Source organism: Pseudoduganella albidiflava, from assembly GCF_004322755.1.
GTDB classification, from domain to species: Bacteria; Pseudomonadota; Gammaproteobacteria; order Burkholderiales; family Burkholderiaceae_D; genus Rugamonas; species Rugamonas albidiflava.
This window is the reverse complement of record NZ_CP036401.1, coordinates 4246007-4302673: the sequence shown is the minus strand read 5'-3', so window position 1 is coordinate 4302673 and position 56667 is coordinate 4246007. Positions and strand designations below refer to the sequence as shown.

The window sequence follows — 56667 nt, the reverse complement described above, 5'->3', positions numbered from 1 at the left end:
TCGCGCAGAAAAAGCCGAAAGCCAGCCGCGATAAATCTTCGGAAATCTTTCTGCTCGGGCGCGGCCTGAAGCACCCGGCGCAAAACTGACCGGCGGCGATTTCGCCATGTCCGGCGCGCTGCATGCCCAAAACACGCGAAATATTGCGCGGTGGGCTTGTAATTCACGCCGAAAGCCGCACATCGAGCGCGGGCGGCATGATTTGTGCGCCGTCCGGGCCGCGCCCTCGCTGATTCCGGGCCGGCCTCGATGTTTTGATACGTGCGCGGCTGGATTCGCGCACCTTTAGGCCGCCTTGTAGCACGCTTTGGCCTAATGCGGGTAAAATCGAATTTCTGCTACAGGTAACAGGTGCGCGAGCATCCAAGGAGTTTTCGTGAATAACATGTTTTCCAAATCCGCCATCTGGGTTGTCGTAGCCCTGTTGTTGTTCATGCTGTTCAAGCAATTCGACAACCACAGCATCTCCGGCGGCAGCAAGACCATCGCGTATTCCGACCTGCTGGATGAGATCAAGGCGAAGCGCATCAAGGACCTCGTCATCGAGGGCAGCACCATCACCGCGACGAAAACGGACGATACGCGCGTGCGCACCACGTCCACCTACCTCGATCGCGGCCTGATCGGCGACCTGCGCGACAACGGCGTGCGTTTCGACGTTCGTCCGCCGGAAGAACCTTCGTTCCTGCAGCAAGTGTTCGTATCGTGGTTCCCGATGCTGCTGCTGATCGGTGTGTGGATCTTCTTCATGCGACAGATGCAGGGCGGCGGCAAGGGCGGGGCATTCTCGTTCGGCAAGTCGAAGGCACGCATGCTCGATGAAACCAACAACACCGTCACGTTCTCCGACGTGGCCGGCTGCGACGAAGCCAAGGAAGAAGTGACGGAGATCGTCGACTTCCTGCGCGATCCGACCAAGTTCCAGAAACTGGGCGGCCGTATACCCCGCGGCGTGCTGATGGTGGGCCCTCCGGGTACCGGTAAAACGCTGCTGGCCCGTGCGATCGCCGGCGAAGCGAAAGTGCCGTTCTTCTCGATCTCCGGTTCCGACTTCGTTGAAATGTTCGTCGGCGTGGGCGCGTCCCGCGTGCGCGACATGTTCGAGAATGCCAAGAAACACTCGCCGTGCATCATCTTCATCGACGAGATCGATGCGGTCGGCCGTCACCGCGGCGCCGGCATGGGCGGCGGCAACGACGAGCGCGAACAGACGCTGAACCAGCTGCTGGTCGAGATGGATGGCTTCGAGGCATCGTCCGGTGTCATCGTGATCGCCGCCACCAACCGTGCCGACGTGCTCGACAAGGCGCTGCTGCGTCCGGGCCGTTTCGACCGCCAGGTATCGGTGGGCTTGCCGGACATCCGCGGCCGCGAGCAGATCTTGAACGTGCACATGCGCAAGGTGCCGATCAGCACCGACGTGAAGGCCGACATCCTGGCCCGCGGCACCCCGGGCTTCTCCGGCGCCGACCTGGCCAACCTGGTCAACGAAGCAGCGTTGTTCGCCGCACGCCGCAGCAAGCGCCTGGTGGACATGGCCGATTTCGAGGACGCCAAGGACAAGATCTTCATGGGTCCGGAACGCAAGTCGATGGTGATCCGCGAAGAGGAACGCCGCAATACGGCCTACCACGAGTCCGGCCACGCCGTCGTCGCGAAGCTGCTGCCGAAGGCCGATCCGGTGCACAAGGTCACCATCATGCCGCGCGGCTGGGCCCTGGGCCTGACCTGGCAGCTGCCTGAACATGACCGGATTTCGGGCTACAAGGACAAGATGCTGGAAGAAATCTCGATCCTGTTCGGCGGCCGTATCGCCGAGGAACTGTTCGTTGGCCAGATGTCCACCGGCGCGTCGAACGACTTCCAGCGCGCCACCAAGCTGGCCCGCTCGATGGTCACGAAGTTCGGCATGTCCGACTCGCTGGGCGTGATGGTCTACGAGGACGAGGCGAACGAAGGCTTCCTGGGCGGCAGCAACAAGACGATTTCGGAAGCCACGCAGCAGAAGGTCGATGCCGAGATCCGCGCGATCCTCGACACGCAGTACGCGCTGGCGCGCAAGTTGCTGGATGAGAACCGCGACAAGGTCGAGGCGATGACGAAGGCACTGCTCGACTGGGAAACCATCGACGCGGACCAGATCAACGACATCATGGCCGGCAACGAGCCGCGCCCGCCGAAGGCCGGCGTCACGATCCGCAAGCAGCCGAACGGCGACGGTCCGTCGTCGCCTTCGCCGAACGCCACCGCGCCGGCATAATACCGCCGCCGATGCCGTGACCAAAGGGTGAGGAGCGATCCTCGCCCTTTGTTTTTCCGCCGTATTTTCCATCCATGCTTTTTCACCCGTACTTTCCACCAGTACTTTTTCAGCGGTCGCTTCCCGCCCGTCGCTACCCAGCCTTCTCTTCCAGCAGCGTATGACTCACATCCCCTTTGGCCATCATCGCCTGCCTGCCGGCAGGGCCCTCGTGATGGGCATCCTGAACGTCACCCCCGATTCGTTTTCCGATGGCGGCAAGTTTGCCGCGCTTGACTATGCCCTGTCGCATGCCGAGCAGATGGTCCGTGATGGCGTCGACATCATCGATGTCGGCGGCGAATCGACGCGCCCCGGTGCGCCCGTGGTGCCGGCGGAAGAAGAGATGCGCCGCGTGCTGCCCGTGCTGTATGCGCTGCGCGACTGCGGAACCCCGATCTCGCTCGATACCTACAAACCGGCGCTGATGAAGGAAGCCGTGCTGGCCGGCGTGGACATGATCAACGACATCAATGCCTTCCGCGCGCCGGGCGCGATCGAGGCCGTGCGCGACAGCGACTGCGCGCTCTGTATCATGCACATGCTTGACAAACCTGCAACAATGCAGGATAAACCTGCCTATGAGGATGTCGTCCTGGAAGTGACCGCATTCCTGCGTGAACGGATCGGCGCGCTGACGGCCGCCGGTATTGACCGGCGTCGACTCTGGATCGATCCAGGGTTTGGTTTCGGCAAGACCGTCGAGCATAATTATGCCTTGCTCAAGGCTGGCAGGCGCCTCATCGGCGAACTCGGCGTCCCGCTGCTGGCGGGTCTGTCCCGCAAATCGATGATCGGTGCCGTGACCGGCAAGCCCGTCGAAGGGCGTCTGGCCGGCAGCATCGGCGGCGCGCTGGCTGCCGTGGCCCACGGTGCCGGCATCGTCCGCGTGCACGACGTCGCCGAGACGGTCGACGCATTGAAGGTATGGTACGCAGCGCATGGCAACTGAACGCCAGCTAAATGAACACTAACTGAAGAGAACAACATGGCACGTAAATATTTCGGGACCGATGGTGTCCGTGGCCTGGTCGGCGAAGCGCCGATCACGCCGGATTTCGTGATGCGCCTGGGCTATGCCGCAGGCAAGGTGCTGGCGCGCACGGTGATCGGCGGCGCCGCCCGCCCCACCGTCCTGATCGGCAAGGACACGCGCATTTCCGGCTATATGCTGGAAGCGGCGCTGGAAGCAGGCTTCGCGGCCGCAGGCGTGGACGTGATGCTGGCCGGTCCGATGCCTACCCCCGCCATCGCCTACCTGACGCGCGCGCTGCGGCTGTCGGCCGGTGTCGTGATTTCGGCGTCGCACAATCCGTTCCAGGACAACGGCATCAAGTTCTTTTCCGAGCAGGGCACCAAGCTGCCCGATTCCGTCGAACTGGCCATCGAGGCGCAGCTCGACCAGCCGATGGCTTGCGTCCCGTCCGAAAAACTGGGCCGCGCCAAGCGCCTGGAAGATGCCCAGGGCCGCTATATCGAATTCTGCAAGAGCACCTTCCCGAACGAGCTGGACCTGCGCGGCTTGAAGATCGTCGTCGACAGCGCCCACGGCGCCGCCTACAACATCGCGCCGCACGTGTTCCATGAACTGGGCGCCGAGGTGATCTCGATCGGTAACAAGCCGGACGGCTTCAACATCAACGAAGGCCATGGCGCCACGGCGCCGAAGGCGATGGCCGCCGCCGTGCTGGCGCACGATGCCGACCTGGGCATCGCCCTGGACGGCGATGCGGACCGCCTGATCATGTGCGACGCCAACGGCCGCCTGTACAACGGCGACGAGCTGCTGTACGTGATGGTGATGGACCGCCTGGCAACCGGCGAAGTGAAAGGCGCGGTCGGCACGCTGATGACCAACATGGCCCTCGAAGTGACGTTCAAGGAAAAGGGCATCGGTTTTGCGCGCGCCAAGGTGGGCGACCGCTACGTGCTCGAAGTGATGCAGGAAAAAGGCTGGATCCTGGGCGGCGAGGGCAGTGGCCACCTGCTGGCGCTGGACAAGCACACCACGGGCGACGGCATCATCTCGGCGCTGCAGGTGCTGTCCGCGCTGAAGCGCAGCGGCCAGACGCTGGCGCAGATCGCCGGCCAGATCGAACTGTTCCCGCAAACGCTGATCAACGTGCGCGTGCCGGCCGGCTTCGACTGGCAAAAGAATTCCGCGATGGTGGCCGAGAAAGAGCTCGTGGAGCGTGAACTGGGCGACAGCGGCCGCGTGCTGATCCGCGCATCCGGTACCGAACCCCTGATCCGCGTGATGGTCGAAGCGCGCGATGCGACCCAGGCGCAGAATTTCGCCCGCCGTATCGCCGACAAGGTCGAAGTGCCGCAGGCCAACGCCGCCTGATTTCCGCCTGATTCGCCGCCGGCACCGCGGCCGTCGATTGACGCTCGCGGTGCCGAGCGGTTATCATTTTGCTCCGACAGCGGGCGGCAGCCCGCTTTTCCTTGCCGGTGGCCGGTTCCGATAATGCGGCCGGCGGTCATCCGCCAGTCAGTAACAATCCCGTACCGGCAACCCTTCCGGAATTCCCCGCGGAATCCCTTTCTGCCCATAGCTCAGCTGGATAGAGCAACGGCCTTCTAAGCCGTAGGTCGCTGGTTCGAACCCAGCTGGGCAGGCCAGTCACCCCATCCCCGCCAGTGTCCGCCTTGTTTTCCGGCCGGCCGTTCACATTTGCTTACCATCGAAACACCGCCGTTGCGCGTGCCGGATCGACCCGGCGCTATGCTGGATTTGCCGGTGCGCGCCGGCCATCAACGAGGTCATTCAATGCACGACGAACACGCAGCACGCGAACAGGTTTCGCGCAGCGACGCGGCCACCGCCGCCATCATCGAGGAAGCGCTGCGCCTGTGCGACAGCGAAGGCATCGATGGCGCCATCCGGTACATGGAACAGCGCAAGCTCGACCGCACGACCATCCTTCGGGTGCTGTGCTCGCCAAAATTCCATCGATGATGGGGTATCACTGCTACAACAATACTTACCCATAAATAGTTGTCGTCGTTATAATGGCACGCTTCTGTATCGGAGGTGTCATGTCGGAGATCCGGTTTTCCAGCAATTACCAGGACCTGAGCCAGTCGTCCGGCGTCGATGCCGGTTTCCAGTTCGAGTTTTATTGCGAACGCTGCAGCGATCGCTGGCGTACCCATTACAAGCCCTATCGCAGCGGCCAGGCGTCCGGCTGGATCCAGAAGGGCGCCAGCATCTTCGGCGGCCTGCTGGGCAATGCCAGCACGGTCGTCAGTGGCATGGCGCAGGCCGGCTGGCACAGCGCCCGCGACGATGCTTTCAAGGAAGCGATCGCCGACGCCAAGGCGCACTTCAACCGCTGCGGCAATTGCCATGATTATGTGTGCGCACCATGCTTCGACGGCGCCGCCGGCCTGTGCTTCAATTGCGCGCCGAACGTGCAGGTGGCGATCACCAGGGCCCGTGCCCAAGGGGAAGTGCGCAGCGCGGCCGAGCGTGCGGATACGGAAGGCGAAAGCCGCGGCACGCGCCACGACGTCCGGCAGGACATGCAGCTGGTCTGCCCCCAGTGCCGGGCCGAAACGCACGGCGCCAAGTTTTGCCCGGAATGCGGCTACAAGATGGCGCAGCAGGTGGCGTGTACCGCCTGCTCGACCCTGCTGCAACCGGGTACCAAGTTCTGCACGGAGTGCGGCCACCGGCAAAGCTAGCCGATTCGCGGCTGGTGGCGCGCTCCGGATGCCTGGCGCCCGCGTTGGCACCTGGCGAGCAAGCCACCTTACAGCGCCGCCAGGCCATCCGCGACGAGACTGCCGGCCAGCAGCAGCATCACCGCACCCGTCAGCGCTTCGATACACTTCCATGCCGCCGGACGCGCCAGCACGCCGGCGAAGCGGGCGGCGCCAAACCCCAGCATGCTGAACCAGAGCAGCGACGCCGTCATCGCACCGGCGGAGAACGCGGTGCGTTCCAGCGCCGGATAGCGCCCGCCGATCGAGCCCAGCAGCACAACGGTATCCAGGTACACATGCGGATTGAGCAGCGACATCGCCAGCACGCTGGCCAGCGCGGCGGTGGCGGTGCGCGGCGTGGCGGCAGCACCGATGTCCAGCCGGTTTGCCGACAGCATCTGCCGCCAGCTGCGCAAGCCGTACCAGGCCAGGAACGCCGCGCCGCCCCAGCGCGCCAGCGCCATCAGCCATGGTGAGCCCTCGATCAATGCTCCCGCGCCGGCCACGCCCGCGCCGATCAGCGCCACGTCGATCACGATGCAGGCGGCCACCGTCAATGCCACATGGCTGCGCTGCACGCCCATGCGCAGCACGTGCGCATTCTGCGCGCCGATTGCCATGATCAGGCTGGCGCCCAGGCCCAAGCCACTCAAGAATACCTGTGTCGTCATCTCGTCCTCCGTGAAGGTGGCCATTGTCACGAAAGCGCGGGCAAAACTGAAGCTCAGTTAATATAATTCAGGTTTCATTAATAAATCTAAGGAAACGATGGATACGCGGCATTGCGAAGCCTTCCTGGCTGCCGCCGAGACCGGCAGTTTCGATGCGGCGGCGGCCCAGCTGAACGTCACGCCATCGGCGGTGTCGCAGCGCATCGCGGCGCTGGAATCAGCGCTCGGCTCGCCGCTGCTGATCCGCAGCCGGCCCTGCCGTACCACCGCCGCCGGCCAGCGCCTGCTGGTGCACCTGCGCCGCAGCAGGCTGCTGGAAGAAGAGTTCCTTGCCGGGCTGCGCGACGAGTCGGCGGGCTCGCTGCGGATTCCCATCGCCGTCAACAACGATACGCTGGCAACCTGGCTGTTGCCGGGCATCGCCGGCTTCCTGCAGCGCGAGCAGGTCACGCTCGATATCGTGCTGGACGAGCAGAACTATACGTATGGATTGCTGGAGAAAGGGGAGGCGGTCGCCGGCGTTTCCAGCGAGCCCACGGCCATGCGCGGGTGCACCGTCCAGCCGCTGGGCATCATTCGCTACCGCATGCTGGCGTCGCCCGCGTTCGCCGCGCGCTGGTTCCCGGATGGCTTCGAACGAAATGCCGCCCGGCAGGCGCCGGTGGTGGTGTTCTCCCGCAAGGACCGCCTGCAGGCGGACTTCATCCAGGCTGAACTGGGTTTGTTACCCGGCAGCTATCCGGTCCACTATGTGCCCGCCAGCGATCCGTTCCTGGATGCCGTGAAGCTGGGACTCGGCTATGGCATGCTGCCGTCGCAGCAGGTGGGTGATGCGGTGGCGACGGGAGCGTTGCTCGACCTGGCGCCGGGAAAGCATACCGACGTGCCGCTGTACTGGCACGCCTGGCGCGTGCAATCGCCGGCGCTCGAGCGGCTGGGCGAGGCGGTCGTGGCGGCCGCCCGCGCAACGCTTCTCGCGCCTTGAGATGGCAGCAACAGCCGGCACCGGCGCATAGGCCGGTGCCGGCCCGTCACCATCAGTAGGTGTAGAACATGCGCTGGATGTCAGCCGTGTTGCTGGTCTTCGTCAGCGCGAGCATCAGCAGGATGCGCGCTTTCTGCGGGCTCAGCGTATCGGCGGCCACGAAGTCGAGCTCGTCGTCGTTCGCTTCGCCATTACGGGCCAGGATGCCCTGGCCGACCCGGCTGGCGCGCACGATCAGGGTGCCTTTCTTGCGCGCGGCGATCAGCGCGGGTTTCACGCGCGCAGCCAGGCTGCCATCGCCGACGCCCGCATGGATGATGCCCTTCGCGCCCGCGGCAATGAAGGCATCCAGTGCCACCGGATTCATGTTGGCGTAGCCGTACACGATATCGACCTGGGGCAGGGTAGAGATGTTCGAAATGTCGAACTCGCTCTCGAAGGTGTGCTTGCGGGTCGAGGCGCGGTAGAAGAAGGCCTTGCCGCCCTGCAGATAGCCGAGCAAGCCCAGTTCCGGCGTCTTGAAGCTGTCCGGGGTCGAGGTATTCGTCTTGGTCACGTCGCGCGCCGAGTGGATCTGGTCGTTGAGCGCCACCAGCACGCCTTTGCCGACCGCTTCACGGCTGCCGGCAACGATCACCGCGTTGTACAGGTTCAGCGGGCCATCGGCCGACAGTGCCGTCGAAGGGCGCATCGCACCGACCAGCACGACCGGCTTGCGGCTCTTCACCACCAGGTCGAGGAAGTAGGCGGTTTCTTCCATCGTATCGGTACCGTGCGTGATGACGATGCCATCGACGTCGGACTGGGCGAGCAGGGCGTTGACACGCTTGCCCAGGGTCAGCCAGTGTTCGTTGGTCATGCTTTCGCTGGCGATCTGGAATACCTGCTCGCCCTTGACGTTGGCCACTTTCGCCAGTTCCGGCACGGCGGCGATCAGCTGCTGCACGCCGACGGTGGCGGCGGTATAGCCGACCGTGGTGGTGCTCGTGGCACCCGTGCCGGCGATCGTGCCGCCGGTGGCAAGGATCATCACGTTCGGCTTCGTTTGCGCGTGGACGCCCGTGATCACGAACAGCAGCGCCACCATCGCCATGAAGAAGTGCGAATAGTGCGCGGTCTTTTGTCTCGACATGCGGATTCCTTTTTTTGATTGGTAAAACGCGAATCTTATACGAACCGATAACGAATACAAGCCCGGCCGGTCATTTGTGGTTGTAAAAAAACACAAGGCGCCAATTCGTCCAAAAACTTGGACTCCGGCGAGCGCCTTTTCCAATATATTGGTTTTTCACGACGGTGACACCCGGCACCTTGCCGATATAATCGCGCACCCGGGCCGAAGATTGATCGGCGCCGCCAGCGCGTCGCCGGTTTGAGCATGCCGCGCTGCCGCGTGCCACGGGTGCGCGTGACCTTGCGCTTGTTGGTGGAGGGGCCGGCGCTGCGTTCGGCGCCGAATGGCGTCGGCAGGGCACGCGGCTGAATCGGCCATTTCGGAAAAATGCGGGGTTGGCGATGCCGCCAGAAACGATGTAATTGCGCTGCCGAATCCGAATGATATTCGACTGGATAGATAAGACACGGTCAATGATTCATTGGCCGGCACAATTCATTCAATCACCGTCAGAGATGGGTTATTATCGCGCCCGATTAATCGAAACTGGTGGGTAGTTGAATAGCCGGATCGCCGAATAAATCAAAAAGGCCGGAATCCATGTTTTCACTGGATTCCGGCCTTGTTGCCAGGAAGATTAAGCGCCGTCTTTATTTACCCGGCTGAGGCGGTGATAGCCCAGGTCGAAAGATCGACGCGGTTGTGCTGTCGTGCCGGGCGGATCAGCCCAGCTTGTCGTCGGTCTTGCGGCGGGCCGAGAAGGCCAGCAGGCCGATGCCGACGCCCAGCATCGCAAAGGTGGTGGGCTCCGGTACCGGGGCCAGGTTCAGGGTGCCGGCATAAGCGCCCCCCATGTTCGCTACCAGCGTGTTACCGGTGACCGTAAACCCGTACATGCCGGCATCCAGCGATTCCACTGGATAGAATTCGATGCCGCCATCGGTCGTGAAGACAGTGTCCAGGTCGGTACGGGTTCCATCGTCGGCTTGCCAGAAGAACTGGATGCCGGTGATGGCGTAGTTTGCCTGGCGGACGCCATTGATCGCCGTGCGTCCCACCACGGCGGTGCCGGAAGCCCAGGAAGTCGTGTCGACTTCGAACAGATAGGTGTCGATATTGCTGGCGGCGGACCATGTGTGCAAGGCGGAGAAATCCGCATTGCCGTCGCCATTGAAAGTGAGTGTTTGAGCGGACGCAGCGCCAGAGGCAAGCAGACCTGCGGTGAGCAGCAGGGAACCTGCCACCTTGCTGAATAAAGCTTTCTTCATCGATATACCCCTTGACTCGTTTGTTGTTACGAAGTGATAGCTCCTGTCGGCAGCGTTGCAAGCTCGCGGTAATTCCCGTTCCTGAAAAAAATATAAGTTTGCAATGTTGCCAACATTGTCAATATAGCCCCGCTACCTGCCTGGTTCCTTCATCGATGAAATGTGCAGGGCATGGCCCGGCAGGCATCGCTGCACATGGCAAGGGCAGAGCTGACGCTCAACGGAAGGTCAAGGAAAATTTTTTATTGCCGAGTTGTATCCGTGGCACGGCGGTCGCCGCTCTCTACCGTTCTCTATAATCGTGCGCATGGACATCAATTCGGACGACCTGCAGACTTTCGTGGCCGTGATCGACAGCGGTTCGCTGAGTGCCGCCGCGGTCCACCTGGGACAGACCACATCCGGCGTCAGCCGTGCGCTGGCCCGCCTCGAGGACAAGCTGCAGACTTCGCTGCTGACGCGCACCACGCGCCGCATGGAGTTGACCGAGGAGGGCCAGCTGTTCCTGGACCGGGCACGCCGCATCCTGGCCTCGCTGGAAGAAGTCGAAGAGTGCATCCGCATACGCCGCCAGCAGCCGGCCGGCCGCCTGTGCGTCGATGCGGCCTCGCCCTTCATGCTGCATGGCATCGTCCCGCACGTGGCCGAATTTCGCGCGCTGTACCCTGAAATCCGCCTTGAGCTCACGTCGAACGACCGCATTGCCGACCTCATCGAGCACCGTACCGACATCGCCATCCGCATCGGCACGCTGAACGATTCCACGCTGCATGCGCGGCCATTGACGTCCAGTCCCCTGCACGTGCTTGCCAGTCCGGCCTACCTGGCCAGGCATGGCGCGCCGGCAACGCCGGGCGACCTGGCCGGTCACACGCTGCTCGGCTTCGTCCAATACGAGCAGGGCAATGTCTGGCCCCTGCGGCACGACGCCGGCGACAGCCTCGCCATCACGCCCGCGCTGGCCGCGTCGTCGGGCGAAACGCTGCGCCACCTTGCCCTGGCTGGCGACGGCATCGCGTGCCTGGCCGGCTTCATGACACGCGCCGACATCGCCAGCGGCCGGCTCGTGCCGCTGCTCGCCGCGTTCAATTCCGGCTACCGCCAGCAGATCCACGCGGTCTACTACCGCAACACGCAGCTGGCCCAGCGCATCAGCTGCTTCCTCGAATTCCTCCAGCAAAAACTGTAGGCGTAGCCGCAGGAAAAAGCTGCGCGGAAATCCCGATGTGATGCCGCGCCAATGCGTCGCACTTGAACACGCACATGAAGACGCACATGAAGACGCACATGAAGACGCACATGAAGACGCACATGAAGACGCACATGAAGACACACATGAAGACGCACGTGAGGGCGCCCGGGAATACCCACATGAAGACGCACATGAAGCCCCGCCAACAGCCGTCGGCAAACGCCGCAATCGTGCCGGGATGCGACTGTAGGCGAGTTCCCACATGCACGCGCGTGAAAGCGCCAGAGGAATTGTTCGCTGGCGCACGGTCGTTTCAAAAGGGCGTCCCTAAGATGGAGTTGCGTGACTAAGTTGTGTAACTGGAGCGCGACGCAACGAACAGGATAACGAAGCAGGTCGCTCGTCCGCAGGCAAGCCGGTCGCCTCAAGCGCCGGCACCAGATTTCGAACCAGGCAGCGACGCACCCACCGCCAGCAACGACGGGGCCGGACAGGCCCGGACCGGGCCGCGAGCGCAAACATACAGGAGGTCATCATGATGACGATGCAAACCAGCCAGCCCTCGAAGGAAGCGGTGCGGGAATACCTGGAACGCAGGACCAATGACGTGGAACCGCCGCCGACGCCGGAAGAAATCCGGCGCCAGCTGGGATGGGGACTCGTCATGTTCGACCAGAAGCATGACGGCAGATTCTGAAATTCTGATAACAAGGAGAAGACATGACGCACCGTATCGGCAACAAGGACATCGCGCAAATGCGCGGCAAGGAAGAAAAGAAGCGCACGCGCGCCTTCAACAAGGCGATGGAGGCTGAAAAGCAGGCCATCGCCCGCGCCAAGTACCGCAACCAGGTCAAGGGGCAGGCCGCGCCCGCCGCGTAAGCGGCTTCGTCCAGAAAGCTTACACCCCCACGCCCACGGCATGCCGTGGGCTTTTTTTATGGCGAGGCGGCCCACCAGCCGTCCCTGCGCTGTTCTCTGTGCTTCTGCTCCGCTTCCCGCCTGCCGGTCGCCCGTCCTTTACCGAACATGCCGTCATTCACCGGCCGCCAGCCGCCATTCACCGAAAAGCGGTTTCGCCTTCGGCCGGCGCGGCGTATCGTTCCGTCATCGAACCGAGGGAGGAACCCATGCAAACCGAAGTGGACAGGGCGCGGCTGAAACTGCGCCGGCAAGTGACCTGGGGCCTGGTGCTGGTGGCGTTCGGCGTGGCCTACCTGGTCAACCGCGACGACCATGAAGCGGTGATCGGCCTGTGGCGCTACTGGCCGCTGGTGCTGATCGCCTTTGGCATCGGCAACATGCTGCCGCCGGTGGAGGGCCGCCGCTTCGTCGACGGCCTGTCGCAAGTGCTGTTCGGCGCCTGGTTCTATGCCATCTATGAAGGCCTGTTCGGCCTGACCTTCCGTAACAGCTGGCCTTTGCTTATCATCGTGGCGGGCGCGGGCATGGTACTGCAGCCGCTGGCCACGCGCTACCTTGACCGCAAACCGGGAGAAGAAGCATGAACACGGGACGACAACACAATCCGGCCGCGCAAATCGTGATCGGCATCGGTGTCATCGCGGTGGGGCTGATGTTCCTGCTCGATAACCTGGGCTGGCTGGAGCTGGACATGAGCGTGCAGTTCTGGCCCGTGGTGCTGATCGTGGCGGGCGTGCTGAAACTGACGGTCGCGCGCTCGCCGAACGGCACCATCATCGGCGGCGCCCTGCTGCTGTTCGGCGTGCTGACGCTGCTGAAGGGACTCGGTATCCTGGAGATCGGCTGGAACGTGCTGGCGCCGCTGGCGATGATCGGCGGCGGCCTGTTCGTGGTGTTCCGGTCCACCAGGCTGGCGCGCACCGGCCCGGCGTCCGTATCGCTGGCGAAGGATGGCAGCGAGAAGCTGGTCTATGCCACGGCGATCCTCGGCGCCTATAAACGCCGCATCACGTCGCCGCAATTCGGCGGCGGCGAAATCACCGCCATCATGGGCGGCTGCGAACTGGACCTGCGTGAAGCGGGGCTGTCCGGCGACGCCGTGGTGAACATCTTCGCGCTGATGGGCGGCATCACGATCCAGGTGCCCGCCGACTGGAGCGTGCAGCTGGAAGGCGCGCCGATCCTGGGCGGCATCGAGGAATCGACGCTGCGGCCGAAGGATGCCAGCAAGCGCCTGGTGGTGCGCGGCTACGCGATCATGGGCGGCGTGGAAATCTCCAACTGATGGCCGTGCCGCTGTGAGCTGGCTGACCCGGGCGCGGCGCGGTGCGCTGCTGTACTTGCTGGCGTGGCTGATCGTCGGCGCCGTGCTGGGCGGGATGTGCGCCATCGTGACGTCGGCACCGCCCGCCAACGCGCTGCTGTTCGCCATTCCCGGCACGCTGGTGTACGGCGTGGCGGCGGGTTTTTCCGCCTACTACCTGTGCCGCGCCAATCCCCTGGGCGCCCGTCCGCTGGCGCTGGTGGTACTGGCGCTGTGCACGGCAGCCGTGCTGGCGGCGTTCATGTGGCTCGCGGTACTGGGTGGCTGGAACGAGCTGTGCCTCGCGGCCGGCGTGCGGTGGGCCGGCATCGTGCAGACGCCGCTGTTGTCGGCCCTGCTGTTCGCGCTCGGTACGCTGCTGTACGGCCTGCTGGCGGCGATCAACTACCTGGCGATCGAATCGGGCCGGGCGCGCAATGCCGAACGCCGCGAACTGGAATCGAAGCTGATGGCGCAGGATGCCGAATTGCGCATGCTGCGCACCCAGGTCGACCCGCACTTCCTGTTCAACAGCCTGAACTCGGTGAGTGCGCTGACGTCGCAGGATCCGAAGGGCGCGCGTGAAATGACGCTGCGGCTGGCCGGTTTCTTCCGCCGCAGCATGGGCATGGCCGGCCATCCGCGCATCACGCTGGCACAGGAGATGGACCTGGTGCGCGATTTCCTCGCCATCGAGAAAGTGCGTTTCGGCGAGCGGCTGGTGACCGAGGAAGCACTGGAGAAGGGTGCGCTCGATTGCCTGGTGCCGCCGATGATCATCCAGCCGCTGGTGGAAAACGCCATCAAGCATGGCATCGGCCAGCTCACCGATGGCGGCCTGCTGCTGGTGGCGGCGTGGCGCGACGGCGCGCGGCTGTCGATCACCGTCAGCAACGCGATCGACCCGGAGATGCCGGAAACGCGGCGCAGCGGCACCGGCCTGGCGAATGTGCGCCAGCGGCTGGCCTGCGCGTATCCGAACGAATCCACGCTGGAATGGAAGCGGGAAGGGGAGACGTTCAGCGTCGAGATCCGCCTGCCGGCGCAGGCCGCCACGACCGAGGCAAATGACTCTGGAGCATAGGATGGAAAAACACATGCGGCTGATCGTGGTGGACGACGAACCGCTGGCGCGCGGCGTGGCGCGCGAATACCTGGCGGCGCATCCGGATATCGAGATCGTGGCCGAATGCGCCAATGGTTTCGAGGCCGTGAAGGCGATCACCGAACTGGCGCCGGACCTGGTGCTGCTCGATATCCAGATGCCGAAACTCGATGGCTTCGAGGTGGCCGAACTGGTCGGCGGCAAGACCCGCCTCATCTTCGCCACCGCGTTCGACCAGTACGCCATCCGCGCCTTCGAGATCCACGCGCTCGACTACCTGCTCAAGCCCTTCAGCCAGGAACGCTTCGACAAGGCGCTGGCACATGCCCGGGCCAGCCTGGCGAGCGCGCTGCCGCGGCAGGAAGCGGCGGTGCGCGAAGCGGCCGCCGCGCGCGACCGGCCGCTCGGCCGCGTGCTGATCCGCGACGGCGCGAAGGTGCACGTGATCCGTGCCGAGGCGATCGCCTGGATCGAAGCCCAGGACGACTACGTGCAGATCCACGCCGGCGGCAAGGCTTACCTGAAGAATGGCGCACTGGGCGAGCTCGAAGCGCAGCTCGACCCCGGCCGCTTCCTGCGCATCCACCGCTCGTACCTCGTGAACGTCGAACACGTGGCGCGCATCGAACCGGCCGGCAGGGACAGCCACGCCGCCATCCTGGCCGACGGCACCCGGCTGCCCATCAGCCGCAGCGGCTACCAGAAGATCCGCGGCGCGATGCAGTAGCCACTCGGTAGCGCAAAGCAGTAGCGCCACTCAGTAGCCACTCAATAGCGCCACTCAATAGCGCCACTCAGTAGCGCCATTCAGTAGCCCTCAGCCGGGCACGTGCCACCAGGCCGGCAGCAGCGCGCGGATCTCGGGCCGGGCGAAGCGGTCGTCGATCAGGTACACGGTGCCGGTATCGCTGGTGGTGCGGATCACGCGGCCGGCGGCCTGCACCACTTTCTGCAAGCCCGGATACAGGTACGTGTAGTCGTAGCCGGCGCCGAAGATGGCCTGCATCCGTTCGCGGATCCGCTCGTTGACGGGATTCAGCTGCGGCAGCCCCAGCGTGGCGATGAACGCGCCGATCAGCCGCGCACCGGGCAGGTCGATGCCTTCGCCGAATGCCCCGCCCAGCACGGCGAACCCGATGCCCTGGCCCGTTTCGGTGAAGCGGGCCAGGAAGGCTTCGCGTTCCGCCTCGCCCATCCGGCGCGGCTGGCGCCATACCGTCACGTGCGGGTGCTCGCGCTGGAACAGGTCGGCCGCCTTGTCCAGGTAGTCGAAGCTGCTGAAGAAGGCCAGGTAGTTGCCGGGCTGGCGCCCGTACTGTTCGCCCATCAGCTGCGCGATCGGCGCCAGCGAGCGGTCGCGGTGCTGGTAGCGGGTGGAGATGTGGCCGGCGATATGCACCGTCAGCTGCGCGGCCTGGAAGGGCGAGGCCACGTCGACCCACGCGGTATCGGCCGGCATGCCCAGCGTGTCGCTGTAGTAATTCCACGGGCTGAGCGTGGCCGAGAACAGCGCCGTGGTGCGCGCCGCCGCGAAACGCGGCTGCAGGAATGGCGCCGGCACGATATTGCGCAGGCAGAGCACCGAGTCGGCACGGGTGCCGCCGCCATGGTTCTTGCCGCCTGTCGATATCGTCACATCGAACACGGAATGCTCGCCGAAGTTCTCGGCCAGCCGGGCGAAATGCAGCACGGCGAAATAAAAATCCAGTACGTCGGCATCGAACCATGCGGGGTTCTCCGCCATGTAGTCGCCGATCTCGGTGGCGGCGGTCTGCAGCGCATTGACCAGCTTTTCCGGCAGGGCCTCGTAGGCCCGGTACTCGCCGCCATGCTCCGCCATCTGTTCCTTTTCCAGCGCCGACCATTGCCGGTGCACGCGGTCCAGCGCCTTCTTGATCGCGGCCGGCGCGGTCTTGCGCAGCAGCCGCAGGCCGCCGTGCTCCAGTTCCGCCGAATACATCTTGCGGGCGCGCGAGACCATGTTGTGCGCCTCGTCGGCCAGGATGGCGATACGCCAGTCGTTCATCACCGTCAGCGAGTACAGCATGGCGGTCACGTCGAAATAATAGTTGTAGTCGCCGACGATCACGTCGGCCCAGCGTACCAGCTCGCTTTGCAGGTAGTACGGGCACACGTCGTGCGCCAGCGCCACCGCGCGCACGCCGGCGCGGTCGAGCATCGGCTGTTGCACCGCCGCGGCGCGCGCGGCCGGCAGGCGGTCATAAAAACCCTTCGCCAGCGTGCAGGATTCGCCGTGGCAGGACTTGTCCGGATGTTCGCATGCCGTGTTGCGGGCCGCCAGTTCCAGCGTGCGCAAGGGCAGCAGCGGGGCGCCTTCCTTGATGTTCTCGACCGCGTCGAGGGCCATGCGCCGCCCGGATGTCTTCGCGGCCAGGAAGAAGATCTTGTCGTGACCATGCGCGGCGGCCGCCTTCAGCATCGGGAACAGGCTGCCGATGCTCTTGCCGATGCCGGTCGGCGCCTGCGCCAGCAGCGCGCACGATCGGGTGCTGGCCTTGTACATCGCTTCGGCCAGTTCGCGCTGGCCGGGCCGGAAATCGGCATGCGGAAAGCGCAGGGCCTGCAACTGCTCGTCGCGCGCGGCGCGATGCGCCAGTTCGGCTTCGGCCCAGGCCAGGAACCGGCCGCACTGCTCTTCGAAATACGCCTGCAGCGCCGCCGCACTGTGTTCCTCGACGAGATGGGTTTCCTTCTGCGAACCGATATCGTAGTAGACCAGCGCCAGGCGCAGCGATGGCAGGGCGCGCGCCGCGCACAGCAGGTGGCCGTACACCTTCAGCTGCGCCCAGTGCAAGGCGCGATGGTTGCCGGGCATGCGTTCCAGCTCGCCCCGGAAGGTCTTGATTTCCTCCAGCTGGTTGCGCTTCGGGTCGTAGCCGTCGGCGCGGCCGCGCACGTGCAGCGGGCCGAAATCGCCCGTCAAGGCGATCTCGCGCTGGTAGTCGTCGTCGCGCCGGGAAGTCACCACGCCATGGCCGGCGATGCCTTCCTGCGCGGTGGGCGAGGGCGTGAAGCGCAGGTCCAGGTCGCCGGCCTTGGCGGTGAATTCGCACAGCGCGCGCACGGCAACCGTGTACTGCGCCACGGGACGCGGTGCCGCATCCGTCATTGCGGCGCCCATTGCAAGTAGCAGACCGTGACGGGCATGCGGTGCTGCGCGCAGTAATCGATCCAGCGCAGCTGGTTGTCCTGCAGCCGGTCGCCGGGGCCCTTCACTTCGATCATGTTGTAGCGGCGCTCGGCCGGCCAGAACTGGATCAGGTCCGGGAAGCCGGTGCGGTTGGCCTTCACATCCTGCAGGATGCGCAGGAATGCCTGCTTCAGGTGCGCGGCCGGGATGCAGTGCAGCGCCAGGTCGAGCAGCGCGCCATCGAGCGCGCCCCAGAACACGAACGGCGACGAGATGCCCCGCTTGGCGTCCAGGTTGCGCCGGATCGTGGCGGGGTAGCTGCCGTCATCGAGCTGCGCCAGGCAGGCATCGAACTGGGCGGCACGGCGCCGGTGGAAGTCGGCGCTGTGCAAGTCCGCCGGACCGTGATGGAACGGGTGGAAGAACGCGCCGGGAATGGCGGCGAACACGGCATCCCAGCACAACAGCCCGAACAGGGAATTGATCAGCGCATTCTCGACGTAGAACACAGGGGCTTCGTCGCGGTTCAGGTGGTCGCGCACCACGCCCTCGACCCACCACTGGCCGTCGGGCTGGGGCAGCGCAAGGTCCAGGCGAGCCGGCGGCACAGGCTTGCCGGCCGTGCCGCGCGGGTGGCCGAGGCGGCGCGCCAGCCGCGGTGCCATGCGCAGCAGGTGCTGGCGTTCCGCCTCGCTTTCCGGCGCGGCCATGGCCACCTGCAGCCGTTCCCAGGCGGCGCCGAACTGCTCATCCTTCTCCAGCACGCGGATGGCCCGTGCCCGCGCGCCGGGATAGGCGCAATCGTCGTAGACGGCGCAGGCGCCGGCCCAGTCGCGCAGCTTTTCCAGCTGCTGGCCCATCTGGAACAGCAGCTTGTGGCGGCGGCTGGCCAGCCATTCGTTATCCGTGCCGGGCGGCGGCACGTCGCGCAGCACGTCCAGCGGTGCCTCGCCGTTGCCGAAGCGTTCGCGGCAGGCGTGCAGGCGCAGGTAATCGTCGATGTCGCGGCGCGTGCGGAAACCCCGTGCGGCGTCCGAGATTTCCACTTGCTCGAAGCGGAACACGCCGAGGTCGGACAGCACGAACTCGGTCCAGTCCTGGTGGTAGTTGCCGAAGAAGATCAGCCGCAGCCGGTCGCACAGCGGTTTCGCGACAATGCGGTAGGCTTCATCCACCGCCGCGGCATTCCGGCACCAGGCCGAGAAGGGCCGCTCGTCAGCGTGTTCGGCGCGCAGCGCTTCCAGCTGCGCTTCCTTGCGCGCCGAGCGCAGCGCGCCAGCCAGCCCGAATGCCTGGCACAGCTCCGGCTTTTGCAGCAGGTCGAACAGTTCGTCGAGCGACATGGCGGGATCGACGACGATCCAGCCGGTTTCCGCCAGCGGCGCGGCGGCGGCGCGGGGGCAGCCGATTTCCTCGTAGACCAGCTTGGAGGCGCGGAACAGCTGGCCCTTGCGCATGACCATGCGGACGAACAGCGCGCGCGACGCCTGGGGCAGGGCGGGGAAGCGGTCGATGAAGTCGCGTTCCTCGCCGTCCAGCAGGTCGGCGTAGCGTTCGCCGATCCATTCCAGCACCCGGTGGAAATTATCCAGATAATAAAAAAGGTTTTCCAGGACGGGTTTCATCGAACAGCGGGAGGGAAACAGAAAAAGGCGAAGGCGAAAAGGCGGAAGCGAACAAGGAACAAATGACGACGAACAGGTGCGGGCATGGCGCACAGGGAGCTAATACAGGACACAACATGCAACAAAAACAACGACGCAGCAAAAACAACGATGCAGCAAAAACAACGATGCAGCAAAAACAACGATGCAGCAAAAACAACGATGCAGCAAAAACAACGATGCAGCAAAAACAACGATGCAGCAAAAACAACGATGCAGCAAAAACAACGATGCAGTAAAAATAACGATGCAGTAAAAGCACCGAAGAAGTAAAAGCAACGGCAACGAAAAACGGCGGGAGAAACGATGAACTGTATTTATATACAGTCTATCGCTTCTCCCGCCGCTTGCACAGCCCTGTGTGGCGCAAATACCGTTACGCCGGGAACCGGAGTCAGTGTTTGGTCTGGTCAGCTTTCTGCTGTTCGGCGAGCGCCGCCGCCTTGGCCAGCTGTTCCTCGAACGCCGCTACCGCCTGGCGCGTGGCCTTGGTGACCTGCTCATAGCCGGCGAAGGCGTTGTCGATGGCCGTCTTGACGATTTGTACCGCGTTCTCGGAACCGGGCCGCACGTTTTTCGTCACGTCATGGATCAGCGCCGTGAGATTGCTGCGCGCTTCGGCCAGGTGGGCTTCGGCTGCCGTCGTGAATTCGCTATGGATTTCCGCCAGGATCTGGCCAACCTGCTGGTTGTATTCGGCCACATTGGTGAGGTTCTGCATCCTGGCGCTGGCCGCCGCCATCGCCGCTTTCGGATCGGCGGCCTGGCTCATTTCGCGACCGGCCGCCAGGTTCTTTTCGACGCTGCTCCTGGCGGTATCGATATTCAGTTGCAGTACCTGCTCGAGGCCTTGCACCGCCTTGCTGGTCAGGGTGTTGAAGGTGTCGAGCTGGAACTCGAACAGGGTTTTCGTCGCTTGGGCGAACTGCTCGGGATTCTGAAACATGTCTCCTCCATCGGTGTGAAAAAGCTTGTCGGGCCATTATTGAACACGAATCAACTTCTCGCAACGAGAATCCTTGTACGGACCCAGCAACTTGCGCCAGCCGGGGCCGAGCGGTGTCTGCGAACAGACCTTGGCGCCGCTGCCGCCCACGCTTTCCCATAGCCACCAGGGCGCGGGCGCGGCGGTGGCCGCCATGGCGAACAGCAGAACGCCGGCGGGCACGAATCGTTTCAGGAGAGTGGGCAGGGGCATCATGGAGAAAACCGGGTAGACAGGGCAGGTTGACGGTCCGGCGATCAGCGGGGAGCGACCACGGGCAGCGTCATCGTGAACGTGGTCCCGCTGCCCGGCGCACTGTCCACGACGATCCGGCCGCCCAGCACGCCGGTGACGATATTGTGCGTCACGTGCAGTCCGAGGCCCGAGCCGCCGGCACCGGGCCGGGTCGTAAAGAACGGATCATACACGCGGGAAAGAATGTCGGCAGCGATGCCTGCGCCGTTGTCGGCCACCGACAACGCAATCATGCCATCGCCCAGCGCACGGGCGGACAGGGTGACGACCCCGCCGTCGCGGCCATCCAGCCCGTGGATGACGGCATTTTCAAACAGCGCCGACACGGCTTGCCCGAGCGGGCCGGGATAACTGTCCATCGCCAGCCCGGGCGCGATGTCCTGCACCACGCGCGGGCGGGGCGCCGCCGTGCCGGCCGTCAGGGGCAAGACCAGTTCGGCGATGAATTCGTCCAGCCGGAACTGGCGGCGCTGCGAACTGGCGGTATCGACGGCCACCTGCCGGAAGCTGGCGATCAGGGCGGCGGCCCGGCGCAGGTTGCGCACCACCACCTCGTCGGCCTCGGCGGCCTGGGCGAGATACTGTTCCAGGTCGGAGCGGCGCAGCCCGGCTGTCATGCCGGCGCGCAGCGCCCCCAGCCGCTCGCTCATCGCGCTGGCGATCGTCAGCGTGTTGCCGATCGGCGTATTGAGTTCATGGGCCACGCCGGCCACCAGGCCGCCCAGCGCGGCCAGCTTGTCGCGGCGCACCAGTTCATCCTGGGTCTTGTGCAGGTCGTCCAGCGTGGCGGCCAGTTTGGCGCTGGCCAGTTCGGCGCGCTCCTTTGCGCTGCGCAGTTCGGCGGTGCGCGCCGCCACCAGTTCTTCCAGGTGATTGCGGTGCCGCGCCAGTTCGGCTTCGCGCCGGGTACGCTCGATGGCGATGCCGGCGAGGTGCACGGCCACGCCGATCAGCCGCTCGTCGTCCGCGCGGGGCAGCCGCACGTCGCGATAGTAGATCGCAAACGATCCCAGCACGGTCTGGCGGTCGGTCAGGATCGGCATGGCCCAGCAGGCATGCAGGCCGTACTGCGCGGCCAGTTCCTGCCAGCCGTGCCAGCGCCGGTCGCGGGCAATGTCCGCCACCACCACGGGTTCGCGGCGGAACATGGCGCTGCCGCACGAGCCGACATCCGGGCCGATCAGCAAGCCGTCGAAGACACGCAGGAATTCCGGCGGCATGCTCGGGGCCGAGCCGCCGCGCACGGTCACGCCATCCTCGTCCAGCAACAGCACCGTACAGACGAGGCCGGGGGCCTGGCCTTCGATCAGGCGCAGCAGGCTGGCCAGGATGTCATGCAGCGGGGCGCCGCGCGCGATCATTTCCAGCAGCCGGTTCTGGCCCGTGCGCAGTGCCTCGGCGATGCGCTGGCCCGTTACGTCCGCCACGCGCATGTGCAGCAGGCGCAAGCCGCTTTTTTCCAGTACCACGAGGCGCAATTCGCCATCGATGTGGCGCCCGCTGCTGTGCTGGAAGGTCAGCGGGAAGATGCGGATATCGCCGGCCAGCCCGCGGGCCACCAGCGCATCGACCGCGTCGGCCGACGGCGTGCCGTCCGGTTGCCGGGCAGGGCACAGGTCCGCCAGGCGCATGCGCATCAGTTCCGAGCCGCTGCGGCCGAACATCCGCTCGGCGTTGCGGTTGACGTCCACCGGCAGGCCGCGCGCCGCGTCGAACAGGATGATCGCATCGGGCGATCCGGCCAGCAGCGCGTGGTAGTTGACTTCGAGGTTGCCGGTATCGAGCGGGCCGCTGACCGGCAGCCAGGCCAGGCGCGCGCGGAGTTCGACCGCCACCTTTTCCACCAGGTCTTCCGGCGCGCAGGGCAGCCGCACGTAGCCGGCCGCGCCGGCCTGCAGGGCCTGTTCCTGTTCCTCGTCCGACGGCGCGGCCGACATCACGAGCACCGGTACGGCGCCCGCGAGGCGCGCGCACAATTCCATCCGGGCACTGCCAGCGAGCGCCGCGTCGAGCAATACCAGCGCCACCTGGCCGTTGGGCGGTGCCGCTTCCATGGCGGCCAATGCGCTGTCGCCGCGGTTGACGACGCCGACGTGGAAGCCGGCGCGCTCCAGGGCCCGCTCCAGCGCGGGAAAGCCGGCCGCACTGGCGACCAGGATGGTATTCGGCGTATCGGTGGGGGGCGTGCTGGCCATGGGCAAAGTGTAGACCATGTGGACGATGATGGTGGGCAAAGAAAAACGCCGCCGGCTCTTGCGAACCGACGGCGTTTCAGGGTTTCTTCAACCCGGTATCCGGTAGAGTGGTGCCCACGGAGGGACTCGAACCCCCACACCTTGCGGCACATGGACCTGAACCATGCGCGTCTACCAATTCCGCCACGTGGGCACTGATGCTGCTCATTGCTGCCTACTGCTGCTGCCCGATGTCTTGAAAAGCCTATCGAACAAGCTGTCGAAAACAGGACTTGGTGCCCACGGAGGGACTCGAACCCCCACACCTTGCGGCACATGGACCTGAACCATGCGCGTCTACCAATTCCGCCACGTGGGCCCTGTTTTCTTTGCTTCGTTGCGGTGTTCAGCAACAGAAGGCACGCATCTTAAAGGCCGCCACCCGATCCGTCAACCATCATTTTTGTTTTTGCGAAATATTTTTCGATTTCTTGGCCAGCTTGCGTGCGCGGCCACCCAGCAGCAGCAGGCCGGCGCCCAGCATCGCGTAGGTCGATGGTTCCGGTACCGGCGACACGTTCCAGCCGATCACATCCATCGCCAGCACGTCTTCCTGCGAGATGGCCAGCACTTCGCCCAGGCCGGCGGTCGGGTCCATCAGGCCGATGTACAGGTCATCTTTCCAATGGCTGTTCTGGCGGCCATCGCCGTGCGTGACACCGGTGGAGAAGCCGGCCAGGTCGGTCACGCCGCCATCGATCGAGAAGTATTTGTCGCGGTCGTCCGCGGACCAATCGATGACGCCTTCTTCCGCGCTTTCCGACGAATAACGGAACAGGTCCAGGCTGGACACAAAGACGAACTCGTCGTCGTTGTAGAAGTCCGGCGAGGTGGAGTTGTAGTCCAGCACGTCGACGCCGCTGGTGAAGCCCAGCGTGTGGCCGATCTCGTGCGCGGCCACGCCGACGAAGTCGTAGGCACCGGAGCTGACGCCATCGTTCGGGTTGAAGTCGAACGTGAACTGGCTGTTGAACTGGATGAAGCCATCGCAGCTGCCGATGCAGCCTTGCAGCGTTTGCCCCGACGTCGCCAGGCCGATCGCCTTGGCCGATGCCGAGGTGACGTTCACGACGGCGTTGTTATCGTCGCCGTCATTGTCGACATAGGTGGTGGCGCTACCCGTGCCGTTCGGGTTGTTCGCGGTGCGGTTCAGCAGCATGCCGAACGAATTGCCGCTGGACAGGCTGCCGGTGGCCGTGACGTCGTTGGCCGACGAGATATCGCCGACCAGTCCGTCGCGGAACTCCGAGTACGAATACGATTCGCGGGCCGACTGCGCCTGGCCCAGGATGTTCGGCGCCAGCGGATTGAAGCCGACCGTGAGGTTGATCACCACATTGTCGGTCAGCACGCTGGACCAGCGGTTCGCGGCTTCGATGAAGCCCTGTTGCGCCTGGAGCGAGGTGCCGGCAACGAACTGGAAATTGAACGTCGGAGCGGCAGTGGCGGAGCCGGCGGCGAGGAAGGCGCTGGCCAGTGCAAGGACGGATGCGAGCTTTTTCATGTCTTGTTCCCTGAAATGTTGTTGGACAAATTTATATAGGCAAGAAGCGTGCGCAGCTTTCTGCCAGACGGGACATGCAGGTGCTGACGGCGCGAATGCGCCGGCATGTCAAAACGGCCGACGGGATAAGAAAAGAGCCGCGGACTCCCAGATCCCGGCTCTTCCTGTACCTGTGGTGCCCACGGAGGGACTCGAACCCCCACACCTTGCGGCACATGGACCTGAACCATGCGCGTCTACCAATTCCGCCACGTGGGCACAGCGTGAAAGCGCTGCGCTTTCAATGCACCGCGATGCTCTGCTGCGCACTGGAATAATATCGATGCATTGCAAACTCAGCAATAAAAATATTTGTTTTTTTATAAAGTTTGATCTTGCGGCGGGAGGTGCGGTTTTCGCCGACATAATGACGGCGCGAATCATCGAAAAGCGTATTTTGTGTGGCAGAGGGAGGGGCGGGCGTAATGGGCTGAAGCGGAAAGTCTTCCAGCCGTCGCCGAGCGCCAATGAAAAAAGCCGTGAATCTCGCGATTCACGGCTTTTTCCTGTATCCGGTAGAGTGGTGCCCACGGAGGGACTCGAACCCCCACACCTTGCGGCACATGGACCTGAACCATGCGCGTCTACCAATTCCGCCACGTGGGCACTGCTGACTCATTCGCTGCGATGTACTGCAACGAGGCACGCATCATAGCGGCTGGAGCGCTGTTGAGCAAGAGGAATTTGTACTCTTTGCAAACATTGCCGGCGACGAGGCGCGCAGGTCCCTCGAGGCGCCCAGCTACCGTCCTGGTGAGCGCTCGATGCCAGTAACCTTAGCAACCGGCTGGCTTCTTCCGTGCCGAGTTGCGTACCGCCCGGCCACCAAGCAGCATCAGGCCGGCACCGAGCATTGCATAGCTCGATGGTTCAGGAACAGGCGACACGTCCCACCCGATCGCGTCCAGCGCCAGCAGGTCTTCACCGGTAATGACCACTACCTCGCCCATGCCGCCAGTGGGATCCATCAGGCCGATGTACTTGTCATCCTCCCAGTGGCTGGCCTGGTGGCCGTCGCCGTATGCCTGGCCAGTGGAGAAGGTCGCGATGCCCGTGGCGCCGCCATCGATCGAAAAGTATTTCTCGCGGTCGTCCGCGGTCCAGTCGATTACGCCCGCGGCGGCGCTTTGCTCCGAATAACGGAACAGGTCCAGTCCGGAAACCAACGGGAGCGCGTCCGCCGGGTGCAGCTCAGGGGGCGTGGAATAGTATTCCAGCACGTCGACGCCGCTGGTGAAGCCCAGTGTGTGGCCGATTTCATGCGCGGCGGCGCCGACGAAGTCGAACGCATCGGCCTGCACGCCGTCATGCGGATTGAAGTCGAACGCAAAGTTGCTGTTGAACTGGATGAAGCCGTCGCAGGTGCCGATGCATCCGCTTAATGTCTCCTCGATCGGCACCAGGCCGACCGCCTTGGCCTCGGCGCTGGTGATGGCCACGATGGAGTTGTTGAGACTGTGATTATTGTCGAGGTAGGGGATGGCGCTGCCGGCGCCGTTCGGATTGTCCGATGTACGGTTCAGCAGCATGCCGAACGTGCCGCCGCCGGGAAGGCTGCTGGTGGCCATCGCGTCGAAGCGGGAACTGGCGTCCTGGATCAACGCTCCGCGGAAGCCCGAATAGTAGAACAGCGAGCGCGAAGATTGGGCCTGTGCGATCGTCCCGCCGGCCAGTGGATTGAAGCCGACCGTCAGATTGATCGTCACATCGTCGGCCAGCAGGTTGGACCAGCGCGAGGCCGCGGTGATGAACCCTTGTTGTGCCTGCGCCGAAGTGCCGGCCGTGAACTGGAAATTGAATACCGGCGCTGCGGTGGCGGTCGTAGCCGCGCCGATCGCCAGGGCGAGCGCTATCATTTGTGCAAACGTTTTCATGCATCTCCTTGTTTTCATGAGCATCTCTAATTGTTGTCGGGACTGGAAGAACTGGTCGGGAAAGGGCGCGAATGGCCTTTCTGCCGGGCTGGATGAGCACGCGGGTGGCGTTACCGGGGAGTCGGAGAGTCGAGGTCTCTTGCAATCCGCCCGGATCGTCCATGCGGCAGCGGTATGCCGCGGACGAGAAAGATTATCGGGGAAATACAAGCTCGGCAATAAGAAAAATATCTTTTTGTAATTTATTTATTGACAACGAACTGGTATTTCCGGTCGAGATGGCGAGAGCGGGCTGTAAACGAAAAGGCGCTGTTCGCGTTGAATAGCCTTGCCGATGGTCACGAAACTTTTTTGCATGCCGAGCGCAACAAAAGAGCTGATCAGCTAGGCTGGCGCCACGGCAATGCGCAACCATTGCCGTGGCGCCGTCGGCTCGTCGGCATCGAGCAAGCGCTGCCAGCCGGTGTAATTGGCCAGGTAGCGGCTCGCGACACCATTGAATCGCCGCAGCCAGGTCTTGAAGCGGCCATGCCATCCATTGACGCCTTGGATATGGAGTGCACCGCGTGCCCGAATACCGGCTCGCACGTTGATTGCTTCGTGGGTGATGCCGGCCTGCTTTGCAAATGCCTGGTATGCCTTGGCGGCATCGGTCACGAGTAGTACATCGGGCGCCAGTACGGGCTTCAGGTGTTTCATCAGCTGGCCAACAGTGACCGTGCCGCGGCCTGTGACGAAGTCACAGGTTTGGCGGTTGCGGTCACGAGCTACGAGGATGCAGTCCAGCTCGCTGCTGATGCCGCGCCGGCTGGCTTTGCCGCCGCGTTTGCGGGGCGGGCGGTCCAGGTGGCGCGAGCCCTTTTGTGATTCCAGCAAATAAGTTTCATCGGCCTCGACGATGCCTGATAGTTGCGGACGGGACGCCCGGAGCAAGGCGGCGATGAAACGATGGCGCCATCGAAAGCTGGTTGACTTGGCTACCGCCACGCGGCTGGCTGCCGAGCGCACAGGGGTCGACTCGATCAGGCATTGCAGGTATCGCAGCCACTTGTCGCGCAGGCGCAGACGGGCCAGCGGTGTACCGGTCAAGGCATTGAAGCTGCGCCGGCACGCCACGCAGCGATAGCGCTGCAAGCCACTGGCCTGTCCACAACGGTGGGACCGCTGGCACCCGCAATGTGGACATGGTGGCTTTCCGGCGGCTTCCTCGATCAGGCGAGGGCACTGGCCCGATGGCTCGACGCAGGCAAGAAAGTCCTGCAGCAACGCGACCTGATCTTCCGAGAGCTGTTGCCGCATCAACGCTTCGATCAGAACTCCAACCTCCGCCGTGCCCATGTCGCCTCCTGATATACATGAAGTATCTCAACAGGAAGTCAGACCGTGATTCCGGCGGGAAGTTCCCCTAATTACCGCGCACAGCGCCAACGAAAAAAGCCGTGAATCTTTCGATTCACGGCTTTTTTACGGAGGCTGCTTGCAGTGCATTCTCAGCACTGCCATCAAGGTTTGCCTCGGGGCTGAACAGCCCGGTATCCGGTAGAGTGGTGCCCACGGAGGGACTCGAACCCCCACACCTTGCGGCACATGGACCTGAACCATGCGCGTCTACCAATTCCGCCACGTGGGCACTGCATGTAACTCTGTGCAACTACTGCTATGATAGCGCTTTGGAGAGTTTTGCGCCAGATGAACTTTCATTCCACACTGCACATCGACTCTTTACAGCATTCCCGCATTGCTGCGAGAGCCAGGATTATAGAGCAATCTTTTCGAATGTCAAAGGGGCGATGACAGTGCGCCGGGAGCACGTTCCAATTGGCGCGCGTTAGGCATTCTCGCGCGCCTCCGGTACACTATGCTGCCACCTTTCCCTCAAAATCATCCTAATAAGACCAAAGAACAGTTTTGAACCAGACGACCCATACCATTCCCAGCCGCGAGGAAATCCTCGGCATCTTCCGTAGCGCCAACGCGCCGCTCGACCTGCGTACGCTTTCCATGTCGCTCGACGTGAAATCCGAATCCCAGGATGTGCTGACGCGCCGCCTGAACGCGATGGAACGCGACGGACAGATCCGGTCCGATGGCAGCGGTTTCTATGTGCTGGCCGACCATTCCGGTTTCGTTTCCGGCCGCGTCAGCGCGCACCGCGACGGCTTCGGCTTCGTGATCCCCGACGAACCGGGCGACGACCTGTTCCTCACCGAACGCGAGATGCAGAAGGTACTGCATGGCGACAAGGTGCTGGCCAAGGTCACCGGCTACGACCGCCGCGGCCGCCCGGAAGGCAGCATCGTCGAAGTGGTCGAGCGGGGCAATACGCACATCATTGGCAGGCTGCTGAAGGATAACGGCGTGTGGATCGTCGCGCCGGAAGACAAGCGCATCGGCCAGGATATCCTGGTGGCCGGTTCGCCCGGCAAGGCCAAGAGCGGCCAGATCGTCAGCGTCGAACTCACCGAGCAGCCGGGCCGCTTCAAGCAGCCGGTCGGCCGGATCGTCGAGGTGCTGGGCGACATGGACGACCCGGGCATGGAGATCGAGATCGCGGTGCGCAAGTTCGGCGTGCCGCACGTGTTTTCCGATGCGGCCCTGAAGCAGGCCGCCCGGCTACCGGACGTGGTGCACGAGAAGGACTGGGGCGATCGTGTCGACCTGCGCGACGTGCCGCTCGTGACGATCGACGGCGAGGATGCGCGCGATTTCGACGACGCGGTGTACTGCGAGCCCGTGAAGATCGGCCGTACCAATGCGTTCCGCCTGATCGTGGCCATCGCCGACGTCTCCCATTACGTGAAGCCGAACGATGCGCTCGATACCGATGCGATCGAGCGCAGCACGTCGGTGTATTTCCCGCGCCGGGTGATCCCGATGCTGCCGGAAAAGCTGTCGAACGGCCTGTGCTCGCTGAACCCGGCCGTCGACCGCCTGACGCTGGTCTGCGATGCCGTCGTCACCGCGCAGGGCGAGATCAAGGCTTACCAGTTCTACCCGGCCGTGATCCACTCGGCGGCCCGTTTCACGTACACCGAAGTCGCGGCCATCCTGTCGAACACGAAAGGGCCGGAAGCGGCCAAGCGCGCCCACCTGGTGCCGCACCTGCAGGACCTGTATGCCGTCTACCACGCGCTGCTGAAGGCCCGGCTGGAGCGTGGCGCGATCGATTTCGAGACCACCGAGACCTATATCGTCTGCAACCCGGCCGGCAAGATCGAGAAGATCATCCCGCGCACCCGCAACGATGCGCACAAGCTGATCGAGGAATGCATGCTGGCCGCGAACGTGTGCGCGGCCGACCTGCTGCTGCGGCACAAGCATCCGGGCACGTACCGGATCCACGCCGCGCCGACCAAGGAAAAGCTCACGCAGGTGCGTGAATTCCTCAAGCAGGTGGGGCTGGGGCTGGGCGGCGGCGATACGCCGGTGGCCGGCGACTACGCCGAACTGATGCGCAAGATCAAGGAGCGCCCCGATGCGAACCTGCTGCAGACCATGCTGCTGCGCTCCATGCAGCAAGCCGTCTACAGCCCGGAGAACATCGGCCACTTCGGTCTCGCGTACGAAGCGTATGCGCACTTCACGAGCCCGATCCGCCGCTATCCGGATTTGCTGACGCACCGCGCCATCAAGGCCATCTTGCAGGGCAAGAAGTACGAGCCGAAGATCGGCGACACGAGCGTGCTGAACACCACGGTATCGAACGCCACGCGCCGCCAGCAGCTGAAGGACAAGGCCGCCGGCAAGGAACCGAAGGCGGCGCGCGACCTCACCGTGTGGGATGCGCTGGGCGTGCACTGCTCGGCCAACGAGCGCCGCGCCGACGAGGCATCGCGCGATGTCGAAGCCTGGCTGAAGTGCTACTTCATGCAGGACAAGCTGGGCGAGGAATTCAGCGGCATCATCACCGGCGTGACCACCTTCGGCATCTTCGTGCAGCTCGACCAGCTGTTCGTCGAAGGCCTGGTGCACGTGACGGACCTGGGCGCCGATTACTTCCAGTACGACGACGCGCGCCATGAATTGCGCGGCGAACGCACCGGCAAGCGCTACCAGCTGACCGACCGCGTGATGGTGCAGGTGGTGCGCGTGGACCTGGAGTCGCGCAAGATCGACCTGCGCCTGGCGCCGAGCGAAACCGAAGGCATGGCGCCGCCACCGCCGCGCGGTGGCCGAAAGGGCGCCGCATTCCACGACGACGGTTTCGGCGAGGAAGACGTCAAGCCACGCCGCGGCAACTCCCGTGGCGGATCGTCGCGCGGCGGTGCCGGCAAGGGCGCCGGTGCCGGCAACGGTGGCACTGGCGGAGGACGCGGCGCCGCTCCCGCCTTCGCCCAGGAAGATGCGCCGCGCGCCCCGCGCAAGGTGGCCGACGAAGCGGGTGCGCCACGCAAGGGCAAACCGAAACGCGGCGAAGGCGGCGAAGCGGCCGCCCCGGCACCGGCCCCCTCGATCACGCTGCTGCCGCAATTCGACTTCGAAGCGCAGCCGAAGGGCCGTGGCAAACCGGCCGCTCCCGCCAAGCGCGGCAAGACCCAGGCCGCCGGAAAGCCGGCCACCGCTTCCAGTGGCAAGGCACGGAAGAAACATTGATCCCAGCGCCGCGGCACCCGCCGCGGCGCATCCCCGGCGAACCCGTTCGCCACACAAGAACTACGTACCATGTCCAAGAACAAAATGATTTTCGGCTTCCACGCCGTCACCTCGCGCCTGCGCCATGAAGCCTCGTCCGTCGAAGAGATCTTCGTCGACGCCGGCCGCGACGACCGCCGCATGAAGGACCTGATCGCCAACGCGAAAGCGGCCGGCGTGCGCGTGATGCCGGTCGACTCGGCCCGCCTCGACAAGATCGTTGGCACCCGCCGCCACCAGGGCGTGATCGCCTTCGCATCGCAGCTGGCGCTGGCGCGCAACCTCGACGAACTGCTCGACGCGATCGACGGCCCGCCACTGCTGCTGGTACTCGACGGCATTACCGACCCGCACAACCTGGGCGCCTGCCTGCGCGTGGCCGACGGCGTCGGCGCGCACGCGGTGATCGTGCCGAAGGACCGCGCGGTGGGCCTGAACGCCACTGCCGCCAAGGTGGCCAGCGGCGCGGCCGAGACCGTGCCCTACATCACCGTCACGAACCTGGCGCGCACGCTGCGCGAACTGAAGGAGCGCGACATCTGGCTGATCGGTACCTCGGACGACGGCGAGAAGGGCCTGTACGAAGCCGACTTCACCGGCCCGACCGCGCTGGTGATGGGTTCCGAAGGCGAGGGCATGCGCCGCCTGACGCGTGAAACCTGCGACGTGCTGGTGAGCATCCCGATGTTCGGCTCCGTCGAGAGCCTGAACGTGTCGGTGGCTTCCGGCGTGTGCCTGTACGAAGCCCGCCGCCAGCGGATGGCGAAGGAAGTCTGAAGGGCTTCCAGTCTGAAGGCTTCCGCCCGAAGGGCTTGCAGCCGGAAGACTGCCGCCTGGGCGACTTCCGGCTGAACGGGTTTCAGCCGAAAGACTTGCGCCCGAACTTTCCCCCGGTGCGCACGCGACAGCAGGGCTGGTCGGGTGCGGGCGCCAGCCTGCAAGGCGCCTGCCGATGCGCTACCATCGTGGTTCGACCGTCCTCCCGAGCACCCATGTTTCGCCACCTGCGCCAAGACATCCGCAGCATCATCGAACGCGATCCCGCCGCACGCAACGCCTGGGAGGTGCTGACGTGCTACCCCGGCCTGCATGCGATCGTCGCGCACCGCCTGGCACACTGGTGCTGGACCCACGGCCTGAAATGGCCGGGCCGCTTCATCAGCGCGCTGGCGCGCATCGCTACGGGCATCGAGATCCATCCCGGCGCCACGATCGGCCGGCGTGTCTTCATCGATCACGGCTTCGGCGTGGTGGTGGGCGAGACGGCGGTCATCGGTGACGATTGCACGATCTACCAGGGCGTCACGCTGGGCGGTACGTCGCTGGCGCCGGGAGAGAAGCGGCATCCCACGCTGGAGCGTGGCGTGATCGTTGGCGCCGGCGCCAAGGTGCTGGGCGGTTTCACGGTGGGCGAGTACGCCAAGGTGGGCTCGAACGCCGTGCTGCTGAAACCGGTGCCGCCGGGGGCGACGGCGGTCGGCAATCCGGCCCAGATCGTCCAGAAGCACGAGCCGGACACGCAGCGCCATGCGCAGCGCCTGTTCGCGGCTTATGGCGTCACGCCGAATGGCGACGACCCCATGTCGAAAGCGCTGCATGGCCTGATCAACCACGCGGCGGCGCAGGAACGGCAGATCGAGCGCATCATTGCGCTGCTGAAGGAAAGCGGTTTGCAATGCGGGGATATCGAGGCTGTCGGCAAGCCCGATCCCGCCCAACTGAACAAGCTGGTCGATTGAGGAACAGACATGACAGATGCAGGAAACACCCCGGCGGATAGCTCCGCAGCGAATGCCTCGGGCGATACGCTGGACCCGTTCGAGATCCGCGTGCTGGCCGTGCTGGCCGAAAAGGAAGCGCTGACGCCGGATAACTATCCGATGTCGCTGAATGCGCTGACCAACGGCTGCAACCAGCTGTCCAGCCGCGATCCGGTGATGCAGATTTCGGAAGATACGGTGGCCGACGTGCTGGCCCGCCTGGCCGAGCGCCGCCTCGTCAATGCCGTGACGGCGGCCGGCGCCCGCGTCACGAAATACGAGCACCGCATGCGCATCAAATGGTCGCTCGAGCAGGACAAGCTGGCCGTGCTGACGATCCTGATGCTGCGCGGCCACCAGACCGCCGGCGAGATCCGCACGCGCACGGGCCGGCTGCATGAGTTCAAGACGGTGGCGGACGTCGAACAGGCATTGCAGTTCCTGATCGACAAATATCCGCCGGTGGTGGCGAAGCTGGCGCTGGCGCCGGGCACCAAGGAGCCGCGCTACGGGCAATTGCTGGGCGGGGAAATCCAGCTGGCAAGGGAAGAGGCGGGCTATGGAACGGCGGCGGTGGCGCCTGGCGGCGCCTCGCGGGCCGACCGCGTGGCCCAGCTGGAGCTGGAAGTGCAGCAGTTACGCGCCGACTACGCGGCGCTGGCGGAACAGTTCGAGCAATTCAAGCGGCAGTTCGAATAAGCCGCCGCGGCGACAGCGGTAGCCGCGGGCGCCCGGCCGGGCCATCGCTGGCGCGGCGGTGCGGGAAACCGGCAGCAGTGCGGGAAACCGGCAGCAGTGCGGGTAATCCAGCGGCGATCCGGGCTACCAAGGCAGCAACCCGGCCAATTCAGGCGGCAATGCGGATGGACGGCTGCGTCGGCGCGCTGGCCGCGGCGATACCGCGCAGTTCGGCCAGCCCTTCATCCAGCCGGTACGGCTGCCCGGCCAGCAGGGCGGCGACCAGTTCGGTCGCCAGCTTGAGCGCTGCGTTGGCCACGGTGCCGCAGCGGAACGGCAGGATCAGCCGGTAGCGCCCCGGCATCTTCGGCACGCCGCCGACAAACCCCATCATCACCTCGTCGCCGGTCAGGCGGTGCAGTTCGATCGCCACGCTCTGGATCAGGCGTGCCAGCTGCAGGCCGCGGCCCGGCGCGTCCACGTCGTCGCCCACCACGCCGATCAGGCTGCGGCCTTGTCGCAAGCCCGGCAGCACGGTCTTCAGGCGCGCTCGCAACTGCTGCATGTCGCTCGCGGAATACGGGGCAGGGTGGCCGAGATCGAGAATGCTCAGCAGGCAAGGCTCGGTGCAGTAGCGGTTGGCGCCGTCGAGGTAACGCTGGTCGATAATTTTCATGGTGAACCATCCTTTAAAGCAACAGCCAACGCGAGACCGGGAGGTCTGGCGCTGGCGGAATGGTTGCCATTATCCCAACCATCGCCCGCTACCGGCATCGGTGCGGGTCTGGTAACGCTGTAAGACACCGCTTACAGCTGAGCTGCGATGCATCAAACTCCGTATCAACCCTCTTCGCGGCGGCGGCGCAGCCAGATGGCGGCGGCGATCATGCCGGCCCCGGCGAGCGCACCCCACAGCATCTCGGGTGTCGCCACGGCGGCCCAGGAAGCCTCGTACAGCGTGTCGGAGATCGCCGCCGGCCCTTCGCGAACCCCGTCGCGTACCCGCGCGGCCAGGCCGTCGGCCATCAGCCACGTGGCCGGCATCACGCTGACCAGCAGGCGGCTGATGAACTTCTCGACCAGCCAGCCGGCATTGAGCGCCAGGCCAAGGCTTTTTTCAGCCCAGAACAGCACGACCATCGCCAGTGCGGGTACGCCGACAGCCCACAGGAACACTTTCGACCGTGCCCAGGCCGACACCAGCAGCAGCCAGCCGACCGCCGGCAGTGCCCACAGCGCATACACCGGTACCAGCGAGGGTAATTTCACGAACGCCAGCCAGAGCTGGGGATGCGAGAGTACCGGCCCGGCCAGGTTGAGCCCCTTGCTGGCCGTCATCACCAGCATGATGGCCAGGATGACCAGCGACGTCGCCAGCTCCACCACCACCACCAGCAGCGGAATCACGAGCAGGGCGATCGCGGCTTTCGACAGCACGGTGGCGCTGTCCGACACCGGCAGCGACTTCCAGAACAGGATGCTGCGGTCGCGGCGCTCGTCGTACAGCGCGCCGAGGCTGTAGAAGAACACCATGAACGCCAGCGACAGGTACAGCACCGCCGCCCCGACCGGATACACGGTGGCCGCCGTTTCGACCGCCGCCTGCTTCTGGCGGTCGCCGAGCTGGATGACCATGTCCTTGCCGCCGATCGTGTTGCCATCGAAGTGGATCGTGCCGCCGTGCCCCATCACTGCGGCGGCCAGCACGAAGGCGATCAGCAGCGCAGAGATCGCCAGCGGCACCCAGGTGAGCATGCCCTTGTGTTCCCAGATTTCGCGGCGGATCAGCCACGGCATGGTCGTGCGCAGCCAGGCCACGCGGCGGACTGGCGCGGGGGCCGGCGGCGCATCCGGCGTCATCTCCGGCACGGTGTTGTGCATCGTCTTCATTCGTAGCTCCCCTTCATGCTGGCGACGAACAGGTCCGCCACGCTGGGCGTGCGCAGTTCGCCAAGGTTTTCCAGTTGCTGCCTGGGCACGCCATCGAACAGCATCACGCTCTTGCCGAACACGGTGCGCTGCGTCAGCGGCTGCAGCGCCGCGGCCGCGGCCGTGTGCTGCGGGTGGACCATGACTTCCGTGTAGCGCTCGCCGATCTCTTCCATCGAGGCAGCCAGCGCGATGCGGCCTTCGCGGATGAACAGCACGTCCGACAGGATGTGTTCCACTTCCTCGATCTGGTGCGTGGTGATGACGATCGTCTTGTGCTCGTCGAAGTAGTCTTCCAGCAGGTTCTGGTAGAAGCCCTTGCGGTACAGGATGTCCAGGCCCAGCGTCGGCTCGTCCAGCACCAGCAGCTTCGCGTCGATCGCCATCACGAGGGCCAGGTGCAGCTGCACGATCATGCCCTTCGACATGGCCTTTACGCGCATCTGCGGCGCCAGCTTCGTGCCGGCGAGGTAGCGCTCGGCCTTGGCGCGATCGAAGCGCGGGTGGATGCCGGCCACGAAATCGATCGCGTCCTTCACCTTCAGCCAGCGGGGCAGGATCGCCACGTCGGCGATGAAGCACACGTCGTTCATCAGTTCGTCGCGCTGCGTGCGCGGATCCAGCCCCAGCACGGACAGCTCGCCCTCGAACTGGCACAGGCCCAGCGCGGCCTTCAGCGTGGTCGTCTTGCCGGAGCCGTTCGGGCCGATCAGCCCGACGATGCGGCCCGGCTGGATGTCGAAACTGACGCCGTCGAGCGCGGCCTGCTTGCCGTAGCGCTTGACCAGGTTGCGGGCGGAGATGACGGCGCTCATGTGGCGCTCCCGGGTTCGTTGTTCGGCGAAGCGCGCAGCAGCTGGTCCAGGTCCAGGCCGAGCCGGCGGATACGCTCCACCATCGCCGGCCATTCTTCGCGCAGGAAGCGCTCGCGTTCCGATGCCAGCAGTTTTTGCACGGCGCCTTCGGTTACATACATACCCACCCCCCTTCGTTTTTCCACCAAGGTTTCATCGACCAGCTCCTGGTACGCCCGCGACACGGTGATCGGGTTCAGCTGGTAGTCGGCCGCCACCTGCCGCACCGAGGGCAGCGCGTCGCCGGGCTTGAGCAAGCCGTCGAGCATCATGCCGATCACCCGCTCCTTGAGCTGGCGGTAGATCGGCGCATTGTCATTCCACATACATGGTTCCTCCTGCGCGGTGGATGTTGAGTGTGTTGCATAGCTGGTGTTGTAGTGAACTATAACACCAAATCTGTGGGGCGCAACCCTCCGCCGCGAAAAATCGCCTGCTGGCGTGTTCGATGGTCCGGCATCGTTGCCGGGCGGCCCGGGTGCCGTCGCGGCACGCGATGAAACATCTTTATTCGGTCAAAACAAAGATATTTACCAATCCAATAACGGTTATTTGCGATGCTTATCTGGCGCGGCAGGCCGCATATTTACTCGATCCGATATTTCAACGATTACAATGAATATATCCTGGATAAAAATATAACTTTCCGGAAATACGTAGTTATACGGATCTGGGAAAATAGCCGATTGCGCGGTGCAAAAAACGCGGTTATATTGTTTCCCCAGATGGGGCACGTTTGACATTTCCGCGCAATGACAGGAAATGCGGCGGCTTCGCTATTCATTGCCGGTGCAGTGACTCCGTCAGTCGGGAGCATTGCCGCCCACGATTAATCGATAATCGTCGTTTCTTATTACAGATTCGTGGGATGTGGGGCTGGCGCGTACGGCTGATAATGAAATCGAACGCGTATTCCCATGAATATCCATCACTTGAAGCAAGATATCCCGGCAGGGATCGTTGTATTTCTCGTTGCCCTGCCATTATGCCTCGGCATTGCCCTGGCCTCCGGTGCGCCCTTATTTTCGGGGATTATCTCGGGCATCATCGGAGGCATTATCGTCGGGCTGATCAGCGGCTCGCATACCAGCGTCAGCGGACCCGCGGCGGGCCTCGCGGCCGTCGTGCTGGCGTCCATCACGAAGCTCGGCGCCTTTGAAATCCTGCTGGCCTCGATCGTCGTCGCCGGCGTCCTGCAACTGGCGATGGGTATCTTCCGCGCCGGTTTCATCGCCAACTACGTGCCCTCCAACGTGATCAAGGGCTTGCTGGCGGCCATCGGCATCCTGCTGATCCTGAAGCAGATCCCCCATGCGATCGGCTACGACGCCAACAACGCCGACGAGTACTCGTTCTTCCAGGCCAACGGGGAAACCACGTTCTCGGCCCTGGCCAGCGCCTTCGGCAGCATCACGCCCGGCGCGGTGGTGATCGCCGCACTGTCGATGCTGGTGCTGCTGTTCTGGGACCGCACGCCGCTGAAGAACGTCAAGCTGCTGCCGGCGCCGCTGTTCGTGGTGGTGCTGGGCGTCGCGCTGCACGCGCTGTTCAGCCGCTATGTCCCGGGCCTGAGCCTGGCGCAGTCCCACCTGGTCGAGATCCCACCGGTGGACGTGGCCAACCTGGGGGCCTACCTGAACTTCCCGGAACTGCGCCACTTCGCCAACCCGGATGTGTGGTTCGTCGGCGCCACGATCGCCATCGTGGCTTCGCTGGAAACGCTGCTGAACCTGGAGGCGGTGGACAAGCTCGACCCGCACAAGCGCGAATCGCCACCGAACCGCGAACTGGTCGCCCAGGGCGTCGGCAATATCTGCGCCGGCCTGCTGGGCGGCTTGCCGGTCACGTCCGTGATCGTGCGCAGTTCTGTCAACATCCAGACTGGTAACGCAACCAAGGTGTCCGCCGTGTTCCATGGCGTGCTGCTGCTGGCCGCCGTGCTGGTGTTGAGCCCGCTGCTGAACCAGATTCCGCTGGCCGCGCTGGCCGCGATCCTGATCATGACGGGCTACAAGCTGGCCAAGCTCACGCTGTTCCGCGACATGTACGCCAGGGGCGCCTCGCAGTTCGTGCCGTTCGCAGTGACCGTGGCCGCCATCGTGCTGACCGACCTGCTGATGGGCGTGCTGATCGGCCTGGCTGCCAGCCTGTTCTATCTGCTGCGCAGCAACTTCCGCAATCCCTTCGCGATCGAGCAATACCGCCTGCACATCGGCGAGGTGATCAAGATGGAACTGCCGAACCAGGTATCGTTCCTGAACAAGGCCACCATCAAGGCGGCGCTATGGGAAGTGCCATCCGGCTCGAAGGTGCTGATCGATGCCAGCAACGCCGACTACATCGACAGCGATGTGCTGGAAACGATCCAGGATTACCAGGTGGTGGCTTCCGAGCGCGACGTGCAGCTGAACGTGATCGGCCTGCGCGACGAATACAGCCTGGCCGACCCGATCCAGTTCGTGCCCGCGCTGGACAAGGAAACCCAGACCCGGCTGCAGCCTGCCGAAGTGCTGCAACTGCTGAAGGATGGCAACGAGCGCTTCCAGGCCGGTCGGTGGATCAAGAAATACTACCTGCACCAGGTGGATGCCACCGCCGGCGGCCAGCACCCGATGGCCGTGGTGGTCAACTGCATCGATTCGCGCACGTCGCCGGAAATCATCTTCGATGCCGGGCTGGGCGACCTGCTGACGATCCGCATCGCCGGCAACGTGATCAGCGATGAAATCATCGGCAGCCTGGAAATCGCCCACAAGCTGGGTGCCAAGCTGATCGTCGTGAAGGGCCACTCCAGCTGCGGCGCGGTCGGCCTGGCGCTGAAGAACGAGCATGCGCACAGCATCGGCACGATCACGGGCAAGATCCAGGCATCGATCTGGCAGTGCCAGTGCGCCAGCCATGGCGCGCCGGGTGGCCAGGCTCCGACCGGCAAGGAATTGCTGGAACGGGTCACGCGCCAGAACATCGAGAATTCGCTGGCCGAGATCATCAATGGCAGCGAATACCTGCGCGCGTGCATCGAGCGGGGCGAGATGGGGCTGGTCGGCGCCTACCACGACATCGCCACGCGGGCCGTGCAGTTCGGCGAGCTGGTCACGCCGGACCGCTTCGACGACTACCGTTCCGACCGTTCCGGACTGGCCGCCTGATCGGGTAGTTCCCGGCCCAGCAACTCCAGTGCATTCGCCGTGGCCGCGCCGCTCGCGGTGTTGTCCAGGATGCACCACGAGGCGGGGTGCCGCGCCAGCCAGGCGCGCACCTCGTCCATCCGTTCCGGTGTATAGCGCGAGTAGTAGATGCGTGGATTCCCGTGCAGCCGCACGTACGCCGGCGCGGCTGTCGGCTCGAACGGCCCCGTATAGCCAACCACCGGGTCGGCCAGCACGCGTGTCACGCCAGCCTGCCGCAGCAGGCCCGTGGCCGAGGGCGTAAACCAGCTGGCATGGCGCGCTTCGCAGGCGACCAGGCAGCTGAACCGCTCTTGCAGCGCATCGAACAGTGCGCCGGCCGCGGGCGCGTCCAGCGCCAGGCTGGGCGGCAATTGCACCAGCACCGCGCCCAGCCGGTCGCCGAGCGCGCCGGCTTCTCCGGCAAATCGGGCCAGCAATTCATCGATACCCTGCAGTTTCGCCTCGTGCGTGATGGTGCGCGGCAGCTTCACCGAGAAGCGGAAGTGCGCCGGCGTCGAAGCGGCCCAGCGTTCGTACGTCTTGGGCTGGTGGGGCCGGTAGAAGCTGGTATTGATCTCGACCGCGTTGAACACGGCCGCGTAGCGTTCCAGGTGGCTGCCCTCGGGCGGGAAGGCCTGCCACGTCTCGCGCGGCAGGCTCCAGCCGGCGGTGCCGACACAGGTTGAAAAGCCAGCGGAAGAGTCAGCGGATAAGTCAGCGAACAGGTCAGCGGAAATCGGTTGCATGGATGAACGGTACGCGGCCCGCTCCGGCGCGACCGTACGCTTCCGCACATGGCCGCACTGTTACCTTTTTTTACACGCCCGCCACACCGATCGGCTATCATCCGCACTCTTTGCCATGAGGGATGTATGCAGACGATTTCCAGGCCGCGACGCGGATTGTTACTCGTGCCGCTGGTTGCGGCCGCATTGTTGGCGGGCTGTGCCGGCCTGACGGGGCCACGCGAAGTCGAGGTGCCGCTCGAGCGCCTGCAGCGCGGGCTGGAGGAACGCTTCCCGCTGGAGCAGCGCGCACTCGGCGTGTTCGAGCTGCAGCTGTCCCGGCCACGGCTGGCCATCCTGCGCGACAACGACCGGCTGGGCCTGTCCGCCGATGTCGCTGTCACGTCGCCATTGTTGCGCTCTGGCTTGCAGGGCAGCGTGATGCTGTCCGGCCGCCTGCAGGTGGACAACGTGCGCAACGCGGTCGTGCTGAGCGATGCCCGGATCGACGACTTCTCGGTCGGCGGCGCCGGCGCGCCCATCCAGGGCCAGCTCACCGCGGCGGCCAACGTCGTCGTCGACCGCCTCGTGCGCGACGTGCCGGTCTACCATTTCCGGCCAGATGAGTTGCGCTACCTCGGCGTGCAGTACGTGCCGACGACGATCCACACCACGCGCAATGGCCTGAACGTACGCTTCGAACCGGTCAAGTGATCGCCGGATCGGCTGGCAAGCGTCAAGCCATTGCCTTGCACCTGATAAGTTGTACGGAGGAATCGAAATCCCTACAATGAGCGCACGTCGAACAGTGGAGGGGTGATGTCGATCCTGGTAATCGGGCTGCACGTGCTCATTGCGATTTTCTTCGCCGTGCATGCGATCCGCAGCCGGCAACAGGTGCCATGGCTGCTGATCCTGTTCATGATCCCGCTGCTGGGGGCGTTGTTGTACTACGTCGGCGTCTACCTGCCGGGCTGGCGGCGCGAACGCCGCGACCGCAAGTCCGCCGCAGGGGCCGCGCAGGCCTTCGATCCCGTCCGCGCGTTACACGACGCCCAGGCCGCCTTTGATTTCGCCCCCACCGCGCATAACCAGATGCGCCTGGCCAACGCGCAACTGCAGGCGGGCGACGCCGAGGCGGCCGCCGCCACGTTCGGGGCATTCCTGCAAGGCGCCTTCGCCAACGATCCGGACATTCGCCTCGGGGCAGCGCGTGCCACGCTGGCCTGCGGGCGGCATGCCGAAGCGATCGCGCACCTGGAGGACTTGCGGCGCGCCGATCCCGACTATCGCCCCGAACAGACGACGTTACTGCTGGCGCGCGCCCTTGCCGGCGTGGGGCGCCCCGCCGATGCGCGCGCCGAGTTCGAAGCCGCCGTGAAACGCCACGGCAGTTTCGAGGCCAAGGCCGAATTCGCGATCTGGGCGGCGCAGGCCCGCGAATTCCAGCTGGCCCACCGCCTGCAGAATCAACTGCATTCGACCATGGACCGCTGGGATCGCCACACGCATGCGATGAACCTGCCGCTGATCCGCCGGCTCGAGGCGGCGTTTGCCGAGGTGCCGCGGCATCGGTAGTGAAGAAGGGCCGGTGGTGCAAGCGTGCGCGGCCGTGACTGCCGCGCCTCCGGTTACGCCAGGCTGTCGCGCAGCCGCTTCTAGGCGGCCAGCCTTTCCTTCAGCCCCACGGTACCGCCGTTGATGCGGCGCGTGATTTCCACGAAGTCTTCCAGGTCGCCATCCGGCTTGTCGTGGTCGGCCAGTGCGTTCAGGCCGCGGCTGTCCCAGAACCACGCCGCCGACAGCGCCGCCACTTCCTTTGACACCAGCCTGTCCGGCACACCGACCAGGTCGAGCCCGAGCGCGTCACCGGCCTGGTGGTAATTGCTGCGGCCGGTCAGCTGGATCAGGCCGCGGCCGCGGAAACGGAAGCCGTCGCCGCTGGCTTCGTCGCCATTGCCCATCCGCCGCGCATAGACGAAGTTCGCCAGGCGCTCCGGATTCTGCACGAACGGCGTGGCGCTGGCTTCGTTGGGAAAGCGCTTCGGCCAGACGGCCATCAGCCGTGCCGGGGTGCGGTAGGACAAGGATTCCTCGAGCCGGTTGAAGTGGCCCGATTCATGGCTCGTCTGCGCGAGAAAGGCGCAAACACGGTCGCGCGTGGTGATGTGAAAACGATTCAATGCGCTATCGAGCGCGGCGGCCCAGTCGTCCGCATCCCTGCAGTCGGGGAATGCCCGCCGCAAGGTTTCTCCATTCAGCATGATGGCTCCTCAGGACCGGACACGGCTGTGCCCGGGTTGTCATGGCTGCTCCATCATCCAGCTTATTTCGCCTTGCGTCTTTTTCAAGTAACCTCGCTATCTTTTCGCGAGGAGTGCCACATGCCGACCCAACCGTTTTCGCGGTACCTGCTGGCCCAGGCCTACAACAATGCGTGGGCCGACCACCGGCTGCTGCGTGCCTGCGGCGCCCTGACGCAAGCCGAGTTCGAGGCCACGGGCCGCACGAGTTTCTTCCCCGGCATCCGGCATACGCTGAACCACAACCTCACCGTGCAGCGCTTCTATCTCGATGCGCTGTGGCGCGACTGGCATGGCGAACCGCCGCACCCGGACTACCAGAGCTTCTTCGAGCCCGAACAGCCTTACGCCACCTGCACGGCGCTCTGGCAGGCACAGCGGGAAAGCAACGATTCGCTGATCGCGTATTGCGCCGGACTGAGCGACGACGAGCTGGATAGGCAAGTGGTCATCGACCGTGGCGACGAGCTGCAGATCGATACCCGCCAGCGGCTGCTGGCGCACCTGTTCCAGCACCAGATCCACCACCGCGGCCAAGTGCACGCCATGCTGGCCGGCACCTCGGTCGCACCGCCGCAACTGGATGAGTTTTACTCGTCAGGCGAAGCCGACCTGCGCGCCCGCGACTTCGCCGAACTGGGCTGGACCGAAGAGCAGGTGTGGGGCGAGCAAATGCCGTAGTAAAAGAACCGGTGGCAGGCTCCGATTTCCAGGAAAAAAAACGGTGACAGTCACCAATTTCCAGGAAATGTTTCCAGAAAAACGGTGACAGTCACCAATTTCCAGGAAATGTTTCCGGAAAAATGGTGACTGTCACCGTTTTTGAATGCCGTTAAGTTAAGCGATACTTGATATATGAAAGCGCATGCATTCCCCCCCAACAGCGAAGGGCTGGGGTCAGGGAGGAGCGCTGGCCTACATGCCAGCACCGTTCCGCAGGCGCGAAGCATGCTTCGCGAAACCCCTGCTTCACCCCGGCGGGGCGTAGTCGGGGTTTCAAGGAGCATCGCTCCTTGCCGACGTAGCGATACTGGCTTGCAAGCCAGTATTCCTCCCTGACCCCGGAATTTGCACTTGGGGTGGCTTATCTAAGCGGCATTAGAGCCTGTCACCGGTTTTCCACGCTGCCGTCCAGCGCGTGCCGCGTGATCGCGCCATCGTCGCCGATCGCAATCCAGCCGCCGCGCGGCGGCAAGGATTCCGGTTCCCAATCCGGCAGCACGTAGCGCAGCTTGCCGCCGCGGGTGTGCAGGGCAGGGCGGTGCGTGTGGCCGTGGATCATCACGTCGGCGCCGGTTTGCGCGAAGACGTCGTCGATGGCCTGCGGCGTCACGTCCATGATCTCGTAGGATTTTTCGCCCTGGTCCTTGCGGCTGTTGTCGCGCAGGCCTGCGATGATCGCCTTGCGCTGCGCCAGCGGCATGGCCAGGAATTGCTGTTGCCAGCCGGGCTGGCGCACCTGAGCGCGGAAGGCCATGTACTTGACGTCGTCGGTGCATTGCGCGTCGCCGTGCACGAGCACGATGCGGCGGCCATGGTCTTCAATGAGCCAGGTTTCCGGCAGCAGGGTCAGGCCGGCGGCGACAGCGAAGCGTTCGCCGACGAGGAAATCGCGATTGCCGGCGATCCAGAAGACCTCGACACCGCCATCGGCCAGCGTGCGCAGCATGGCCGCGATACGGGCGTGGAAGGGATCGTCCAGGTCGTCGTCGCCGGCCCAGTATTCGAAGAGGTCGCCCAGCAGGTAAAGCCGCCGGGCGAAACGGGCCCGCTCATCGACGAAGCGCACGAAGGCTTCGGTCAGCGCGGGCCGGTCGACCTGCAGGTGCAGGTCGGAGATAAATAAGATCAAGGCAAAAACAAAGCTCGAAGCAAAGGTCGAGGCAATTAAGCCGCTTCGACTTTTTCGATGATCACGTCTTCCACCGGCACGTCGGCGAACATGCCGCTGCGCGTGGTCTTCACCTTGCGGATTTCATCGACGACTTCCTTGCCTTCGGTGACCACGCCGAACACGGCATAGCCCCAGCCATCCTGGCCCGGGTAGTCGAGGAAGCTGTTGTTCTTCACGTTGATGAAGAACTGCGCCGAGGCGGAGTGCGGGGCCGAGGTACGGGCCATCGCCAGCGTGTACGGCTCGTTCTTCAAGCCGTTCTTGGCTTCGTTTTCCACGGTCTGGTCGGCCGGCTTCTGCTTCATGCCCGGCTCGAAACCGCCGCCCTGGATCATGAAGCCATCGATCACGCGGTGGAAGATGGTGTTGTCGTAGTGGCCGGCCTTCGCATAGTTCAGGAAGTTCTCGACGGTCTTCGGCGCTTTTTCAGCGTCCAGCTCGGCAACGATCTTGCCCTTGTTCGTGGTGATGGTAATGGTGGTCATGGTCTTTTCCGTTGATTTGCAAGAGTATTCAGAAGAGGGCCGCGATATTACAGCAGCCCATGGCAAAACGCTATTTTACTGTGCCGGCGCCGGCGCTGCTCCGGACGCCGCGTCCGGCGCGGCCGCCGGCTGCGGTTCCGGCTGCGGCTGGGGTTCGGCCTGCGGCTGCGCGGCCTGGCCCGGCGGCTGCTTCGGCTCGATCGGCTTCTTCAGCACGGTGGCCGACTTGACGATGATCGGCGTGACCGGCACGTTCTGGAACACGAAGCTCTTGTCGTCCACCAGCACGCCCTTGATCTTGTCCACCACTTCGTAGCCGGAGATCACGCGGCCGAACACGGTATAGCCGACGCCGTCGAAGTTCGGATAGTCGAGCGCCATGTTGTCGGCCACGTTGATGAAGAATTGCGACGTGGCCGAGTTCGGGTTATCCATGCGCGCCATCGCCACCGAGTACATCACGTTGTTCAGGCCGTTCTTCGATTCGCTGGGAACCGGCGGGCGCGTGGGCTTGCCCTTCAGGTCCTTCGTGTAGCCGCCGCCCTGGATCATGAAGCCGTCGATCACGCGGTGGAAGATGGTGTCCTTGTAGAAGCCGCTCTTCACATACGCCAGGAAATTCGCCACCGACTTCGGCGCTTTTTCCTGGTTCAGCTCCAGCACGATCTCGCCGGCGGTGGTTTTCAGCGATACCTGCGGGTTGGCGGCGAACACCGAACCGGACAGCAGCAGCCCGGCAATCATGGTTCTGTAGTGCAGCTTATTGTTGTGCATGTTCCTGTCTTTCTTGCAGGGTGGATATTGAGCCCAGGTCATTTTATCAATGCTATACTTGGCGACGGCTTCCATTCTAGACCGTTCAGAGCGGGAAGCAGAACATGAGAACAGCCAGGCACCCTGCAGCGTCGTTTGCGGGGCGCCGGCGAAGAACTACGGCGGGTCTGTCCGACCCCAGGCGATCGAGAAAACCCGGTGCGGCACGTGCGATGCCGGCACCCGGTTTTCTCTTTGTGCGTTGGGGCAGGGCGCCGAAGAAAACAAGAGTCCGATGAGCAACTTAAAGATCTATAACACGCTGGCGCGCGACAAGCAGACGTTCACTCCAATGGAAGCGGGCAAGGTCCGCATGTATGTCTGCGGCATGACGGTCTACGACTACTGCCACGTGGGCCATGCGCGCATGATGATGGCGTTCGACGTCATCTACCGCTGGCTGAAGGCATCGGGCTACGACGTGCAATACGTGCGCAATGTCACGGACATCGAAGACAAGATCATCCGTCGAGCGGTCGACAACAACGAATCGATCTACTCGCTGACCTCGCGCTTCGAACGCTACATGGACGAGGACACCGAGGCACTCGGCATCCTGCCGCCGACCGACGTACCGCATGCCACGCAATATGTGCCGCAAATGCTGTCGATCATCGACAAGCTCGAGGCGAAAGGCCTGGCCTACCGCGCCGAGGACGGCGACGTGAACTATGCCGTGCGCGGCTTCGAAGGCTACGGCAAGCTGTCCGGCAAGTCGCTCGACGATCTGCGCGCCGGCGAGCGCGTGGACGTCAATACCGGCAAGCGCGATCCGCTCGACTTCGTGCTGTGGAAGGCTTCGAAGGAAAGCGAACCGGCCGAAGTGAAATGGGACTCCAAGTGGGGCAGTGGCCGCCCGGGCTGGCACATCGAATGCTCGGCGATGGCGTGCGCGCTGCTCGGCGAACAGTTCGACATCCATGGCGGCGGCCAGGACCTCCAATTCCCGCACCATGAAAACGAGATCGCCCAGTCCGAAGGGGCGTTCGGCAAGCCCCTGGCGAACTACTGGATCCACAACGGCTTCGTGCGCGTCGATAACGAGAAGATGTCGAAGTCCCTCGGCAATTTCTTCACCATCCGCGACGTGCTGAAGAAATTCGATGCCGAAGTGGTGCGCTTCTTCATCCTGCGCGCCCACTACCGCAGCCCACTGAATTATTCCGACACGCATATCGAGGATGCCCGCGGCGCGCTGACCCGTCTCTACACGGCCCTCGACGGCGTGCAGGGCGACGGCGCGGAACTGGACTGGAACGAGCCGCATGCGCAACGCTTCGCGGAAGCGATGGACGATGACTTCAACACCCCGATCGCGGTCGCCGTACTGTTCGACCTGGCCTCGGAAGTGAACCGGTCGAAGTCGCCGGAAGCGGTGCGCCAGCTGAAGGGCCTGGCCGCCGTGCTGGGCCTGCTGGAGCGCAACCCGCAGGAATTCCTGCAGGCCGGCGTGGCCGACGGCTTCGGCGAAGTGGCCATCCTCGAGGCGATCGCGGCGCGCGCTGCGGCGAAGAAGGCGCGCGACTTCGCGCAGGCGGACAAGATCCGCGCCGACCTGCTGGCTGCCGGCGTCGTCCTCGAGGACAAGCCCGACGGCACGACGAACTGGCGCCGCGCATAATGGTGCTCCAGTCCAGGGATAAATCGGGCGGCACGGGCCGCCAGGTGGCCGTGCCGCCATACTGGGAAGAGGCCAAGGCCGAGCTGATGCGGCGCGACCGCATCATGAACAAGCTCATTCCCCAGTTCGGCGACCTGCACCTGGTGGGGCACGACGACCCGTTCACCACCCTGGCGCGCTCCATCGTCAACCAGCAGGTCACGCCCAAGGCCGCCAGCGCGGCATGGCAGAAGCTGCTGGTGGCGATCCCCAAATTCACCCCCGCGCTCGTCATCAAGGCTGGCGCGGAAGAACTGGCCGCGTGCGGCCTCTCCAAGCGCAAGACGGAATACATCCTCGACCTGGCCGACAATTTCAAGGCAAAGAAGGTGCATGCCGGCGAGTGGCACCAGATGGAAGATGAAGCCGTGATTGCGGAGCTGGTCCAGATTCGCGGCATCACGCGCTGGACAGCGGAAATGTTCCTGATCTTTAACCTGCTGCGGCCCAACGTGCTGCCGCTGGACGACCCGCGCCTGATCGCGGGCATCAGCCACAACTATTTTTCCGGCGAGCCTGTTTCCCGCAGCGATGCGCGCGAGGTGGCGGCCAACTGGGAACCGTATCGCACTGTCGCCACCTGGTATTTATGGCGTAGCCTCGATCCTGTTCCGGTAGAATAGCCAAAAAAATTTTGAAGCCTCGCCCGCTCCGCCTGCGCGAGCGCGCCCTGGGTTCATACTCTCGGAGGACCAATGACCAAAACTACTTTCCTCAATTTTGAGCAGCCCATCGCGGAGCTCGATTCCAAGATTGAAGAGCTGCGCTTCGTGCAGGATGATTCCGCCGTCGACATTTCGGAAGAAATCGACCGCCTCGCCAAGAAGAGCCAGCAACTGACCAAGGATATCTACGCCAAGCTCACGCCGTGGCAGGTATCGCAGATCGCCCGCCACCCGCAGCGGCCCTACACGATGGATTACGTGAACGAGATCTTCACGGACTTCCATGAACTGCATGGCGACCGCACCTATGCCGACGACCAGTCGATCGTCGGCGGCCTGGCCCGCTTCAATGGCCAGCCCTGCATGGTGATCGGCCACCAGAAGGGCCGCGACACGAAGGAACGCGCGCTGCGCAACTTCGGCATGCCCAAGCCGGAAGGCTACCGCAAGGCCATGCGCCTGATGAAGGTGGCCGAGAAATTCAACCTGCCGATCTTCACCTTCGTCGACACGCCCGGCGCCTTCCCCGGCATCGATGCCGAAGAGCGCGGCCAGTCCGAAGCGATCGGCCACAACCTGTACGTGATGGCCGAACTGAAGGTGCCGCTGATCGCCACCATCATCGGCGAAGGCGGCTCCGGCGGCGCGCTGGCGATTGCCGTCGGCGACTCCGTGCTGATGCTGCAATACGCCACGTATTCCGTGATCTCTCCGGAAGGCTGCGCATCGATCCTGTGGAAGACGGCCGAACGCGCCTCCGAAGCCGCCGAAGCGCTGGGCCTGACCGCGCACCGCCTGAAGGCCATGGGCCTGGTCGACAAGATCGTTTCCGAACCGCTGGGCGGCGCCCACCGCGACCCGAAGGAAATGGCGCGCCTGCTGAAGCGCGCGCTGGCAGATTCGCTGCGCCAGTTCCAGGGCGTCAAGACAAAGGACCTGCTCGAACAGCGCCACCAGAAGCTGATGAGCTACGGCAAGTTCAAGGAAACCACGTCGCCGGAATAATCCGCGACAACGTTGCTTCAAAATGGGAACGGACCGCCGATGGGGTCCGGCCCTGTTCTCCCGCTAGTGCGCCATCACGCATCCTTTCACCCCCATGGCAAACCCTAGGGTCAGACCCGACGGGTCTGACCCTGGCACCTGCCTTTGGGTTCCGCATGAAGTCCCGACACACAAGCCTCCCGCAAGTCTTTGCCGGCGAGGTCTCCAGGCTTCCCCGCGAAGCCGGCCAGCCCATCGCCATCGCCTACAGCGGCGGCCTCGATTCTTCCGTCCTGCTGCACCTGGCCCGCGCCACCGTCGACGGCGCGCCGCTGTTCGCCTTCCACATCCACCACGGCCTGAGCCCGAGCGCCGATGCCTGGGAAGCCCACTGCGCCGCCGAATGCGAAAAGCTCGGCATCACTTTCGCCGCGCGCCGGGTCACCCTGGCGGACCGCAAATCCGGCACCGAAGCCTCGGCGCGCCAGGCACGCTATGCGGCGCTGGGAGAGCTGTGCCGCGAACATGGCGTGGCGCTGCTGCTGACGGCGCATCACCTCGATGATCAAGCCGAGACGATCCTGCTGCAACTCGCACGGGGTGCCGGCCCGGCCGGCCTGTCCGGCATGGATGCCTTCAACACGGCACCGGGCCTGCTGGGCAGCGCCGACATCCTGCTGGCGCGCCCGCTGCTGGAAGCCTCGCGCGCCCAGCTCGAAGCCCACGCAAGCGCGCACGGCATCGCGCACATCGACGACGAATCGAACAGCGACACCCGCTACGCCCGCAACGCGCTGCGCCACACGGTGATGCCGGCGCTGGCCGTGGCGTTCCCCGGCTACCAGGAGCGCTTTGCCCGCAGCGCCGCGCATGCCCGCTCGGCCCAGCGCCTGCTGACTGAGCTGGCCGAGCAGGACCTGCAGGCCGGGCTGGCGGAGGGCAGCATCGCCGTCGACCATCTGCGCGCGCTGGGCGAAGACCGCCGCAACAACCTGCTGCGCCACTGGTTCGGCGTGCGCGGCATCCGCATCCCGTCCGCCGCGTGGCTGGCCGAGATGATCGCCCAGTTGCTGGAAGCGCGCGATGGCGCGGAACTGCTCGTCACGCACCCCGACTGCGAAGTGCGCCGCCACCGCGGCCGGGTGCACCTGGTGCCGAAACCGAAGGAACTGGCGGGCGCCGAGGAAGACGAGTACGACGAACGCCCCGTCCAGCACTTCCGCTGGAACGGCGAAGCGTCGATCGCGTTCCCCGACTATGGCGGCACGCTGCATTTCGAGCCGGCGGAGGAGGGCATCGCCGCCGATTGGCTGCAACAGCAGCAACTGACGATCTCGTTCCGCCGCGGCGGCGAGCGCGTCAAGCTCGCACCGAACCGGCCCACGCGCGGCCTGAAGCAGCACCACCAGTCGCTGGGCACGCCGGCCTGGGAGCGTTCGCGCCTGCCGGTGGTCGGCATTCCGGGCCGACTGTTGTATGCGGCCGGCATCGGCATGGATTGCCATTATGTTGCCACTGACGCGAATTTCCGCGTAGCACTGCGCTGGCAGGCCGAATAAAGTTCGGCGACCCAGCCATATTCTTATGAGCTTATGCCCTAAGTGTATGACTTCATTACTTTTTTGACTTGTCCTTTTGCATTGCAGCAGGTACAGTAAAAGGCTCTTTACTTCAACCGATTGAAAAACGCAATGGCTTTAATCGTTCATAAATACGGCGGTACGTCGATGGGTTCGACGGACCGTATCAAGAACGTCGCGCGCCGTGTCGCCAAATGGCACGATGCGGGACACCAGGTGGTGGTGGTGCCGTCGGCAATGTCCGGCGAGACCAATCGCCTGATCGCGCTGGCCAAGGAAATCCAGAATCCGCCCGACCCGCGCGAACTGGACATGATCGCCTCGACCGGCGAACAGGTATCCGTCGGCCTGCTGTCGATGGCCCTGCAGGCGATCGGCAAGGCCGCCGTGTCGTACGCCGGCTGGCAGGTCGGCATCAAGACCGACTCCGCGTTCACCAAGGCGCGCATCCAGTCGATCGACGACAAGCGCGTGCGCGCCGACCTGGACCAGAACAAGATCGTGATCATCACGGGCTTCCAGGGCGTGGACGAGAACAGCAACATCGCCACGCTGGGCCGCGGCGGTTCCGATACTTCCGCCGTGGCGATCGCCGCCGCGCTGAAGGCGGACGAGTGCCTGATCTACACCGACGTGGATGGCGTCTACACGACCGATCCGCGCGTGGTATCGGAAGCGCGCCGCCTGAAGCACATCACCTTCGAAGAGATGCTGGAAATGGCATCGCTGGGTTCGAAAGTACTGCAGACGCGCTCGGTGGAATTCGCCGGCAACTACCGCGTGCCCACGCGCGTGCTGTCGTCGCTGACCGACCCGCTGATGGACCTGGCCGAGGAAGCCAAGTCCGGTACCCTGATTTCGTTTGAGGAAGACAATATGGAACAAGCAGTCATCTCCGGCATCGCCTTCAACCGCGATGAAGCCAAAATCACCGTGATGGGCGTGCCCGACCGTCCGGGCGTGGCTTACCACATCCTGGGCCCGGTGGCCGACGCCAATATCGAAGTGGACATGATCATCCAGAACCAGTCCGTCGAAGGCAAGACCGACTTCACGTTCACCGTTTCCCGCAACGACTACAACAAGGCACTGGAAGTGCTGGAAGGCCAGAAGGGCGAACTCGGCTTCGCTTCGCTGATCGGCGACGCGAAAGTGTCGAAGATTTCCGTGGTCGGCGTGGGCATGCGCAGCCACGTCGGCGTGGCCTCGCAGATGTTCCGCACCCTGGCCGACGAAAGCATCAACATCATGATGATCTCGACCTCCGAGATCAAGATTTCCGTGCTGATCGACGAGAAATACATGGAGCTGGCCGTGCGCGCGCTGCACAAGGCATTTGAACTCGAAAAAGAGTGAATATTTCAGAAAAAAACCGCCGATTTCCTTGACCAAACAGGTCGCGGCAATTACTATGGCGGGCATCTGATCTGACGCAGAAATGTTGCAGAAAAGATGATAGGTGAGTAATCATCTAGGAGACGTGGCCGAGTGGCCGAAGGCACTTCCCTGCTAAGGAAGCATATGGCTTATACCCGTATCGTGGGTTCGAATCCCACCGTCTCCGCCAGAACAAAAGAAAATGGCATCCCCTGCGGGATGCCATTTTTTTTTGTCTGGACGGTAGACGGTGGGATTCGAAGACCAGGCCCTGCCGGGCCTGGGCTCTCCGAATCGTCCATTTTGCTGGCGCTTGGCGCCAGTTGCGTCTCCGCCAGAACAAAGTAAAACGGCCTCCCCTGCGGGAGGCCGTTTTGCTTTGTCTGGACGGTAGACGGTGGGATTCGAAGACCAGGCCCTGCCGGGCCTGGGCTATCCGAATCGTCCATTCTGCTGGCGCTTGGCGCCAGTTGCGTCTCCGCCAGAACAAAGTAAAACGGCCTCCCCTGCGGGAGGCCGTTTTGCTTTGTCTGGACGGTAGACGGTGGGATTCGAAGACCAGGCCCTGCCGGGCCTGGGCTCTCCGAATCGCCATTTGCCGCAGCTCCGCTGCGGCTCCGCCGGCGCTTCGCGCTGGCGCTCGTTCCCTCACTTCTTTCGTCTCCGCCAGAGCAAAGCCGCTGTCTCCGCCAGAACAAAAAAATGGTATCCCTTACGGGCTGCCATTTTCTTGTCTGCCCGCCGCTCTGGCACGCACTTCGTGAACTCCCAGGCGCGCTTTGCGTCGCTGCAATTGCTTAAGCGTCCTCACCAGCAAGCGCCCTGAGCGGTGACGCCGGTTTCGTGACCGCACTCCATAAAGCGCGCGCCACATCTTGGGGATGCGTAACCGGGCCGGGCGCTTACATCCAGCCGAATACCGTATCCAGCATGGACCTGTAGACCTGCGGCACATCACCCTGCATGCAACTATGCGCACGCGTGCCGGATCGGGTATCAGGCGCGTGTCGCGCCGTGCAGCCGAAAGACCGCCGTCGACCCTATGTCATGTACGCCATTCATACCTTGTATGACGTTCATGCGATTTACCAATACATGTCTACCTTCTAACATGATCCATGCCCGGCGACCAAGACCGGCCCCTCGCGCTCCGGCCCACGCTGGAGCAACACAACATCATGGAGACATTTATGTACGGTGCAACCACCAGTTCGGAGGCGGCAGGCGTCGTCGCCGGCGACGACACGGACGACGCGCTCTACCGCAAGATTTCCCGCCGTATCATTCCCTTCCTGTTCATCTGCTATGTCGTGTCGTTCCTCGACCGCATCAACATCGGCTTCGCCCAGTTGCAAATGAAACAGGACCTGGGCTTTTCCGACGCCATGTATGGCCTGGGCGCCGCGGTGTTCTATATCGGCTACGTGCTGTTCGAAGTCCCCAGCAACCTGCTGCTGGCGAAATACGGTGCCCGCAAGACCTTCGTTCGCATCATGCTGCTGTGGGGCGCGGCGTCCGTGGCGATGGGGTGGGTGCAGACGCCGACCCAGTTCTATGCGCTGCGCTTTGCACTGGGTGTCTTCGAGGCCGGTTTCTTCCCTGGCATCGTGCTGTATCTCACTTACTGGTACCCGCCGCTGCGCCGGGCATCGGTGCTGGCGTATTTCTTCGCGGGCGTGGCTGTCGCCGGCGTCCTGGGTGGCCTGGTGTCGGGCTGGATCATGCGCGACATGGCGGATGTATTGGGCATGAAGGGCTGGCAGTGGATGTTCATCATCGAGGGATCGCCCGCTCTGGTACTCGCGGTGATTGCCTGTTACTGGCTGGACGATACGCCGGCGAACGCCAGCTGGCTGAACGGTTCGGAAAAGGCGCGCGTGGCGGCGAACCTCGGGCAGACGGCCGGGGCCCCCGATGCGCATGGCAAGGGCAAGGCCGCGGCCTGGTTCCGCAATCCCCGCCTGTATGTCTTCGCCTTCATCTACTTCGCCGTTACATGCGGGGCGCTGACCCTGAGCTTCTGGATGCCGATCATGATTCGCGATTTCGGTGTCGGCGACGTGGTGCAGGTCAGCCTGTACTCGGTGATTCCCAATGCGATCGGTGCGCTTGGCGTGCTCGTGATCGCCCGCATGGCCGACCGCAATGCGCGCCATCGCAGCTTCTTTGCCGCGTGCACGATCGGCGGGGCGATCGCACTCGCCGCACTGACGACTCATCCTTCCAGCCTGGCCGTCGCGCTGGCACTGCTGTCGGTCGCCACCACGCTGATCTTCTCGGCCCTGCCCATTTTCTGGGCCATGCCGACAGCCATGCTGCCGCCTGCGGCACGCGCGGGTGGTATCGCCTTGATCAGCAGCGTGGGGATTACCAGCGGCATCGTGGCGCCCTGGGTCATCGGCCAGATCAAGACGGCGACCGGCAGCATGGATAACGCGCTGTATATCCTCAGCGGCCTGCTTGCCGCCGGCGCGGTCGTCCTGCTGGCAGGCGTGCGCAACGCGCAGGAGAAAGCATGATCAGTCGGCTGGCCAACGCGGCCTGTGTCGCCGTGCCCCTGGCCAGTGCCCTGCCTGCAAGGTGGCCAAGGCATCGGTGCCGGCGCAACCCAGGCGCGGCGGCACCGGCATTACTCCAGACGGCCGTCGATCCGTGACGCCGGAATCGCGCACGCCCCGGAAAGGGGCGTGCCGCAGGCATGCATTGGAGTGCGATCAGCGGGCGGCGAGCAACGTGCCGGACGCTTCGCCGAAGCCGATGCGCGGCAAGCCCGGCCGCGTGGCACGGCCGCGCAGCACGACACGATCGCCGTCATCGAGGAAGACGCGCTGCTCGCCATTCGGCAGCGTCAGCGGCTGCTTGCCACCGGCGCTCAGTTCCAGCAGCGATCCGGCTTCCGCCGCTTTCGGGCCGGACTGGGTCCCCGATCCCAGCAAGTCGCCGGGGCGCAGCGCGCAGCCATTGACGGTATGGTGGGCCACCAGCTGGGCCACGGTCCAGTAGGAGTGCCGGAAGTTCGAGGTCGCAATGACGGCCGGCGCCTGGCCTTCGCGGCGCATGGTTTCCGTTTGCAGCAGCACGTCCAGTTCGATGTCGAAGCCTCCGCTGGTGCGCAGTGCCGGATAGTCCAGGTAAGGCAGTGGCTGCGGATCGGCGGCGTCGCGTTGCCAGGCCGCGCGGTAGGGCGCAAGCGCCTCGGTCGTCACGATCCAGGGCGAGATCGTGGTGGCGAAGTTCTTCGACAGGAACGGGCCCAGTGGCTGGTATTCCCACGCTTGCAGGTCGCGCGCCGACCAGTCGTTCAGCAGGCACAGGCCGAACACGTGCTCCTCGGCGTGGTCAACGGCGATCGGCTCGCCCGCGGCATTGCCGCCGCCGACGAAGATGCCGACTTCCAGCTCGAAATCCATCCGCCTGGCGGGGCCGAACACCGGTTCGGTCTCGGTGGCGCCGCGGGTCTGGCCGCGTGGACGGTGGAACGCCTGGCCGGACACGCCGATCGTGGACGAGCGCCCGTGGTAGCCGATCGGCACCCACTTGTAGTTCGGCAGCAGGGGATTGTCGGGCCGGAACAGCTTGCCCACAGCCGTCGCGTGGTGGATCGACGTATAAAAGTCCGTGTAGTCGCCGATGGTGGCCGGCACGGTAAACTCGGCATCGGACTGCGCGACCAGCAGCTCGGGACGTGGCGGCGCGTCGCTGCGCAGCAGGCGCGACAGGGCAAGGCGCAACGCCGACCAGGCCTGCGGGCCTGCGGCCATCAGTGCGTTCAGGCTGTCGCGGGAGCCCAGCGCCGCAGCCTCGCGCGCGGCGGAATCCGCGCCGGCGAGCGCATCGCCGAGCGCGGACAGGTCGACGATCTGGTCGCCGATCGCGACGCCACCGCGGAACGCTTCGCTGCTGCCGGCACGGCGGAACACTGCAAACGGCAGGTTCTGGATGGGAAAATCAGCACCGGCTTCATTGGCCGATTTGACCCAGCTGGTCAGTGCTGCGTCATGGGTTTCGTTGAGTTGGATGCTCATGCGCGTGGATCCTTGAAATGCTTGTTAAAACCTTGCCAGCACTGATAGTAGTCCGGCTGCAGTTGGGGCGAGGCGAGGGCGGCGGCGGTAGGGCGAATCACGTCGCGAGTCTCGAACATGAAGGCCATCGTGGCATCGACCTTGTGCGGCCGGGTCGTGTCGGCGACGCTGGCTTTCTCGAACGTGGGGGCATCCGGGCCGTGGCCGCTCATACAGTTGTGCAGGCTCGCGCCGCCCGGGCGGAAGCCCTCCGACTTGGCGTCGTACTGGCCATCGATCAGGCCCATGAATTCGCTGGCCACGTTCCGGTGGAACCAGGGCGGCCGGAACGTGTTCTCCGCGGCCAGCCAGCGTGGCGGGAAGATCACGAAGTCCAGCGTGTCCACACCCGGCGTGTCGCTCGGCGACTGCAGTACCAGGAAGATCGACGGATCGGGGTGGTCATAGCTGATCGAGCCGATCGTGTTGAAGTGGCGCAGGTCGTACTTGTAGGGCGCGTAGTTGCCGTGCCAGGCGACCACGTCGAGCGGCGAATGGCCGATCGAAGCGCGCCACAGGTTGCCGGCGAACTTGGCCACCAGCTCGAAGTCGCCTTCGCGGTCTTCGAAGGCCGCCTGCGGCGTCAGGAAGTCGCGCGGGTTGGCCAGGCCGTTGGAGCCGATCACGCCCAGGTCGGGCAGCCGCAGCAGGGCGCCGAAGTTCTCGCAGACATAGCCGCGCGCCTGGCCGTCGGGCAACGTCACCTGGAAACGCACGCCGCGCGGGATCACGGCGATCTCCTGCGGTTCCACATCGACGACGCCCAGTTCGGTGGCGATGTGCAGCCGGCCCTGTTGCGGCACGATCAGCAGCTCG

General features: G+C 64.3%; 50 protein-coding genes, 7 tRNA genes and 1 pseudogene (2 of these 58 only partly in view). 31 read left to right on the top strand and 27 right to left on the bottom strand.

Going from position 1 to position 56667, the window contains the following annotated elements:
- From EYF70_RS17690 to EYF70_RS17660, 7 genes are all read left to right on the top strand, one after another.
- Positions 1-89, top strand: partial view of an RlmE family RNA methyltransferase gene (locus tag EYF70_RS17690; RefSeq protein ID WP_131146580.1) — the 3' end only. Its footprint begins 562 nt before the window's first position; 89 of the gene's 651 nt are visible here — the last part of the coding sequence; its start codon lies beyond the left edge, outside the window; it ends in the stop codon at positions 87-89.
- Positions 90-376: 287 nt separating this feature from the next.
- On the top strand, positions 377-2260 hold the full coding sequence (ftsH, locus tag EYF70_RS17685) for an ATP-dependent zinc metalloprotease FtsH (RefSeq protein ID WP_131146579.1): 1884 nt from the start codon (positions 377-379) through the stop codon (positions 2258-2260).
- A gap of 160 nt (positions 2261-2420) precedes the next feature.
- The gene (folP, locus tag EYF70_RS17680) at positions 2421-3251 is read left to right on the top strand and encodes a dihydropteroate synthase (protein ID WP_165497722.1); all 831 of its coding nucleotides are present in this window, start codon (positions 2421-2423) and stop codon (positions 3249-3251) included.
- 36 nt (positions 3252-3287) lie between these two features.
- Positions 3288-4646, top strand: coding sequence for a phosphoglucosamine mutase (glmM, locus tag EYF70_RS17675; RefSeq protein ID WP_131146578.1), 1359 nt, complete (start codon positions 3288-3290; stop codon positions 4644-4646).
- A gap of 201 nt (positions 4647-4847) precedes the next feature.
- Positions 4848-4924 (top strand) — tRNA-Arg (locus EYF70_RS17670).
- A 148-nt stretch (positions 4925-5072) separates the two neighbouring features.
- A complete protein-coding gene (locus EYF70_RS17665; protein WP_131146577.1) occupies positions 5073-5261 on the top strand; it encodes a hypothetical protein in 189 nt (62 codons plus the stop codon).
- An 80-nt stretch (positions 5262-5341) separates the two neighbouring features.
- Positions 5342-5989 (top strand): zinc ribbon domain-containing protein, encoded by a 648-nt coding sequence (locus EYF70_RS17660; protein ID WP_165497721.1) that lies wholly within the window; start codon positions 5342-5344, stop codon positions 5987-5989.
- Positions 5990-6057: 68 nt separating this feature from the next.
- On the opposite strand, the gene EYF70_RS17655 is transcribed toward EYF70_RS17660, so the two are convergent.
- Positions 6058-6681 (bottom strand): LysE/ArgO family amino acid transporter, encoded by a 624-nt coding sequence (locus EYF70_RS17655; RefSeq protein WP_229420433.1) that lies wholly within the window; start codon positions 6679-6681, stop codon positions 6058-6060.
- A gap of 97 nt (positions 6682-6778) precedes the next feature.
- Here EYF70_RS17655 and EYF70_RS17650 point away from each other — a divergent pair, with 97 nt between their 5' ends.
- Positions 6779-7666 carry a LysR family transcriptional regulator ArgP gene (locus EYF70_RS17650; protein ID WP_131146575.1) on the top strand — a complete coding sequence of 296 codons (888 nt, stop codon included), beginning with the start codon at positions 6779-6781 and terminating at the stop codon, positions 7664-7666.
- 52 nt (positions 7667-7718) lie between these two features.
- Here the strand turns inward: EYF70_RS17650 and EYF70_RS17645 are convergent, their stop codons facing one another.
- Both EYF70_RS17645 and EYF70_RS17640 read right to left on the bottom strand, forming a co-directional pair.
- Entirely contained in the window at positions 7719-8759 is a 1041-nt protein-coding gene (locus tag EYF70_RS17645) for a type II asparaginase (protein ID WP_218943821.1), read from the bottom strand.
- 743 nt (positions 8760-9502) lie between these two features.
- Positions 9503-10048 carry an FxDxF family PEP-CTERM protein gene (locus tag EYF70_RS17640; protein ID WP_131146573.1) on the bottom strand — a complete coding sequence of 182 codons (546 nt, stop codon included), beginning with the start codon at positions 10046-10048 and terminating at the stop codon, positions 9503-9505.
- A gap of 307 nt (positions 10049-10355) precedes the next feature.
- Here EYF70_RS17640 and EYF70_RS17635 point away from each other — a divergent pair, with 307 nt between their 5' ends.
- The 7 genes from EYF70_RS17635 (at position 10356) to EYF70_RS17615 (ending at position 15299) form a co-directional block, all read left to right on the top strand.
- Entirely contained in the window at positions 10356-11237 is an 882-nt protein-coding gene (locus tag EYF70_RS17635) for a LysR family transcriptional regulator (RefSeq protein WP_131146572.1), read from the top strand.
- Positions 11238-11775: 538 nt separating this feature from the next.
- Positions 11776-11937 (top strand): hypothetical protein, encoded by a 162-nt coding sequence (locus tag EYF70_RS31130; protein WP_165497532.1) that lies wholly within the window; start codon positions 11776-11778, stop codon positions 11935-11937.
- 23 nt (positions 11938-11960) lie between these two features.
- Positions 11961-12122, top strand: a complete 162-nt coding sequence (locus EYF70_RS31125) for a hypothetical protein (protein WP_165390736.1) — start codon at positions 11961-11963, stop codon at positions 12120-12122.
- 248 nt (positions 12123-12370) lie between these two features.
- On the top strand, positions 12371-12748 hold the full coding sequence (locus tag EYF70_RS17630) for a LiaF transmembrane domain-containing protein (protein ID WP_131146571.1): 378 nt from the start codon (positions 12371-12373) through the stop codon (positions 12746-12748).
- Positions 12745-13449, top strand: coding sequence for a LiaF transmembrane domain-containing protein (locus EYF70_RS17625; RefSeq protein ID WP_131146570.1), 705 nt, complete (start codon positions 12745-12747; stop codon positions 13447-13449). The genes EYF70_RS17630 and EYF70_RS17625 overlap by 4 nt, the downstream gene beginning before the upstream one ends.
- A 13-nt stretch (positions 13450-13462) precedes the next feature.
- Positions 13463-14551, top strand: coding sequence for a sensor histidine kinase (locus EYF70_RS17620; protein ID WP_131146569.1), 1089 nt, complete (start codon positions 13463-13465; stop codon positions 14549-14551).
- Positions 14552-14564: 13 nt separating this feature from the next.
- Positions 14565-15299 (top strand): LytR/AlgR family response regulator transcription factor, encoded by a 735-nt coding sequence (locus EYF70_RS17615; RefSeq protein WP_131149172.1) that lies wholly within the window; start codon positions 14565-14567, stop codon positions 15297-15299.
- Between the two features lie 90 nt (positions 15300-15389).
- Here EYF70_RS17615 and EYF70_RS17610 read toward each other — a convergent pair whose 3' ends face one another.
- Together EYF70_RS17610 and EYF70_RS17605 are read right to left on the bottom strand one after the other, a co-directional pair.
- Positions 15390-17702: an ATP-dependent DNA helicase gene (locus tag EYF70_RS17610; RefSeq protein ID WP_229420432.1), complete on the bottom strand. Its 2313-nt coding sequence runs from the start codon at positions 17700-17702 to the stop codon at positions 15390-15392.
- Entirely contained in the window at positions 17699-19348 is a 1650-nt protein-coding gene (locus EYF70_RS17605; protein WP_131146567.1) for a VRR-NUC domain-containing protein, read from the bottom strand. Before EYF70_RS17605 ends, EYF70_RS17610 begins: the two co-directional genes overlap by 4 nt.
- Positions 19349-19464: 116 nt before the next feature.
- Here EYF70_RS17605 and EYF70_RS31120 point away from each other — a divergent pair, with 116 nt between their 5' ends.
- A complete protein-coding gene (locus EYF70_RS31120; protein ID WP_165497719.1) occupies positions 19465-19626 on the top strand; it encodes a hypothetical protein in 162 nt (53 codons plus the stop codon).
- A 155-nt stretch (positions 19627-19781) separates the two neighbouring features.
- Here EYF70_RS31120 and phaP read toward each other — a convergent pair whose 3' ends face one another.
- From phaP to EYF70_RS17550, 11 genes are all read right to left on the bottom strand, one after another.
- The gene (gene phaP / locus EYF70_RS17600; protein WP_131146566.1) at positions 19782-20333 is read right to left on the bottom strand and encodes a TIGR01841 family phasin; all 552 of its coding nucleotides are present in this window, start codon (positions 20331-20333) and stop codon (positions 19782-19784) included.
- A gap of 36 nt (positions 20334-20369) precedes the next feature.
- On the bottom strand, positions 20370-20588 hold the full coding sequence (locus EYF70_RS17595) for a hypothetical protein (protein WP_131146565.1): 219 nt from the start codon (positions 20586-20588) through the stop codon (positions 20370-20372).
- Between the two features lie 41 nt (positions 20589-20629).
- The gene (locus EYF70_RS17590; RefSeq protein ID WP_229420431.1) at positions 20630-22822 is read right to left on the bottom strand and encodes an ATP-binding protein; all 2193 of its coding nucleotides are present in this window, start codon (positions 22820-22822) and stop codon (positions 20630-20632) included.
- Between the two features lie 108 nt (positions 22823-22930).
- Positions 22931-23015, bottom strand: a tRNA-Leu gene (locus EYF70_RS17585).
- A gap of 80 nt (positions 23016-23095) precedes the next feature.
- Positions 23096-23180, bottom strand: a tRNA-Leu gene (locus tag EYF70_RS17580).
- Positions 23181-23258: 78 nt separating this feature from the next.
- Positions 23259-24365 (bottom strand): NF038122 family metalloprotease, encoded by a 1107-nt coding sequence (locus tag EYF70_RS17575; RefSeq protein WP_131146563.1) that lies wholly within the window; start codon positions 24363-24365, stop codon positions 23259-23261.
- Positions 24366-24538: 173 nt separating this feature from the next.
- Positions 24539-24623: transfer RNA gene (locus tag EYF70_RS17570), tRNA-Leu, on the bottom strand.
- Positions 24624-24925: 302 nt separating this feature from the next.
- Positions 24926-25010, bottom strand: a tRNA-Leu gene (locus EYF70_RS17565).
- A 170-nt stretch (positions 25011-25180) separates the two neighbouring features.
- Positions 25181-26278 carry an NF038122 family metalloprotease gene (locus EYF70_RS17560; protein ID WP_165497718.1) on the bottom strand — a complete coding sequence of 366 codons (1098 nt, stop codon included), beginning with the start codon at positions 26276-26278 and terminating at the stop codon, positions 25181-25183.
- A gap of 384 nt (positions 26279-26662) precedes the next feature.
- Positions 26663-27577 carry an IS1595 family transposase gene (locus EYF70_RS17555; RefSeq protein ID WP_131149171.1) on the bottom strand — a complete coding sequence of 305 codons (915 nt, stop codon included), beginning with the start codon at positions 27575-27577 and terminating at the stop codon, positions 26663-26665.
- A 246-nt stretch (positions 27578-27823) separates the two neighbouring features.
- Positions 27824-27908: transfer RNA gene (locus EYF70_RS17550), tRNA-Leu, on the bottom strand.
- A 278-nt stretch (positions 27909-28186) separates the two neighbouring features.
- Here EYF70_RS17550 and rnr point away from each other — a divergent pair.
- From rnr to EYF70_RS17530, 4 genes are all read left to right on the top strand, one after another.
- Positions 28187-30871, top strand: a complete 2685-nt coding sequence (rnr, locus tag EYF70_RS17545) for a ribonuclease R (protein ID WP_131146561.1) — start codon at positions 28187-28189, stop codon at positions 30869-30871.
- Between the two features lie 69 nt (positions 30872-30940).
- Positions 30941-31687 (top strand): 23S rRNA (guanosine(2251)-2'-O)-methyltransferase RlmB, encoded by a 747-nt coding sequence (gene rlmB, locus EYF70_RS17540; RefSeq protein ID WP_131146560.1) that lies wholly within the window; start codon positions 30941-30943, stop codon positions 31685-31687.
- A gap of 215 nt (positions 31688-31902) precedes the next feature.
- Positions 31903-32649 (top strand): serine O-acetyltransferase, encoded by a 747-nt coding sequence (gene cysE, locus EYF70_RS17535; RefSeq protein ID WP_131146559.1) that lies wholly within the window; start codon positions 31903-31905, stop codon positions 32647-32649.
- 9 nt (positions 32650-32658) lie between these two features.
- Positions 32659-33369: a YceH family protein gene (locus EYF70_RS17530; protein WP_131146558.1), complete on the top strand. Its 711-nt coding sequence runs from the start codon at positions 32659-32661 to the stop codon at positions 33367-33369.
- Between the two features lie 148 nt (positions 33370-33517).
- Here the strand turns inward: EYF70_RS17530 and EYF70_RS17525 are convergent, their stop codons facing one another.
- From EYF70_RS17525 to EYF70_RS17510, 4 genes are all read right to left on the bottom strand, one after another.
- The gene (locus EYF70_RS17525) at positions 33518-34024 is read right to left on the bottom strand and encodes a cyanophycin synthetase family protein (RefSeq protein ID WP_131146557.1); all 507 of its coding nucleotides are present in this window, start codon (positions 34022-34024) and stop codon (positions 33518-33520) included.
- Between the two features lie 164 nt (positions 34025-34188).
- Positions 34189-35238, bottom strand: a complete 1050-nt coding sequence (locus EYF70_RS17520) for a hypothetical protein (RefSeq protein ID WP_131146556.1) — start codon at positions 35236-35238, stop codon at positions 34189-34191.
- Positions 35235-36092: an ABC transporter ATP-binding protein gene (locus EYF70_RS17515; protein WP_131146555.1), complete on the bottom strand. Its 858-nt coding sequence runs from the start codon at positions 36090-36092 to the stop codon at positions 35235-35237. Before EYF70_RS17515 ends, EYF70_RS17520 begins: the two co-directional genes overlap by 4 nt.
- A complete protein-coding gene (locus tag EYF70_RS17510) occupies positions 36089-36457 on the bottom strand; it encodes a GntR family transcriptional regulator (protein WP_131146554.1) in 369 nt (122 codons plus the stop codon). Before EYF70_RS17510 ends, EYF70_RS17515 begins: the two co-directional genes overlap by 4 nt.
- Positions 36458-37048: 591 nt before the next feature.
- On the opposite strand from EYF70_RS17510, the gene EYF70_RS17505 reads away from it, so the two are divergent.
- Positions 37049-39280, top strand: a complete 2232-nt coding sequence (locus EYF70_RS17505) for a bifunctional SulP family inorganic anion transporter/carbonic anhydrase (protein ID WP_131146553.1) — start codon at positions 37049-37051, stop codon at positions 39278-39280.
- Here the strand turns inward: EYF70_RS17505 and EYF70_RS17500 are convergent.
- Entirely contained in the window at positions 39247-40047 is an 801-nt protein-coding gene (locus tag EYF70_RS17500; protein ID WP_131146552.1) for a DUF72 domain-containing protein, read from the bottom strand. The two genes, EYF70_RS17505 and EYF70_RS17500, sit on opposite strands and share 34 nt — an antisense overlap.
- Before the next feature lie 165 nt (positions 40048-40212).
- Between EYF70_RS17500 and EYF70_RS17495 the strand changes: the two genes are divergently transcribed.
- Together EYF70_RS17495 and EYF70_RS17490 are read left to right on the top strand one after the other, a co-directional pair.
- Positions 40213-40740 carry a DUF1439 domain-containing protein gene (locus EYF70_RS17495; protein WP_229420430.1) on the top strand — a complete coding sequence of 176 codons (528 nt, stop codon included), beginning with the start codon at positions 40213-40215 and terminating at the stop codon, positions 40738-40740.
- Between the two features lie 105 nt (positions 40741-40845).
- Positions 40846-41604: a tetratricopeptide repeat protein gene (locus EYF70_RS17490; protein WP_131146550.1), complete on the top strand. Its 759-nt coding sequence runs from the start codon at positions 40846-40848 to the stop codon at positions 41602-41604.
- A gap of 80 nt (positions 41605-41684) precedes the next feature.
- Here the strand turns inward: EYF70_RS17490 and EYF70_RS17485 are convergent, their stop codons facing one another.
- Positions 41685-42290, bottom strand: a complete 606-nt coding sequence (locus tag EYF70_RS17485) for a glycoside hydrolase family 19 protein (RefSeq protein WP_131146549.1) — start codon at positions 42288-42290, stop codon at positions 41685-41687.
- A gap of 120 nt (positions 42291-42410) precedes the next feature.
- Between EYF70_RS17485 and EYF70_RS17480 the strand changes: the two genes are divergently transcribed.
- Positions 42411-43010: a DinB family protein gene (locus EYF70_RS17480; RefSeq protein WP_131146548.1), complete on the top strand. Its 600-nt coding sequence runs from the start codon at positions 42411-42413 to the stop codon at positions 43008-43010.
- 427 nt (positions 43011-43437) lie between these two features.
- Here the strand turns inward: EYF70_RS17480 and EYF70_RS17475 are convergent, their stop codons facing one another.
- The 3 genes and pseudogenes from EYF70_RS17475 to EYF70_RS17465 all read right to left on the bottom strand — a co-directional run.
- On the bottom strand, positions 43438-44181 hold the full coding sequence (locus tag EYF70_RS17475; RefSeq protein WP_229420429.1) for a UDP-2,3-diacylglucosamine diphosphatase: 744 nt from the start codon (positions 44179-44181) through the stop codon (positions 43438-43440).
- 35 nt (positions 44182-44216) lie between these two features.
- The gene (locus EYF70_RS17470; RefSeq protein ID WP_130185100.1) at positions 44217-44708 is read right to left on the bottom strand and encodes a peptidylprolyl isomerase; all 492 of its coding nucleotides are present in this window, start codon (positions 44706-44708) and stop codon (positions 44217-44219) included.
- Positions 44709-44912: 204 nt separating this feature from the next.
- Positions 44913-45482, bottom strand: a pseudogene (locus EYF70_RS17465) (peptidylprolyl isomerase); the annotation flags it as partial.
- A gap of 274 nt (positions 45483-45756) precedes the next feature.
- Between EYF70_RS17465 and cysS the strand changes: the two are divergent.
- From cysS to EYF70_RS17430, 7 genes are all read left to right on the top strand, one after another.
- On the top strand, positions 45757-47142 hold the full coding sequence (cysS, locus tag EYF70_RS17460) for a cysteine--tRNA ligase (protein ID WP_131146545.1): 1386 nt from the start codon (positions 45757-45759) through the stop codon (positions 47140-47142).
- The gene (locus EYF70_RS17455; protein ID WP_131146544.1) at positions 47142-47804 is read left to right on the top strand and encodes a DNA-3-methyladenine glycosylase family protein; all 663 of its coding nucleotides are present in this window, start codon (positions 47142-47144) and stop codon (positions 47802-47804) included. Before cysS ends, EYF70_RS17455 begins: the two co-directional genes overlap by 1 nt.
- Before the next feature lie 72 nt (positions 47805-47876).
- Positions 47877-48851, top strand: coding sequence for an acetyl-CoA carboxylase carboxyltransferase subunit alpha (locus EYF70_RS17450; protein WP_131146543.1), 975 nt, complete (start codon positions 47877-47879; stop codon positions 48849-48851).
- 155 nt (positions 48852-49006) lie between these two features.
- A complete protein-coding gene (gene tilS / locus EYF70_RS17445) occupies positions 49007-50389 on the top strand; it encodes a tRNA lysidine(34) synthetase TilS (RefSeq protein ID WP_131146542.1) in 1383 nt (460 codons plus the stop codon).
- 132 nt (positions 50390-50521) lie between these two features.
- Complete coding sequence (locus EYF70_RS17440; RefSeq protein WP_131146541.1) at positions 50522-51766, top strand: aspartate kinase; 1245 nt, start codon at positions 50522-50524, stop codon at positions 51764-51766.
- A gap of 118 nt (positions 51767-51884) precedes the next feature.
- Positions 51885-51977, top strand: a tRNA-Ser gene (locus EYF70_RS17435).
- Positions 51978-52977: 1000 nt separating this feature from the next.
- On the top strand, positions 52978-54306 hold the full coding sequence (locus tag EYF70_RS17430; protein WP_131146540.1) for an MFS transporter: 1329 nt from the start codon (positions 52978-52980) through the stop codon (positions 54304-54306).
- A gap of 195 nt (positions 54307-54501) precedes the next feature.
- Here EYF70_RS17430 and fahA read toward each other — a convergent pair whose 3' ends face one another.
- A complete protein-coding gene (gene fahA, locus EYF70_RS17425; protein WP_131146539.1) occupies positions 54502-55812 on the bottom strand; it encodes a fumarylacetoacetase in 1311 nt (436 codons plus the stop codon).
- Positions 55809-56667, bottom strand: the 3' portion of a protein-coding gene (hmgA, locus tag EYF70_RS17420; RefSeq protein ID WP_131146538.1) for a homogentisate 1,2-dioxygenase. 434 nt of this gene lie beyond the right edge of the window; 859 of the gene's 1293 nt are visible here — the last part of the coding sequence; its start codon lies off the right edge, out of view; it ends in the stop codon at positions 55809-55811. Before hmgA ends, fahA begins: the two co-directional genes overlap by 4 nt.

Bases quoted from the DNA above. Each gene is read 5' to 3' on its own strand.
- EYF70_RS17635 (WP_131146572.1), top strand. From the start codon at position 10,356: ATGGACATCAATTCGGACGACCTGCAGACTTTCGTGGCCGTGATCGAC.
- EYF70_RS17525 (WP_131146557.1), bottom strand. From the start codon at position 34,024: ATGAAAATTATCGACCAGCGTTACCTCGACGGCGCCAACCGCTACTGC.
- EYF70_RS17450 (WP_131146543.1), top strand. From the start codon at position 47,877: ATGACCAAAACTACTTTCCTCAATTTTGAGCAGCCCATCGCGGAGCTC.
- EYF70_RS17470 (WP_130185100.1), bottom strand. From the start codon at position 44,708: ATGACCACCATTACCATCACCACGAACAAGGGCAAGATCGTTGCCGAG.
- EYF70_RS17630 (WP_131146571.1), top strand. From the start codon at position 12,371: ATGCAAACCGAAGTGGACAGGGCGCGGCTGAAACTGCGCCGGCAAGTG.
- EYF70_RS17440 (WP_131146541.1), top strand. From the start codon at position 50,522: ATGGCTTTAATCGTTCATAAATACGGCGGTACGTCGATGGGTTCGACG.
- EYF70_RS17455 (WP_131146544.1), top strand. From the start codon at position 47,142: ATGGTGCTCCAGTCCAGGGATAAATCGGGCGGCACGGGCCGCCAGGTG.
- tilS (WP_131146542.1), top strand. From the start codon at position 49,007: ATGAAGTCCCGACACACAAGCCTCCCGCAAGTCTTTGCCGGCGAGGTC.
- EYF70_RS17560 (WP_165497718.1), bottom strand. From the start codon at position 26,278: ATGAAAACGTTTGCACAAATGATAGCGCTCGCCCTGGCGATCGGCGCG.
- EYF70_RS17555 (WP_131149171.1), bottom strand. From the start codon at position 27,577: ATGCGGCAACAGCTCTCGGAAGATCAGGTCGCGTTGCTGCAGGACTTT.
- EYF70_RS17515 (WP_131146555.1), bottom strand. From the start codon at position 36,092: ATGAGCGCCGTCATCTCCGCCCGCAACCTGGTCAAGCGCTACGGCAAG.
- EYF70_RS17510 (WP_131146554.1), bottom strand. From the start codon at position 36,457: ATGTGGAATGACAATGCGCCGATCTACCGCCAGCTCAAGGAGCGGGTG.
- EYF70_RS17605 (WP_131146567.1), bottom strand. From the start codon at position 19,348: ATGAAACCCGTCCTGGAAAACCTTTTTTATTATCTGGATAATTTCCAC.
- EYF70_RS17655 (WP_229420433.1), bottom strand. From the start codon at position 6,681: ATGACGACACAGGTATTCTTGAGTGGCTTGGGCCTGGGCGCCAGCCTG.
- glmM (WP_131146578.1), top strand. From the start codon at position 3,288: ATGGCACGTAAATATTTCGGGACCGATGGTGTCCGTGGCCTGGTCGGC.
- folP (WP_165497722.1), top strand. From the start codon at position 2,421: ATGACTCACATCCCCTTTGGCCATCATCGCCTGCCTGCCGGCAGGGCC.
- phaP (WP_131146566.1), bottom strand. From the start codon at position 20,333: ATGTTTCAGAATCCCGAGCAGTTCGCCCAAGCGACGAAAACCCTGTTC.
- cysS (WP_131146545.1), top strand. From the start codon at position 45,757: ATGAGCAACTTAAAGATCTATAACACGCTGGCGCGCGACAAGCAGACG.
- EYF70_RS17645 (WP_218943821.1), bottom strand. From the start codon at position 8,759: ATGGCGATGGTGGCGCTGCTGTTCGTGATCACGGGCGTCCACGCGCAA.
- EYF70_RS17590 (WP_229420431.1), bottom strand. From the start codon at position 22,822: ATGGCCAGCACGCCCCCCACCGATACGCCGAATACCATCCTGGTCGCC.
- EYF70_RS17640 (WP_131146573.1), bottom strand. From the start codon at position 10,048: ATGAAGAAAGCTTTATTCAGCAAGGTGGCAGGTTCCCTGCTGCTCACC.
- EYF70_RS17485 (WP_131146549.1), bottom strand. From the start codon at position 42,290: ATGCTGAATGGAGAAACCTTGCGGCGGGCATTCCCCGACTGCAGGGAT.
- rlmB (WP_131146560.1), top strand. From the start codon at position 30,941: ATGTCCAAGAACAAAATGATTTTCGGCTTCCACGCCGTCACCTCGCGC.
- EYF70_RS17660 (WP_165497721.1), top strand. From the start codon at position 5,342: ATGTCGGAGATCCGGTTTTCCAGCAATTACCAGGACCTGAGCCAGTCG.
- EYF70_RS17480 (WP_131146548.1), top strand. From the start codon at position 42,411: ATGCCGACCCAACCGTTTTCGCGGTACCTGCTGGCCCAGGCCTACAAC.
- EYF70_RS17490 (WP_131146550.1), top strand. From the start codon at position 40,846: ATGTCGATCCTGGTAATCGGGCTGCACGTGCTCATTGCGATTTTCTTC.
- EYF70_RS17615 (WP_131149172.1), top strand. From the start codon at position 14,565: ATGCGGCTGATCGTGGTGGACGACGAACCGCTGGCGCGCGGCGTGGCG.
- EYF70_RS17505 (WP_131146553.1), top strand. From the start codon at position 37,049: ATGAATATCCATCACTTGAAGCAAGATATCCCGGCAGGGATCGTTGTA.
- cysE (WP_131146559.1), top strand. From the start codon at position 31,903: ATGTTTCGCCACCTGCGCCAAGACATCCGCAGCATCATCGAACGCGAT.
- EYF70_RS17430 (WP_131146540.1), top strand. From the start codon at position 52,978: ATGTACGGTGCAACCACCAGTTCGGAGGCGGCAGGCGTCGTCGCCGGC.
- EYF70_RS17500 (WP_131146552.1), bottom strand. From the start codon at position 40,047: ATGCAACCGATTTCCGCTGACCTGTTCGCTGACTTATCCGCTGACTCT.
- EYF70_RS31130 (WP_165497532.1), top strand. From the start codon at position 11,776: ATGATGACGATGCAAACCAGCCAGCCCTCGAAGGAAGCGGTGCGGGAA.
- EYF70_RS31120 (WP_165497719.1), top strand. From the start codon at position 19,465: ATGCAACAAAAACAACGACGCAGCAAAAACAACGATGCAGCAAAAACA.
- EYF70_RS17665 (WP_131146577.1), top strand. From the start codon at position 5,073: ATGCACGACGAACACGCAGCACGCGAACAGGTTTCGCGCAGCGACGCG.
- EYF70_RS17575 (WP_131146563.1), bottom strand. From the start codon at position 24,365: ATGAAAAAGCTCGCATCCGTCCTTGCACTGGCCAGCGCCTTCCTCGCC.
- EYF70_RS31125 (WP_165390736.1), top strand. From the start codon at position 11,961: ATGACGCACCGTATCGGCAACAAGGACATCGCGCAAATGCGCGGCAAG.
- EYF70_RS17595 (WP_131146565.1), bottom strand. From the start codon at position 20,588: ATGATGCCCCTGCCCACTCTCCTGAAACGATTCGTGCCCGCCGGCGTT.
- EYF70_RS17520 (WP_131146556.1), bottom strand. From the start codon at position 35,238: ATGAAGACGATGCACAACACCGTGCCGGAGATGACGCCGGATGCGCCG.
- fahA (WP_131146539.1), bottom strand. From the start codon at position 55,812: ATGAGCATCCAACTCAACGAAACCCATGACGCAGCACTGACCAGCTGG.
- EYF70_RS17625 (WP_131146570.1), top strand. From the start codon at position 12,745: ATGAACACGGGACGACAACACAATCCGGCCGCGCAAATCGTGATCGGC.
- EYF70_RS17650 (WP_131146575.1), top strand. From the start codon at position 6,779: ATGGATACGCGGCATTGCGAAGCCTTCCTGGCTGCCGCCGAGACCGGC.
- EYF70_RS17530 (WP_131146558.1), top strand. From the start codon at position 32,659: ATGACAGATGCAGGAAACACCCCGGCGGATAGCTCCGCAGCGAATGCC.
- EYF70_RS17610 (WP_229420432.1), bottom strand. From the start codon at position 17,702: ATGACGGATGCGGCACCGCGTCCCGTGGCGCAGTACACGGTTGCCGTG.